Raw genomic sequence first — 42,793 nt, forward strand, 5'->3', positions numbered from 1 at the left:
ATCGGCGCGTCCTTGAGCAGGGCACGGGCGATGGACACCCGTTGGCGCTGCCCACMCGACAGCAGCTTCCCGCCTTCGCCGACCCGGGTGGCGAGCCCGTCCGGCAGCCCGTCGAGCCCACCCGCTCCGCCGGGGGCGCCGGAATCCGGCAGCAGGCCCGCGAGCCCGGCGACCCGCTCGACCTCCTCGTCACGCGCGTCAGACCGCCCCAGCCGGATGTTGTCGGCCAGCGTGCCGTCGAAGAGGTAGACCTCCTGGAAGACGACGGACACGAGCGAGGTGAGCGCCTCGGTGCCCACGTCCCCCACCGGCACGCCGCCGATCAGCACCTGGCCGCCCTCGGCGTCCCAGAAGCGGGCGACCAGCCGCGCGATCGTCGTCTTGCCCGCCCCGGACGGCCCGACCAGCGCCGTCGTGGTCCGCTCGGGGAGCACGAAGCTGACGTCGTCGAGCACCCGCCGCTCGCCGTAGCCGAACGTCACGTGGCGGAACTCGACGTCCGTGCTGGTCGGCCGGACCGGCGTGGCGGGCTCGGGCAGCGGCTGGACGTCGAGCACCCGGGTGACGGCGTCCAGGTTGCCCCGGGCCAGCCGCATACCGGCGCCGAGATCGGCGGCGGCGGACACCGGCTCGATGAACCGGACCATCAGCACCAGGACACCGGCCAGCAGCGCCGGGTCGAGGGTGCCCCCCAGCGCCCGGTGCGTGCCGAGCACCAGCACGACGGCGAACGCCAGCCGGACGACGAAGCTGAAGGTGACCAGGCCGGGCACGGAGCGCACCGCGAGCCGCCGGTCGGCGTCGTGCTGGGCGGCGAGCGCCTCGTCGAGCATCCGGTGCCCGTGCACGGTGCGCCCGAAGGCCCGCAGCACCGGCTGCGTCTGCCCGAACTCGACGATGCGGGACGACGCCTCGTCGACGACCGCGTCCCGGTCGGCGTCCACCTTCGCGACGACCCGGTTGCTCGCGGTCAGGGCGACGACGAGCAGCACGGCGGCGGCGAGGACGGCGCCCGCGAGCCGGACGTCGAAGAAGAACAGCGACACGATCACCGTCATCGGGACCACCACCGCGGTGACCACCGGGCGCAGCAGGTGGGCGGGGATGTTCATCGCGCCCATCACACTCTGGCTGGTCAGCCGGGCGAGCTGGCCGACCCGCCCGGGGTCGAACCAGCCGAGCGGCAACTCGACGATCTTCTCCCCGAGCCGGTGGTGCAGCACGTTCGCCACGTCCGCGCCGACGCGGAACGCCGCGTTCTGCGCCCACCAGGTGAGGCCGGCGTAGGCGAGTGTCGCGGCGGCGACGCCCCCGAACCACGGCCAGGCGTCCGCCGGCTCGTCGCCGAGCAGCGCCTCGATCATCGGCACGCCCAGCGCGTACCCGACACCCTGGGCGACCGCGGCGAGCACGAGACCGACGATCAGTCGGCGCACCAGGGCGGCGTGCTCCGGTCCCAGCACGCGAAGCAGCTGCCTGATCATGTACGTGCCTCCTTGTGGCGTCCCTGGGCCGGCAGCGCCGCCCGCTCCGGCGACTCCGGCGACTCCGGCGACTCCGGCAGCTCCGGCAGCTCCGGCAGCTCCGGCAGCTCCGGCAGCTCCGGCAGCTCCGGCAGCTCCGGCTGGCCGGCGGAATGCTGGGCGGCCCACATCCGCCGGTACCTGCCGTCCTCACGCAGCAGCTCGGTGTGCCGGCCACGCTGGACGATTCGGCCCTGCTCAAGCACGATGATCTGGTCGGCCTCGCGGACGCTGGCCAGCCGGTGGGCGATCACCAGCAGGGTCCGCCCGGCCGCCGCGGCGGACAGCGCGCGCTGCACCGCGTCCTCCGCGTGCGGGTCGGCGTAAGCGGTCGCCTCGTCGAGGACGAGCACCGGGGCGTCGGCGAGCAGCGCCCGCGCGATGGCGATCCGCTGCTGCTCACCGAGCGAGAACGTGACGTCGTGCCCGACCACCGCGTCGTACCCGGCCGGCTCCCGGACCACCCGGTCGTGGATCTGCGCCGCGCGGGCCGCCTCGACGACCGCCTCCCGGGGCGCGTCCGGCCGGGCGAGCGCGATGTTGTCGGCGACGGATGCTCTCAGCAGCCCGACGTCCTGGAAGACGAAGCCGACCAGGCCGTAGAGGGTGCCGGGATCCAGCTCGCGCACGTCGGCCCCGCCCACCGTGACCGCACCCGAGGTGACGTCGAAGAACCGTGGCACCAACCGGGCCAGCGTCGACTTGCCCGCCCCCGAGGGGCCGACGAGAGCGGTGACGGTGCCCGGTGCCAGCACGAGGTCGATGCCGTCCAGGACGGACGGGCCGCCCTCGTACGCGAACGACACCCCGCGCAGCTCCACGGTGGCCCCCTCCGTCATCCGCGGGCTGTCGGAGACCGGCAGCGGCGGGGTGCCGAGCATGCCCGCGACACTCGCCGCGGCGACGCCGCCGGTGCGCAGCGCCTGCAGCCGGGTGCCGATGTTCGACACCGCGCCGGCGACGCCGGGGGCGAGCAGCGCGAACGGGATGATCTCGGGCGCCGGCATGCCGCCGTGCACGACCAGGGCGATACCGGGCCCGAGGACCAGCAGCAGCACCGCCGGCGGGGCGACGACGATCTGGGACGCCGTCGTCATGGCGGTCGTCGCCGCCACCCAGCGGGAGAAGAAGTCGTGGAAGGCGTCCGCGGCGCGGCTGAACCGCTCGTACGCCGACCGCGCGCGGCCGAACGTCTTGACCACGGCGATCCCGTCGACGAACTCCACCACCGCGTTGTTGATCTCGGTGGCGGCCCGGCCGTAGTCGGCCATCTTCGTGCCGGCCTCGGCCATCGCCCGGGCGAACAGCCAGATCCCGGCCACCAGCGGGACGACGCTGAGCAGCCCGAGCCGCCAGTCGGCGACGATCAGGTAGACCAGCGCCGTGACCGGCACGACGATCACCGCGGTGATGTCCAGCAGGGTGTGGGCGACGAGGTAGTGCATCGCGTGCACGTCGTCGTGGACGACCTTCTTCACCTCGCCGGACCCGCGCCGGGCGAACCAGCCGAGCGGAACCCGGCCGAGCCTGTCGGCCAGCGCCCGGCGCAGCCGCAGCTGGAGCCGGGCGTCCCCGACGTGGGTGAGGGTGACCGCCGCGCTGGCCGTCAGCAGGCTCACTGGGGCCGTGGTGCCGCACACGGCGACCCAGAGCCACACCTGGTCCTCGTCCCGGCCGGCCGCCAGCAGCGCCTGCGCGGCCTCGGCGACCGCGATCAGCGACACCACGGCGGCCACGCTCGACACCGCCTGCAGGGCCACGGCGACGACCAGCAGCGAGCGCAGCGGCGCGAGCAGGCTCGCCAGCGGCCGGACGGGGTTCGGAATTCTCACAGCACGCCCTCCTCGAAGGCCTCGGGCTCGAACACGGCTGCGTCGCCGTGCTCCAGGACGAGGGCGGCGAGCCCGGCGACGGTCGGCGCGGCGAGGAAGCCACGGACGGGCACGTCCACACCGAAGCGGGCACGTAGCGCTCCTACCATACGCAGCGCGAGCGTACTGTCACCGCCAGCACCGAAGAAGTTCACGTCCCGGTCGGCGACGCGTACGCCGAGCAGCTCGCTCCACAGCGCGGCGATCGCCGCCTGCGCGCCTGGGTCAGGGGCGACGCCGTCGAGGGTGGTGAGGTCCTCGCCGAGAGCGGCGAGCGCCAGCCGGTCGATCTTGCCGTTCGCGGTGAGCGGCAGCTCCGCCAGCACGTTCACCCGGGCCGGCACCGCGTAGGGCGGCAACCGGTCAGCCAGGTGGGCGCGCAGCGCGGCGACCAGATCGGCGACCGCGTCGCCGCCTGCGGGGCCGGCCGGCACGACGAAGGCGTGCAGGGCGCGGTGGTGCCGGTCGCCGACCGCGACGACGGCGGCGGCCCGGGCCGGCGGGAAGCCCTCCAGCGCCGCCTCGACCTCGTTGAGCTCGATGCGGTGGCCGCCGACCTTGACCTGCTGGTCGGAGCGGCCGAGGAACTCCAGCGTCCCGTCCGGCCAGTACCGGCCGAGGTCACCGGTCCGGTACCAGCGGTCGCCGGCCCGGCGGACGAACCGGTCCGCGGTGCGCCGCGGGTCATCACGGTAGCCGAGGGCGATCCCACGGCCCCCAATCCACAGCTCCCCAGGGACCCAGTCGGGCCGGTCGCCCCCCCACAGGTCGACGACCCGGTACGCCTGGTTGCTGAGCGGAAACCCGTACGGCACCGAGCTCCAGTCCTCCGGCACCTCGTCGACCTCGAAGGCGTTCGACCAGATCGACGCCTCGGTCGCGCCGCCGAGGGCGACCAGCCGACACCGGCCGCCGGTCCGCTCCCGCAGCCGGCCCGGCAGGTCGAGCCCCACCCAGTCGCCGGAGACCAGCGCGAGGCGCAGCCCGGCCGGCAGCGGCTCCGCCTCGKCGGCGACGAGCAGCATGTCGAGCAGAGCCGGCACGGTGTTCCACACGGTCACGCCATGGTCGCGGGCGAGCGAGAGCCAGCGCTGGGCGTCGCGCCGGTCGTCCTCCGCCGCGAGCACCAGCGCGCCGCCGGCGCCGAGCAGCCCGAAGACGTCATAGACGGAGAGGTCGAAGTCGAGCGCGGAGAGGGCGAGCACCCGGTCACCGGCGCCGACCCCGAACCGGGCGTTGATGTCGGCCACCGTGTTCGCGGCCGCGTCGTGGGCGATCTCGACGCCCTTCGGCTCGCCGGTGGACCCGGAGGTGAAGATGACGTAGGCCAGGCTGTCCGGGTCAACCGGCACCGGGGTGGCCAGCGCCGGGCCGGCCAGTGCCCGGCCGATCCCGAGAACCTCCGGTCCGGCCTCACCGGTCGGCTTCGCGGCGTCGTCGGCGATGACGGCGTCGTCGGCGATGACGTACCGCGCGCCGGACGTCGCGTGGATCCGCGCCCGGCGCAGGGCCGGCTGTTCCACTCCGATGGGCACGTACGCCGCGCCGGCGGCCAGCACGCCGAGGACCGCGACGATCTGGTCGGGGCCCTTCGGCAGGGTGATGGCGACGGTGTCGCCCGGCACGACGCCGCGGGTCACCAGACCGCCCGCGACCCGCAGCGCGGCGTCGACGAGATCCCGGTAGCTCATCGTCGCCGGGCCGGCCTGCGGATGCTCCCAGACGAGCGCCGTCCGGCCGGGCTCGGTGACGGCGCGGCCGAAGAACGCGCCGTGCAGCGTGGCCGGCGCGCGGTCGACGGCGGTGGCGTTGCGCGCGGCCCGGACCTCCCGCTGCCCGGCCGGCAGCAGGTCGGGCAGCTGCCCGGACCAGTCGCCGTCGGCGAGCCAGCCGATGAGCCTGTTGTAGGCGGCGAACATCGCGTCGACGACGCCGGGCCGGAACAGGCCCTCTACGACGTCCCAGCTGACCTGAAGCCCGCCGCCGGCTTCCACCACCTGGTTGTCGAGACCGACCTGCGGAGACTGGGACAACCCGTACACGGCCTCACCGAAGGCGTCCGACAGGTCCATCGAGACGCCGTCACCGACGCCGATCGCGCTGGTGAACACGACCGGCATCGCCTCCAGGGCGCCGGTCGCCCGCGCCAGCTCGCGCAGCAGCCAGATCGGGGAGACCTCGCGGTGGTCGAGGTCGGCGGCCAGCCGGCGCTGCAGGCCGCCGACGGTGGCCAGCCAGGTGTCGGCCCGCCGGTGGTCGGCGAGCGACAGGGTGGTGAAGTCACCCAGCAGCCGGGCGATGTCCGGGTGTACAGGACGCCGGTCGAAGAGGGTGAGGGTGATCGTCAGGTCGGTGTGGGCGCTCCAGGCGGCCAGCACCTCGCCGTAGGCCGCCAGCAGCACTGTGGACACGGTGACGCCGTGCCGGCGGGCGGCGGCGCGCAGCCGCTCCCACACCCGCGGCTCGTGCCAATGCCGGTGCCGTTCGAACCGCGGCCTGGTGAGCTGCGCCGGGTCGAGGGCGGTCGGCAGCGCGGGCGCGGGCGGCAGCTCGGCGAGCCGGGCCCGCCAGTACTCCTGGTCGGCCGCGGCGGCCCGCGGGTCGGGCCGTACGCCGAGCACGTAGTCCCGGAACGACACCCCGATCTCCGGCAGGGCGGGTGGGCGGGCACCGGCCCGGGCCGCGACGTAGAGCCGGTCGAGCTCCGTGTACAGCGTCATGATCGACAGGGCGTCGAACACCAGGTAGTCGAGGCCGACCGCGAGCCGCACCCGCCCTTGGCCGGCCCGCTCGTAGCGCAGCGCGGACACCTCGAACAACGGCCACCGGGTCAGGTCGAGCACCCGGTGCGAGTGCTCCCGGCGGAAGGCGGCGAGCTCCGCGTCGGGATCCGCCCGCGGCGCGGCGGCCCGCACGTCGACGCGGGGCGGCGGGACGTCGGCGAGGATGCGCTGGTTGCCGTCCTCGTCGAAGACGGCCCGCAGCATCTCGTGGCGCTCCACCAGGCCGCGCAGCGCCGTTTCCAGGGCCGCCGGGTCCCAGGTCGCCGCCGGCACGTCGAACTCGGTGTAGTGCCAGGTGCCGACGCCGCCGAGCGGCAGCCGCTCGTCCCGGCCGATCCAGTAGGCGCGCTGCACGTCGGTCGGCGGGAACGGCTCGTGCCGGCGCTCCTGGTCGGCGGCCAGCCCGTCGTCCTCCCCCGGTAGGGGTGGCATCGCGCCGTCCGTTTCCAGCGTCGCGGCGAAGTCCGCCAGCCGGGGCGTGGTGAACAGCCGGCCGAGCCGTCCGCCTGTCAGGCCAGCCTCCCGAAGGCGGACGAGCATGGTGGTCGCGAGCAGCGAGTCGCCGCCCAGGCTTACGAAAGTGTCGTCGCGGCCGACCCGCTCGGCCCCGAGCAGGTCGGACCAGATGCCGGCGACCGCGCTCTCCACCGCGCCCCGCGGTGGCGTGAACACGGCGCCGTCGCCGCCGCCGGTGGCGGGCTCGGCGGTCAGCTCCGCGGCGAGCGCCACCCGGTCGACCTTGCCGTTGCGGGAGAGCGGAATCCGCGGCCGGACGACGACGAGCTGGGGACGCGCCACCTCGGGCAGCCGCTCGGTCAGCCAATCACGCAACGACTCGACGAAGCTGTCGGTCATGAGGCTGTCGGTCATGAGGCTGTCGGCCCGGTCCTCGCCCGGGTCCTCGGCCGGCTGAACGACGAGCGCGAGGCGCCGCGCGGCGCCGGCCACGACCGTGGCGGCCGCGGCGGCGACCCCCGGGTGGCTGCGGGCGGCCGCCTCCACCTCGCCGAGCTCGATGCGGTGACCCCGGATCTTGACCTGGCCGTCCGTGCGGCCGAGGAACTCCAGGACTCCGTCGGAACGGTAGCGGGCCAGGTCGCCCGTGCGGTACCAGCGGGTTCCGGCGTGTTCCACGAACCGGTCCGCGGTGCGGGCCGGATCGCCCCGGTAGCCCCGGGCCACGGACCGGCCACCGATCCACAGCTCCCCGGTGACCCGGTCCGGGCAGTCCCGGCCCTGCGCGTCGACGACCCGCGCCCGCACCCCCGCCAGCGGCATACCCCACGGCATCGACGGCCAGGCACGCGCCTCGTCGGCCTGCTCGGGCGACACCTCGAACGCGGTGGAGTGGATCGCCGCCTCGGTCATGCCGCCCAGGGCGACGAACCGCGCGGCGGGGAAGATCGCCCGCGTCCGGGCTGGCAGGTCCACGCCGACGACGTCCCCACCGAGCAGCACCAGGCGCAGCCCTCGGGCGGCGGGGGGCACCGCAGCGGGGGGCGCCGCGGTGAGCAGCATGTCCAGCAGCGCGGGGACGGTGTTCCAGACCGTCACGTCGTTGTCGGTGAGCGCCCGCCACCATGCCGCGGCGTCCCGGCGGTCCTCGTCGGCGAGCAGCACGACGGCACCGCCCGCGGCCAGCGCACCGAACAGGTCGTAGACGGACAGGTCGAAGTCGAGGGCGGACAGCGCCAGCGTCCGGTCCCGCGGACCCACCTCGAACCGGTGGTTGAGCGCGTCGATGGTGTTCGCCGCCGCGGCGTGGGTGACCTCGACGCCCTTCGGCTCCCCGGTCGACCCCGAGGTGAACAGCACATACGCGGCCTGGTGAGGGTCGATTTCCACGGGACCGAGCAGCGGCTCCCGCGCTGCCGCAGCGGCGATGTCGACGCTCCTCAGCGCCTGGCCCGTGGCGCCCGCAGCCTCAGCGGCGAGCGGCGGGCTCGTCGCGGTGTCGGTGAGAACCAGCCGCGCACCGGAGCGGGCATGCACCGCCACGCGGCGCAGCGGCGGCTGGTCTACGCCGAGGGGCAGGTAGGCAGCACCGGCGGCCAGCACGCCGAGCACCGCGACGACCTGGTCGACGCCGCGCGGCAGCGTCACGACCACCGTGTCACCGGGCCGCACGCCTTCGTCGACGAGCAGCGCGGCGACCCGCAGCGCGGCGTCGGCCAGCCCGCCGTAGGTCAGCCGCCGGTCGCCCGCGATCACCGCCGGGTGCCGCGTTCCGCCGGCGGTCTCCTCAGCAGCCTCGTCGGCGGCCCGGCGGAAGACGACCTCGTGGAGGGTCCGGGCCGGGTGCGCCAGCCGCGTCGCGTTCACCTCCGCACGCACGCTCGCCTGCGCCGCCGGCAGCAGCGAGCCGACCGGTGCCTGCCAGGGGTCGTCGGAGCCGGCCAGCCGGTCGACGAGCGCGCGGTAGGCCGCGAACGCATCCTGGGCGATCCCCTCGTCCAGGCAGTCCAGCCGCACGTCCCAGTTGAGCAGCAGACCGCCGTCGTGCTCGGTGACCTGGGCGTCGAGCCACACCTGGGGACCCTGGGAGATCGTCCACGCCGGCCGGCCGAAGCATTCCTGGACCGCCGACGAGTAGATGTCGCCGAGACCGAGCGCGCTGGTGTAGACGACCGGGGCGAGCACCGGGTGGCCGCGCCGGCGGGAGAGGTCCCGCAGTACGTCGACGCCGCTGTAGGAGCCGTGCGCGATGGCGCCGGCGAGGGTCTGCTGCACCGCCCGCGCTCGGACGGTGAACGGCATCGGCTCGCCGAGGTCGATGTCGAGCAGCAGCGAGCTGGAGAAGTCCCCGACGAGCAGGTCGACGTCCGGATACAGGGGGTCGCGGTCGAACAGCGGCAGGTTCAGCAGGAACCGCGGGCTGGCGCTCCAGGCGCCGATGACCTCGGCGAACGCGGTCGCCAGGGCGGCGGCCGGGGTGACGCCGCGGTGGCGGGCCCGCTCGGTGAGCACAGTCCGGCGGCCCGGGTCGATCCAGTGGTCGAGTCTGGTGCTGCGCGCCACCGTCCCGGGTTCGCCGGCACCGGGCCGAAGCGGCAGATCCGGTGCTCCAGGCAGGTCGTCGAGCCGGTCCTGCCACCACTGCCGGGCCCGGCTCACCCGTTCGTCCCCGCGGGCGGCCCGGTCGGCGAGGTAGCGGGGAAAGGTGTAGGTCAGCGGCGGCAGCACCCGACCATCGGCGGGCGCTGCCGCCGTCGGCGCGGCCGCCAGGTAGAGCCGACGAAGGTCCTCGAACAGGATGCGCAGGCTCAGTGCGTCGGAGGCGACCATGTCCAGGTCGAGGTGCAGCCGCGTGGCGCCTTCGGGCAGCAGGGTGAGGGCGACCTCGCAGATCTCGCCGGCCTCGACGTCCATCATGCGGTGGGTGTAGTCGGAGCGCAGCGCGGACAGCCGTGCCTCGACCTCCGCCGGGGGCAGCCGCCGCAGGTCGCGGACCGGCAGCCGCGGCTCGGTCACCTCCCCGATCACAGCGCGCCCGTCCTCGGTCACCCGCGAACGCAGCATGCCGTGCCGGGCGACCAGCGCGGTGAACGCGCGCCGCAGCCGCTCCGGGTCGATCCCGGTGCCGTCGAACTCGACGTAGAAGTGGGCGGCGACCCCGCCGAAGGGCTGCCCAGGCTGGCGGCCCACCCAGTAGGCGTGCTGCATGGTGGCGAGGGGGAACGGCTCCCCCACTGCCCAGGATCCGCCATGGTCAGGTGAGCCGGCGCCGGCTGGGTCGACGCCGGCCGGGTCTGTGCCGGCCGGGTCTGTGCCCTCCGAGTCGAGGCGCGCCGAGTCGGCACCCGGGTCCTGCCCGGCCCGCGGGGTGAGGGCCGGGCCGGCCTCGGCCGGTTCGGCTCGATCGCCGCGCGGTGCCCGGCTGAGGATCCGGGCCCACTCCCGCAGGGTGGGTGCCTCGGCGAGCTCGGCGAAGTCCACATCGATCCCCGCGGCCCGCCAGCGGGTGACGAGCTGGATGAGTGTCAGTGACTCCAGGCCAACGGAGAGCAGGTCGTCGTCCAGGCCGAGCTCGTCGGCGTCGGTGAGGCCGAGCAGGGTCGCCACATCCACCCGCAACGTACCGAGGTCGTCCCACGACACCGGGTCGACTTCCACGGGCTGGGTGCTGGTCACGTCACTGCCTCCGGTGCGCGGGAACGAGATGCGGGGCGATGCTGGCGAACTTCTCGCAGGTCTCGGCGTACTCCCGGAGCGGCCGGGAATCGGCGACGACACCCGCGCCGGCCTGCAGCCAGGTCCGTCCGCCGTGGGTGTGCAGGCAGCGCAGCGCGAGCGCGGCGTCGAGGAAGCCGTCCTGTCCGACCTGCACGACGGCACCCGCGTAGAGCCCTCGTCCGGTGGGCTCCAGCTCGGCCACGGTCTGGTAAGCGACCCTGCGCGGGATGCCGGAGGCGGTGATGGCCGGCGACAGCGCCGCGAGCGCTTCCCAGTTCGTGACGTCGGGCCGCAGCCGGCCGGCGACCCGGGAAGCCAGATGCTGGACGCTCCCGCGGGCCTCGACGTCCATGAACCGGCGGACGACGACGCTGTCAGAAGCGCAGATGCCGGCGAGGTCGTCCGTGACGGCACGGACGGACACCGCGTGCTCGAAGACCTCCTTGGCGTCGGACCACAGCTCGGCCCGCGCCAGCGCGTCCTGTTCCACACCGCGCCCGAGCGGGCGGGTGCCGGCGAGCGGCTGCGAGCTGACCTCGCCGTCCGCGCCGATCTCGGCGACGGTCTCCGGGCTGAACCCGACCGCGCGCGTGCCCGGCAGGTCGACGAGGAAGGTGCGGGCCGGGCTGTTCGCCCGGCGGCCCCGAAGGCAGGTCGCGGCGAGATCCACCGCGAACGGCACCGGGACACGCCGGGACAGCACGACCTTCGCGAGCCGACCGGCCTGGATGCGCTCCACCGCTGTCGCGACGGCCTGCTGATACGCGTCGGCGCCGGGCGTGACGACGTCGAGTGGGCCGGGCTGGTACCGCTCGCCACCTCCCGGGCCGTCGGCGGGCAGCCGCTCGACGGCGGCGAGCACACGGGCCACGGTGGCCTCGTCGGTGCCGCGGACATCGAGCCGCCGTGGGGTGATCCGGATTTCGACCTCCGGCACGATGAGCTGGGCCAACGGTGCCGCCGTCCGGTGACGCACGGCGCGCCCCGCGGCGTCGCCGCCCTCCCCGACGCCCTGGCCCGGGTGCCAGCCCGTGCTGAGGCCACCCGGGCCGACATCGGTGGCGAACTCGAAGGCGACCCAGCCGTAGGCCCGCCAGTCGTCCACGGGGAAGGTCGCGGCCAGCTGCGACAGCTCGACGACCGGGGAGCGGGTCACGGGCCGGTTGGTCTGGCGGTTGCCGTAGTGGACCACCACCCGGTCCCGGTGAAGGGTCACCCCGCACAGGGCACCGCCCGCGTACCACCAGGCGCCGTCGCGTTCGTAGAGCACGCACTGGTCGAACAGCCGGGCAGCGGCCAGACCGGTCGCGCAGGCCGCCGGGTCGGCGGGGCCGGTCACCGACCACGACCGATAGGACGTCGGCGTCGGCGGCAGGAGGGTGGTCTCGATGCGGGTCCTCATCGGTCAGCCCAGCCACGGGCGACGCTGGCTGCCGGTGTCTCCGGCAGGGCTGTCATCGTCGCCTCCGGCGCGGACGCGGTGGCCGCAAGTGACCTCTTGTCGACCTTGCCGACGGCGGTCAGCGGGAGTGCGTCGACGACCCGCACCCGTTCCGGCGCCTTGTACGCGGCGAGGCCCCGCTCACGCAGGAAGGCGGCGACGTCGCGGGCGGTCGGCGGCGGCCCGTCGCAGACCAGGAAGGCGACCGGGCACTCGCCCCACTTCGGGTCCGGGGCGGCGACCAGCGCGGCGTCGACGACGTGCGGATACGCCCGCAGGTGCTCCTCCACCTCGACCGCCGCGATCTTCTCGCCGCCCTTGTTCACCTGGTCCTTCACCCGACCGACGACCTGCAGGTGGCCGCTGGGGAGCTGGCGGACGAGGTCACCGGTCCGCAGCAGGCCGTCGGCGGTGAACGCGAAGCGGTTGTGCGCCTCGGCCCGGTAGTAGCCGCGCAGCGTGCACGGGCCCCGGGTCAGCAGTTCGCCGACCTCGCCGGGGGGAACGGGCCGGTCGTCCTCGTCGGCCACGACGATCTCGTCGGCCGGGGACATCGGCCGCCCCTGGGTGGTGTGCCGCAGCTCGGCAGGGTCGTCCGGCTGGGTGTAGCAGACGAGCCCTTCGGCCATGCCGTACACCTGCTGCACCGGCACGCCGAGCGTCGCCTCGGCGCGGGCGGCGAGGTCGTCGGGGATCCGCGCGCCGCCGACCTGCAGCAGCCGCAGGCTGGACAGGTCCGGTCGGCTGATGGCGAACTCGTCGAGCCAGTAGGGCACCAGCGGCGGGGTGAGCGCCACGGCCGTGGCCCGTTCCCGCTCGACGAGGCGCAGTGTGGTGGTGGGGCTGGGGTCGCGGGCCAGCACGACGGTGCCGCCGGCGACGAGGGTACCCAGCACGCCGGGCGAGCTGAAGGCGAAGTTGAACCCGACCGGCAGAACGACCAGGTAGACGGTGTCGGTGCCGAAGCCGCACACCTCGGCGGCGCTGCGGGCGGCGAGCAGGTAGTCGTCGTGGGTGCGGGGCACCAGTTTCGGCGTGCCGGTTGTGCCGCCGGACAGCAGCAGCGCGACGAGGTCGTCGGAGGTCGGCGCCCGGCCGCCGACGACCGGGCGCGCCGGTGGACCGGCCCGCTCTCCCTCGTCCAGCAGCGCGGGCCAGCCCATCACATCGCTCGCGCGGCCCGGCCCCTCCACGGTGGAACCGCCCGTGCTCCCCGCACGGCCCGCGACTTCTGCACCGCTACCGTCAGCGTGGGCACCGACGATGACCAGCAGCGGCGGTCTGTCCAGGCCTGCGCAGGCCTGCTCGGCGAGCCCACGGAGGTTCACCCGGCCGACGCGCTCGGCGACGACATAGGCGACGGGTTCAGCGGTGCTGAGCAGCGCCCGGATCTCCGCGAGCCGGTGGCCGGGCATCGCATGCACGGGAACCGCGCCCAGCCGGGCGAGCCCCAGCCACAGATGCACGAACTCCGCCCGGTTCGGCAGCTGGACCAGGACGCGGTCACCGTGGCGCACACCGCGGGCGGCGAATCCCGCGCAGACCCGGTCGGCGATCACGTCGAGGTCGGCGTAGGTCCACCGGGCCGCCCCATCGACGAGCGCGGTGCGCCCGCCGTGGCTGGCGGCGAGTTCTCGCAGCAGATCGCCGACGGTGCGCCCAGCCCACAGTCCCGCCTGCCGGTACCGGGCCGCGGTCGGCACCGGCCAGGGTTCCCAGCCCTCGCGCACTGCACCGCCCCCTCTCAGAAATTTTTCCCCGATCAACCCAACGCGGCCTACTGTAAATGAAAACCATGTTCATATGTAGCAATCGAGAAGTTCGTCAGTCACCGATGTGAAGCACCTCGGTAACTGACGGACAGGCCGGTGCACGCGTCCAGCACTCCGGAAGCTGAGGATCATGAACGTCGACGAACTGATCGCAGATCTCGCGGCCGAGGACATCGCGATCTGGCTGGAGGCCGGCGAGCTGCGGTTCCGGGCGCCGCGCGGCGCGATGACCCCGCAGCGACGCGCGGTGCTGCGTGAGCACCGCGAGGCGATCCGGTCGCACCTCGCCGACGGCCGCGTCCCGCAGGTGGCCTACACCGACGAGGCGCACCGTCACGAGCCGTTCCCGCTGTCGGACCTGCAGGCCGCCTACCTGGTCGGCCGCGGCGACCTCTACGAGCACGGCGGGGTCGCCTGCCACGCCTACATCGAGCTCGGCTATCCCGCGGGCCTCTCCCCCGACCGGGTGAGCGCCGCCTGGGAGGCCCTGGTCACGCGGCACGACATGCTGCGCGCCCTCGTGCACGCGGACGGCTACCAGGTAGTGCTACCCAGCCCGCCGCACACGCCGATCGACGTCGCCGACCTGCGCGGCCGGGGTCCCGACGAGGGCAGGGCGCGGATCGAGGCGGTGCGTGCCGAGCTCGGCCACCGGGTCGCCCGCACCGACCGCTGGCCGCTGTGCGTGCCGCGGATCACCTGGCTGGACGACGCCCTCGTCGTCCACCTCTCCCTCGACCTGCTGGTCGTGGACTACGCCAGCGCGCAGATCCTGCTGGCCGAGCTCGACCGCCTGTGTACCGACGCCGCCGCCGCCAGTGCCGCCCTGCCGTCGCTGGCCGTGACCTTCCGCGACTACGTGCTCGCCCGTCGGGCCGTCAGCGAGACCGCCGGCTACCAGCGGGACCGTGCGTACTGGCTCGGACGTCTCGACACCCTGCCCGCCGCGCCGGAGCTCCCCGCCGCGCCGCCGCCCACCGGGGACACCGCCGCCAAGGCCGCTCGCTTCGACCACCTGGAGCACCTGCTGACCGCGGCCGAGTGGGCCCGGCTGCGCGAGACCGCCCGCTCCCACGGCCTGACGGTCTCCGCGGTACTTCTCACCGCCTACGCCGAGGTGATCGGCAGGTGGAGCCGGACCCCGCGGTTCACCCTGAACCTGCCGGTCTTCCAGCGGCTGCCCGTCCACCCCGACATCGAGGCGGTCGTCGGCGAATTCACCGCCGTCGAGCTGCTCGCGGTGGACCTCACCGAACCGGCGGGCTTCGCCGACCGGGCCACCGCCGTCTCCGCGCAGCTGATCGAGGACCTCTCGCACCCGCTGTTCACCGGCAGCGAGGTGCTCGCCGAGCTGGCGCACCGCACCGGGCAGCGCCCGCTGATGCCCGTCGTCTTCACCAGCACCCTCGACACCGCCCCGCAGGCCGATGCCTCGAGCACCGTCCGGTACGCGATCAGCCAGACGCCGCAGGTGTGGGTCGACTGCCAGGTGATGCCCCGGGCCGGTGGGCTGTCGCTGTCCTGGGACGTCCGCCGCGGGGTCCTCCCGGACGGGCTGGCCGGCGCCGCGTTCGGCTCCTATGTCGAGGCGGTGCGCCGGCTCGCCGCGGACTCGGCCGCATGGACCGGTCCGGCCCCGGTGACACTGCCGGACACCCAGCTCACGGTGCGCCGGGCGGTGAACGACACCGCGGGCCCGGTGCCGGGCGGGCTGCTGCCCGAGGGGGTACTGGCCCAGGCCGCGCGGACCCCGGACGCCGTCGCCGTGGCCTCGGCGCCGCGCGACCTGACCTACCGGGAGCTCGCCGCCGAGGCCCGTGCTGTGGCCGCCCGGCTCACCGCCGCCGGGGTCGGGCCGGCCGAACCTGTCGCGATCGGCATGGACAAGGGCTGGGAGCAGGTCGTCGGCGTGCTGGGGGTGCAGCTGGCCGGTGCCGCCTACCTGCCGGTCGACACCAGCCAGCCGGCCGCCCGCCGGGCGGCGATCCTCGCCGACGCCGGTGTGCGCCTGCTGCTCACCCAGCCGTGGCTGGCCGAGTCCGCGGGCTGGCCGGCCGGCATCGAGGTTCTCGACGTCACGGCGCCCACCGGGACCGACCTGCCTGACGCGACCGAGCCGGGCCCGACGGGTCTGGCGGGCCAGACGGCCGGGAACCCGCCGGCCGACCCGGACGACCTGGCCTACGTCATCTACACCTCGGGGTCGACCGGAACCCCGAAGGGCGTGATGATCAGCCATCGGGCGGCGCTCAACACGGTCGTTGACATCAACAGCCGGTTCAAGATCGGGCCGGGTGACGCGGTGCTCGGGCTGGCGAGCCTCGGCTTCGATCTGTCGGTCTACGACGTGTTCGGCCCGCTGTCCGTCGGCGCGCGGCTGGTGCTGCCGGACGCGGACCGCCGCTCCGACCCGTCGCACTGGGCCGGGCTCGTCCGCGACGCCGGGGTGACGATCTGGAACTCGGTCCCCGGCCAGCTGCAGATGCTCGCCGAGTTCCTACGCTCCGTGCCCGTGCCCGTGCCCGAGGCCGAGGCCGAGGCCGAGCTGCCGACGCTGCGCCTCGCGATGCTGTCCGGGGACTGGATCCCGGTGCCGCTGCCCGACGAGATCCGCCGGCTCGTACCCGGGCTCGCCGTCGTCAGCCTCGGCGGCGCGACCGAAGGCGCGATCTGGTCGATCGCGCACCCGGTCGGCGTCGTCGACCGCGACCGGCCGAGCATCCCCTACGGCACGCCGCTGACCAACCAGACCTTCCACGTGCTCGATGGCGCGATGCGCGACCGGCCCGACTGGGTGCCCGGCGAGCTGTACATCGGCGGCACGGGGGTCGCACTCGGCTATCTCGGGGACGAGCGGCGCACCGCCGAGCGGTTCGTGGAACATCCGGTCACCGGCGAACGGCTCTACCGGACCGGCGACCTGGGCCGTTACCACCCCGACGGCACCATCGAGTTCCTCGGCCGCGAGGACGACCAGGTCAAGATCCGCGGCTACCGGATCGAGCTGGCCGAGGTGGAGACCGCCGTCCTCACGAATCCCCGGGTCGGGGCCGCCGCTGTCGTCGTCGACGACGCCGGCCCGTCCGGGCGCCGGCTCGCCGCCTTCGTCGAGCCGGCCCACCTCACCGACGACGACACTCGCGTGGCCTACTTCCCCGCCACGGATGCGCAGGCGGCCGGCCACGACGCGGCCGAGGCGACGCACCACGACGCGGAACCGGTCGACCCGCAGGCGCTCGACCGGTTCCTGACCGCCATGGACGACGTCGCGCTCGGCCTGATGGCCCGTACCCTCGCTGACGCCGGTCTGCCCACCGGACCGGCGCCGCGCGACCCCGCGCCGACGCCGGGAATCGCACCGCTGGATCCCGAGGCCGTGTGCGCGGCGCTGCGGGCCACCCCGACCAGCGCGCACGTCGTCCGCCGCTGGCTGCGGGCGCTCGCCACCACCGGCCGCCTCGACGCGGTCACCGGACGGCTTGCTGCGGACGCCGTGCCGGACGACGAACAGCTCGCCACTCTGTGGAGCCGGCTGGACGACGCCGAGGCGGCGGTCTCCTACGGCACCGACCTCGTCGCGGTGATGCGGACCTGCGCCGCGCACCTGCCCGCGCTGATCAACGGCGAGCTCGACATCCGGGCGCTGCTGTTCCCCGGCGCCGACACCGACGTGCTCGCCGCCGCCTACCGGGACAACCTCGCCCTTCGGCATCTGCACCGCGGCGCGGCCGCGGCCGCCCGGCGGATCGCCGCGCTGCACGCCGCCGGGCCCCGCGCCGACGAGCCGCTGCGGGTCCTGGAGATCGGCGGCGGGGTGGCGGCCACCACCGCCGAGCTGGTGCCGGCGCTCGCCGAGTTCGGCGCCGACTATCTCTACACCGACCCGTCGCGGTTCTTCGTCCGGGAGGCGGAGCCGCGCTTCCCGGAGTTCCCCTGGGTCCGGTTCGCGGTGTTCGACCCGGCGGCGGACCCGCGCCCGCAGGGGCTGACCCCGAACTCCTTCGACGTCGTCGTCTGCCCCAACGTGCTGCACAACGCCACCGACATCCCGAGCACGCTGGCGGCGCTGACCGAGCTGCTCGCGCCGGGCGGCTGGCTGCTGGTCATGGAGAACGCCCGTGACGACCACCATCCGCTGCTGGTCTCCCTGGAGTTCCTGGAGGCGACGTCCGGCCCCCGCACCGACCTGCGGGCCGCCGCCGGCCAGTCCTTCCTGACCGACCCGCAGTGGGCCGCGGTGCTCGCGGACGCCGGCGCCGACGTCGCGGCGGCCCTGCCGCACGCCGACCATCCGCTGCACCGCACCGGCCAACGCCTCTTCCTGGCGCGGGCGAAGACCGACCGGGCGCCGGTCAGTCCGGCGACGCTCGGCCAGCACACCGCCGACCGGCTGCCGGAGTACATGGTCCCCGCCGTCTGGCAGGTCGTCGACGCGCTGCCGCGGACCGGCAACGGCAAGACCGACCGGACGCGGCTCGCCGGCTGGCTGCCGCGGGCCGACGGCCCGGCCGTGCGAGCCACCCGCTCCGCGGAACCGGCGGACGCGATGGAGAGCCAGCTCGCCGGCCTGTGGGCCGAGCTGCTCGGGGTCGCGCGGATCGGCCGGCACGACGACTTCTTCGCCCTCGGCGGCGACTCGCTGCTCGTCGCCCGGATGGTCGGCCAGGTCCGCGAGCGCATCCCCGACGTCGTCACGCTGGAGTGGGAGGTGGTCCTGCGCCACCTGCTGCGCCAGCCGACCGTCGCCGCGCTCGCCGAGTTCCTGCGCGCGGCGACCGCCCTCGGCCCGGCGGGCCGGGACAGCGAGACGGGCCCGGGATCGGGCTCGGGCTCGGGCGGGCCCGGCGGCGTTACCGGCTCAGCCCTGGTCGAGCTGCACGGAGCCGGCCTCACCAACCCGGGCGCGCCGGTCACCGTGCTGGTGCATGCCGGCACCGGCACGCTGATGCCCTACCGCGCGCTCGTCACCGAGATCCGCCGGCGCTCCGCCGGTACAGCCGCCCTGATCGGCCTGGAGGTGCCCGACCTGGCCACCTACCTGGACGCGGAACCCACCGGGCAGGTCGAGGCGCTCGCCGCCGGGTACGTGCGCGGCCTGCTCGACCTCGCCGGCGACGCCGCCGGTCACCGGGAGATCCACCTCGTCGGCTACTGCCTGGGCGGTCTGATCGCGCTGGAGGTCGCCCGCGGCCTGGCCGAGGCCGGGGCGCCGCCCGCGTCGCTGACCGCGATCAGCTCGCACAGCCCGCGGTTCCGGCTCGACGACGCCCTGCTCGCCGAGTACTCGTTCGCGGTGATGATGGGCATCAACCCGCCCGACATCGGCTTCCCCGCGGACGAGACGGAGGTCGCGCGGGCGAGTGAGGCGGTGCTCGCGGACACCCCCGGTGTACTGCGTGCCGGTGGGATGGCCGAGCTGGACGGGCCATTCGCCGACGTCGCGGCCCGGTTCCGCGAGCTGGCCGGCCTGCCGCGTGAGGAGCGCGTCGAACGGATGTGCCGGGCGGTCCCCGCCTCCGCCGGCATGTACACGCCGGACCACATGACCCGGCTGCTGCGCACCTTCCAGCAGAGCGTGTTCTCGATCAGYCGCTACCTGCCGGAGCCGTATGCCGGCGACGTCACGTTCCTGCGCCACAGCGGGACGTATCCGTTCCCCGGCAGCAAGGAGGCGGTGACCRGGCAGTGGGAGGAGGTCTGCCTCGGCGACCTGCGCATCATCGACGTCCCCGGTGACCACTTCACCTGCCTGTCCGTCGAGCACTCGCCCGGCGTGCTCCGGCTGATCGGCGAGCTCACCAGCGGCGCGGTGACCCGGTGAACGGCCACGTCGTCGGCGTGCTCGGCGCGTCCGGCATGGTCGGTCAGGGCGCCGCCGTCCAGCTGCGCAGGCTCGGCGCCGACCGGCTGCGGCTGGGCGCCCGCCGGCCCGACGCGCTGCGCCGGCTCGTCGGTGGGCGACTGGACGGCCACGGCGAGGTGCGACCGGCCGACGCGACCGACCCGGAGAGCCTGGCCGCGTTCTGCACCGGCTGCGACATCGTGATCAACTGCGCCGGGCCGACCTACCAGCTGAAGGAGACCGTGGCGGCCGCGGCCGTCGCGGCCGGCGCGCACTGCGTCGACGTCGCGGGCGACGACCCGGCCCACGAGCGGATGGTCGCGCGGGGGCTCGCCGGCACCGACCGTGCGGTCGTGTTCTCCGCCGGCGTGCTGCCCGGGCTGTCGAGCATCGTCCCGCGCTGGATGGCGCGCGCCTTCGAGCGCCCCGCGACCCTGACCGCCCATGTCGGCGGCCGGGAGCCATGCTCCCCGGTGGTCGCCGCGGACATGCTGCTGTCGCTGCGGACCGGCGGCGCGGACGGGGCCGCGTTCGGCGAGGCGCTGGCCGCCTGGCGGGCCGGCCGGCGCCGCTCCCGGGTGCTGCGCGCCACCGAGCGAAACCGGGTGCCAGGCTTCCCCGGCCTGGTCGCCGCCACACCGTTCCTGTCGGCGGAGACCGAGCGCCTCGCCCGGGCCCTGGCCCTCACCGACGTCGACTGGTTCAACGTCCATCCGGGCAGCGCGGTGCGGGCCGAGATGCTGCGGCTGCCGCACTACCTGACCGAGGCGGCGGGTCCGGCGGGAGCCGTCGACCCGACCAGCACCACCGCCGGGACGGGGGCCGGGGAGTCGTTCGGCGTCCGGCTCGCCCGGGCCGCCGAGCTCGACCTCGCCGGACGCAGCCCGTTCTACGCGATGGCCTTCGCGATGACCGGGCGGGCCGCGGGCGGACCGGCCGGTCGGACCGTCCTGCTGCGGACTCCCAGCAGCTACCACCTGACCGGCCTGGTCGGGGCGCTGGCCGCCCAGCACGTGCTCGCCGGTGACGTGCCGCCCGGCCTGCACTTCGCCGCGGACGTCCTCGACCCGGAACTGATCGTCGACGGGCTGCACGCCGCGTCGGCGTCGCTCGCCCTCTCCCTGACCGTCTCGGACACCGCCCCGGCCCGCGGCGACAGCCGTTCCCCGGCGGACGCCGGCCCGGACCTGTCCGCGGAGGACCTGGTCGAGGAGGGTGTGCTGTGACACCGCCCGCGCCGCCCGCGCTCCCCCCGGTCCCCCCGCGCCCCCTGCGTGTCGTCGTGTGCGGAACGAACTTCGGCCGGCTMTACGCCGAGGCGGTACGTGCGCTGCCCGAACAGTTCACGCTGGCCGGGGTGCTCAGCCGCGGCAGCGCCTACTCCCGGTCCTACGCCGACCGGCTCGGGGTCACGCACCTCGACGCCGTCGAGAACGTGCCCGACGACGTCGAGGTGGCCGTCGTCGCCGTGGGGTCGACGGTGTCCGGCGGGGCCGGCAGCGAGCTGGCCGGCGCGCTGCTGCGCCGTGGGGTCCACGTGCTGCAGGAACACCCCGTGCACCCCACGGAACTGCTCGCCCAGACCCGGCTGGCCCGCGCCGCCGGCGTGCAGTACCAGGTCAACACGCACTACCACCAGGTCGAGCCGGTCCGGCGCTTCCTCGACGCCGCCGCCCGGCTGCGCGCCGTCGAACCGGTCCGTTTCGTCGACACGGCCACGTCCGTGCACGTCCTGCTGCCACTGCTGGACATCCTCGCCCGGGCTCTCGGCGGGGTCCGCCCGTGGAGCCTGGAGCCGACGGACGGCGGGGCGGCCCCGGGCTCCGCTCCTCCGGCCGCCGGGGTCCGGGGGCTGCGCGCACTGGCCGGGCAGCTCGGCGGCGCCGCCGTCCATCTGCGGGTGCACAACGAGCTCGACCCGCACGACCGGGACAACCAGGCGCTGCTGTGGCACCGGGTGACGCTCGGCACCGACGCGGGGGTGCTCACCCTCGCCGACACCCACGGGCCGGTGCTGTGGAGCCCGCGGCTGCACGGCCGCCGCGACGCAGACCGCCGGCTGCTGCTGGACAGCCCGGCCGCCGACTATCTGGACCAGCCCAGCACCGCGACGCTGCCGGGTACCGAGCCACTCCGGCAGCGGGACGTGGTCGGCGGCCTGTGGCCGCAGGCGATCCGCCGGGCACTGCGCGCCTTCGCCGCCCGGATCGACGCCGGTGCGGACCCGCTGCCCGCGGCCCAGTTCGACCTGTCGGTCGCCCGGATCTGGACGCATGTCACCGGCCGGCTCGGCCCGCCGGACACCGTCCGGGCGAGCGAGCCCCGGCGGATCACCGCCGCCGACCTGGCCGGCGACCAGCCCGCCGACGACCAGCCCGACCCCGACGAGGCGGCGGAAGACCCCGCGGAGCCCTACACCCCCACCGCCGAGTTCTTCGACCTGGTCGCGGCCGACCACGTGGGACGCAACAGCGCCCCGCGGGTCGTGCGCGCGCTGCGCGGGCTCGACCTCGGCCGCGGCCCGGTGGTCGAGGTCGGCGCCGGCACCGGACTGCTCACCGAGGCCGTCGCCCGGGCCTTCCCGACCGTGGAGATCATCGCGTTCGAGCCGGCGGCGGGGATGCGGGCGGTGCTCTCCGGGCGGGTGATGCGCGATGACGACCTGCGGCGCCGGGTCACCGTCAGCCCGCTGGCCGCGCCGGACCTCGCCGCCGACCTGCCGGACTCGATCAGCGCCGCGCTGGTCTGCGGCGTCGCCGGTCATCTCGACGCCGAGCAGCGGCGGACCACCTGGCGCGTCCTGGCCGAGCGGATGGCTCCCGGCGCGGCGATCGTCGTCGAGCTGATGAACCTGCCGGGCGCGACCCGGATCGAGCGGGCCCGTCTGGGCCGGGCGGACCTCGGCGAGCAGTCCTACGAGTGGTGGTTCGAGGCCGAGCCGGCCGAGCCGGCCAAGCCCGGCCTGCCCGGCAAGGGCCTGCCGGACGGGAGCCCGCTGGACAGCAGCCCGCCGAACGGCAGACCGCCGGACGAGGGCCTGATGGCCCTGCGGACGACCTGGCGGGTGCTGCGCGCCGGCGAGGTCGTCCGCGAGGTCGACGACACCTACCAGTGGCGGGTCGTCGACCTGCGGGCGCTCGCCGTGGAGGCGGGCCTCGCCCACGGCCCGCCCGACGAGTCGAACGCCCCGCACGCGACCACGATCGGGACGCTCATCGTCCCGCATCCCTCCCCATCCGCTGACCCTCCCTGTCCGTCCGCTGAAGGGACCACACGTTGACCGGCCGTCCCACCGCCGACCCCACCACGGCGAACCTTCCCGACACCGGATCTCCCTCTGAGGCTGCCGGGCCCGCACCCGACGTGGGCACCCCGCCCGCCTTCCCCCTGCCACGCACCTGCCCGTTCGCCCCACCTCCGGACTACGCGCGGCTGCGCGACGGCCAGCCGGCGTTCCAGGTCCGACTGCCGACCGGCGCACTCGCCTGGGTGGTCAGCCGCTACGCCGACGTGCGGGCGCTGCTCGCCGATCCGCAGGTCAGCGCGGACGCGCGGCACCCCTCGTTCCCGGCGATGGGCGTCGGGGAGCGGGAGACCGCCGCCCGCAACCGGCCGTTCATCCGGACCGACCCGCCGGACCACACCCGCATCCGCAGGATGCTGCAGGCCGAGTTCACGGCCCGCCGGGTCCGGGACATGGTGCCGGGCCTGACCGCCTTCGCCGAGTCGCTGGTCGACGAGATGATCGCCACCGGCCCCCCGGTGGATCTCGTCTCCGTGTTCGCGAACCGGATGTCGACGGCGACCGTCCTCAACCTGATGGGGGTACCCACCGACAACCTGGAGTTCTTCCGCGATGTCACCCGCATCTCCGGTGGCCGGGGCAGCACCGCCGAAGAGGCGCAGGCCGCGCTCGGCAACATGTTCCGGATGTTCAACGAGCTGATCGACCGCCGGCTCACCGAGCCGGGTGAGGACCTGCTGTCCCGGCTCGTGGTGAACCACCTCGCAACCGGCGCGGTCAACCGCCAGGAACTCATGTCGACCATCGGCATCACGATCGTCGCGGGCCGGGAGACGACCACCAGCATGATCGCGCTGGGTACGGCGGTGCTGCTGGAGAACCCGGACCTCGTCACCGCGTTGCGCGCGGACCCGGCGCTGCTCGGGCCGACGGTCGAGGAGCTGCTACGGCTGCTGTCGGTCGCCGACTCGATTCCGCTGCGCGTCGCCACCGCCGATCTCGACGTCGGCGGGGTGCGGGTGCCCGCGGGCGACGGCCTCATCCTGCTGCTCGCCGGGGCCAACCACGACCCCGGCGTGTTCCCCGACCCGGAGCGTTTCGACCCGCACCGGACGAACCGCCACCATGTCGCGTTCGGTTTCGGGATCCACCAGTGCATCGGGGCGAGCCTGGCGCGGGCCGAGCTGGAGATCTCCTACGAGGTCCTGCTGCGCCGGCTGCCCGATCTGCGGCTCGTCGTGCCGGTCGCGGAGCTCGAGCTGCGCAACGACTCGGCGACGTTCGGCGTCGAGGCGATGCCGGTGGCCTGGTGAGCCAGCCCGGACCGGCGGCGMCGGCGGCGGGTGCCGTCCGCCGCTACGCGCCGCGCCCGGCGGCCAGGCTGCGGCTGGTCTGCTTCCCGCACGCCGGCGGCGGCGCGAGCAGCTTCCGGGCCTGGGCGGCGCTGCTGCCACCCACCGTGGAACTGCTGGTAGTCCAGTACCCGGGCCGGGAGGACCGCTCTCACGAGCCCTGCGCCGTGGACCTGCACGGCTTCGCCACCGCGGCGGCCACCGACCTGCTGCGCTACGTCGACCGGCCGTACGCGGTGTTCGGGCACAGCATGGGCGCGGTCATCGGCTACGAGACGGCCCAACGGCTGCGCTGGCACGGCCGCGCCGAACCGGTGCGGCTCGTCGCCTCCGGCCGGGCCGCCCCCGACGAGGAGCTCGGCGGCACGCTGCACCGCGCCGACGACGACGCGCTGTGCGCGGAGCTCGCCCGGCTCGGCGGCACGGCGACGGAGGTGCTCGCCGACCCGGACGTGCGCCGGGCGGTCCTCGGCTATGTGCGTGCCGACTACCGGATGGTCGAGACGTACCGGCCCCGGCCCGTCGACCCGCTGACCTGCCCGCTGACGGTGTTCACCGGCGACGCGGACCCGGAGTGCGACGAGGAGCGTGCGCACACCTGGGAACGCTTCACCAGCGGCCGGTTCAGCGTCCGAGTCTTCCCCGGTGACCACTTCTACCTGGGCCCCCGGCGCGGGCAGGTGGTCTCCACCCTGCTCGGCCTGCTCGACCCGGCGCTGGTCGGCGCGCAGGCCGCCTGGCCCAGCACGCCGTGACGGGGCCGCACGGGCACCGAGCGCCCGGAGCTTTGGACGGAGATCACCGTGCGTGACTACTACTCGCCGATGGCGGAGTTCTACGAACTGGTCGCCCGTCGGCAGGCGGCGGCGAGCGGACCGCCGCTGGCCGCGGCGCTGAGCGCGCTGCCGGCTGGGATCGGCCCGGTCGTCGAGATCGGCGCGGGCACCGGCCGCCTCACCGAGGTGATCGCCGCCGCGCTGCCCACCGCACCGATCGTGGCGGCCGAGCCGTCGGCGACGATGCGCGCGATCCTCACCAGCCGGGTGGCGTCCCGCCCGGAACTGCGCGGCCGGGTGACCGTCGTCGACGGCGCCGTCCCCGGGCTCGCGCTGCCGCCACGGATCGGCGCCGCGGTGGTCTTCGGCGTCGCCGGCCATCTACCCGGCCCGGACCGGGTGACGCTGTGGCGCCGGCTGCGCGAACGGCTGGCGCCCGGCGGCATCATCGTGGTCGAGCTGATGGGGGCCCGGACGCCCCGCGTCCTGCCCCCCACGCTGACGGTGGTGGATACCGTCGGCCGGCGGCGCTACGAGTGGTGGGTGGAAGGCCGGCCCGGCGGATCACCGGGCCTCATGCGGTTCACCACCACCTGGCGGGTCTACCACGGGGACAAGCTGGTCAGGACCGTCGACGACTCCTACGACTGGTGGACCCAGGACGCGGCCGATCTCGCGGCGGAGTCCGGGCTGAACTGCGCGGACGTCAGCGGTGCCGCTGAGGGCACGTTCCGCGTCGTCGTCCTCACGGCAACGACGAACCCGCCGGTAGGCGCGCCGCCGCGGGCGACGCAGGGGCTCGACCCGCCGCCGCCGGACATCAGGCCGAGCCGCCGTGCGGGCCTCGCGTCCTGACCCTTCACACTCCCCAAGCTCGAAACGAGGACACGAACGGTGACCGCATCAGCTCCCGCGGATCACGACGGAACTCATGGCGGAATCCGGACCCCGGACGAGGCGATGGAGGGTACCCGCGTGCGGGACGGAGATCTGCCCGGTCTTATCACTCTGGTCGTCGGCGCGGCCGGCGGGATCGGCGGTGCCGTCGTCGAGCTGGCGGCGCGCGAGGGTGCCCGGGTGGTCGCGGCCGACCGCGACGAGCCGGCCGCGGCACGGCTGGCACGGCGGCTCACCGGCCAGGGGCCGGCAGTCCTCGCCCGAGCGGTCGACGTCACCGACGAGGCGTCGGTGACCGCGCTCGTCGACAGCGTGGAGGCCGAAGTGGGCCCGATCGGCGCTCTCGTCAACTGCGCCGGGGCGGTGCGCGTCGCCGACGTCGCGGCGACCACAGTCGCGGACTGGCGGGCGATGCTGGAGGTGAACGCCACCGGGGTGTTCCTGGTCAGCCAGTCGGTCGGCGCCCGGCTGGCGTCACGACGGCGCGGGAGCATCGTCACCGTCGCCTCGGACGCGGCCGGCGTCCCGCGCAGCGGGATGGCGGCGTACGCCGCCGCGAAGGCCGCGGCCGCACATCTCACCCGCTGTCTCGCACTGGAACTCGCCCCCGCCGGGGTGCGCTGCAACGTGGTCTGCCCCGGCGTGACGGACACCCCGCTGGCGCGGGCCGCCTGGCCAGGTCCGGACGGGCTCACGCGGGCGGCCGGCGCGACMCCGGAGCGGTTCCGCAACGCGATCCCGCTCGGCCGGGCCGCGCGGCCCGCCGACGTCGCCGAGGCCGTCGTGTTCCTGCTGTCCGACCGTGCCCGGCACATCACCGGGCACAGCCTCTACGTCGACGGTGGTGCCGCGCTGCGCGGCTGAGGAGACACCACAGGCCTCAGTCCACTCCCGTCCCCGCCCGCCATGCCATCAAGATCGCGCGCTTGTCCAGCAAGCGAGCTCCCCGCACCGAGGAGGACAGTCACATGGCCCTTCCGCCCGTGCCGGACTATCCGATGCCGTCACCGGACCAGCTGCCGCCGAGCCGGGTCGACTGGCGCTGCACGCCGGCCAGGGCCGCGCTCCTCGTCCACGACATGCAGGCTCACTACCTGGCGCCATACCCGGAGACGGCCTCACCGAGACGGGAGCTGATCGCGAACACGGCCTCCCTGTGCCACGCGGCCCGCGCCGCCGGGATCCCGGTGTTCTGGAGCGTGGCTCGGCCCGCCGCCGACCGGGCCGAGCGCGGCCTGCTCTGGGACTTCTGGGGCGCCGGCATGGCCGGCGACGGCGGGCGCCTCGTCGCCCCGCTGGCCCCGTCCGCCGACGAGGGCACCGTCGTGAAGCACCGCTACAGCGCGTTTCACCGGACCGACCTGCTGCACCGGCTCGCGGCGGCCGGACGTGACCAGCTGGTGATCTGCGGCGTCTACGCGCACATCGGCGTCTACGCGACGGCATGCGACGCCTTCATGTCCGACGTCGCCCCGTTCCTCGTGGCCGACGCGGTCGCCGCGTTCAGCCCAGAACAGCATCTGGGCGCGCTCAGGCTCGCCGCAGGCCAGTGCGCCGCCGTGCTGACCGCCACGCAGATCCTGACCAGCTGGTCCTGAAAAGCTTGTCCACCCCCTGACCGAAGCCGCCCAGGCGAGTCAGCGAACGAGGCCGATGCCCCGCACGAATCGGCCGACCACGGCGAGGTAGCTCCGAACGAACACATCCGGGCGAGCCACGCCGCGGAGAAGCGCCGGATCCCGGCCGACCCGTGCGACAACGACGTTGGGAAGGACGCTGATGACCTCGGAGAACCAGATGCCAGCGACCGGCGAGGACCGGCCAGACCAGGCGGACCCGGACCCGGACCCGGACCAGGCGATCGCGGCGTGGAAGGTACTGGCGCCGCTCATGGACCTGGTGACCCCGATGGCGCTTCGGGTCGCCGCGACGCTGCGGCTCGCGGACTTCACGCCGGATGACGGCGCCGCCGACGGTACCGACCTGGATGTCCTGGCCGAAAGCGTCGAAGCCGACCCGAACGCGCTGGCCCGCGTGCTGCGCCACCTGACCCAGCACGGGATCTTCACTGAGCCAGGCCCGGGAAGGTTCGCGGCCAACCCCGCCGCCGCGCTGCTGCGCACCGGTGCACTAGGGGCCGCCTGGCTGGACCTGACAGGCTTCGGTGGCCAGATGGATCTGGCGTTCACCGGCCTCCTGCACACCGTGCGCACCGGCGAACCGGCCTGGGAGCAGGTCTTCGGCCAGCCGTTCTGGCCCTACCTCGACGCCAATCCCGCGATCAGCGCCTCCTTCGACGCGGTCATGGCGATCGAGGCTGGCAACACCGCCGTGGCGACGGGCTTCGACTGGTCGACGGTCTCGCACGTGGCCGACATCGGCGGTGGGAGCGGCACGCTGATCGCCGAGGTGCTGCGCCACAACCCACATCTGCGCGGCACGCTGGCCGACCTGCCGAAGACCGCGGCGCGCGCCCGGGAGCACCTGGCCGGACTCGGCCTGGACAGCCGATGCGAGGTCATCGGCCAGAGCTTCTTCGACCCGCTGCCCGCTGGCCGGGACGTCTACCTGCTCACCCGCGTCATCCATGACTGGGACGACGCCGCCGCGAGCGCGATCCTGCGCCGCTGCGCGGAGGCGGCGGGCGCAGCCGGCCGGGTGCTGGTCATCGAATCCGCCCCCGAGCACGACCCCGCCGGATTCGCGGAGATGGACCTGCGCATGCTCGTCCTCGCGGGCGGTCGTGAGCGCACCCTCGACGACTACGCGGCCCTCGCCACCGACGCCGGTCTCCGCGTCGACAAGATCCACCACCAGGTAGAGCGCTACGTCATCATCGAGTGCGTCCCGGCATAGCCGCCGCCCACGCGAGCCAGCCGCGTTCCGCGGAACGCGGGCGACGAGGTCGGCCCCCGAGGTCCCGGACGAGGACGCCGGTCAGCAGATGCCCGGCGTTCCTCGCAGACGTCGCCCGTGGGCAGTGGAGCCGCTTCGCAGGAAGGGCTATCGGGGAGCCGGGGTGTCGTGTTCGTGGTGGTGGTGGTGGGGTTCCGGGTCGTCCCAGGCTGGTAGCGGGTCGTCGAACCGTCGCCAGGCGTAGGGGCCCGCGGCGAGTTCAGCGTCGGTGAGCAGGGCCGGGTCGAGCCGTCGGCGCGGTTCGTCGAGGTCCAGGCCGACGCCGATGAAGACCAGCTCCTGGGCGGCGGTGTGGCCGGTGAGCAGTTCGCCGGGTTCGATGGTCATGTTCGGCCCGGCCTGGGACCAGACGGCCAGGGTGTGTGGGCGGCTGGCGATGTGACAGAAGCCCTTGCTGCGCAGCACACCATCCCAGTCGCTGAGGGCGGTGGCCAGGCRGACGGGATGGAAGGGACGGTCGGCGCGGTAGGTGACCGAGCGGATGCCGTACTCCTCGGTCTCGGGGGTGTGGTTGCCGGCCAGTTCCTCGGCCCAGCCTGGTGAGCTGGCCGCAGTGACCGGGTCGTAGCGCCCGGTGTCGAGGACCTCCGCCAGGTCGATCACTCCGTGGCCGGCGCGGACGAGCCGGGCGTTCGGATTGAGCTTGCGTAGCAGCCCTTCGACGGTGGCGGCCTGGTCGGAGGTGGCCAGGTCCGTCTTGCCGAGTACCAGCACGTCGGCGAACTCGACCTGGTCGATCAGCAGGTCCGAGATGCCGCGTTCGTCGTCCTCTTCAGCCTCGAGGGAGCGTTCGACGAGGTAGTCGCCGCGCTCGAGCTCGGCCAGGAAGTTCGAGGCGTCGACCACGGTGACCATGGTGTCGAGGCGGGCGTGGTCGGAGAGGCTGCTGCCGTCCTCGAACGTCCAGTCGAATGTCGCCGCGACCGGCATCGGCTCGGAGATCCCGGTCGACTCGATGAGGATGGTGTCGAAGCGGCCTTCGCGGGCCAGCGAGCCCACGCTTTCGAGCAGGTCCTCGCGCAGGGTGCAGCAGATGCAGCCGTTGGTCAGTTCGACCAGGCGCTCCCCGCCCCGGCCGGAGACCAGCGAGGCATCGATGTTGACCTCGCTCATGTCGTTGACCACCACCGCGACCCGGCGCCCCTCACGGTTGGCGAGCACGTGGTTGAGCAGTGTCGTCTTGCCCGCCCCGAGGAAGCCGGACAGGACGGTGACCGGGACCCGCGGATCGGTGCTCACGCGGCACCGACCGTCGCCAGGTTCAGCCGGTAAGAGAGCACCTGCGGCTCCGTGCGCAGCGTGGACAGGCCCGCAGCGACGTCCGCGGGCAGGCGTTCCAGCACGGCCAGCGGGGCCTCGGTCAGCCGCACCGACTCCACCAGGTCGAACCCGTGGACCGGGCCGGCGAGGTCCGCGGGGTTGTCGCAGAACCACCGCACCCGGGCGGTCACCCTGCTCAGCGCGTCGTGCTCCTCCTGGTTCTCACGCATCCACGCGCCCCAGCTGTCGAAGGCCACCGTGCTGCCAGGCAGCCGGCGCGCGATCCGGTCGAGGACACCGTGCACCTCGTCGGCGTCGAGGAACCCCAGCACCGCCTCCGCGACGAACAGCCACGGCCCCGGCCTGGTGTCCGCCGCCAGGTCGAGCCAGTCGTCGTCGAGCACCGACGCGGCGACGGACCGGCGGCGCTCGTCATCGGCGAAGTACCGCCGCCGCAACGCCATCGCGTCCGGCAGGTCCAGCTCGATCCACCGGCCCCGGCCGGCCGCGATCCGCTCGTAGCGGGTGTTGAGACCGACACCGATCTCGACGACCGTCCCGGCGGGGTGGCGGTCAAGCCACGCCTCGACCCAGTGGTCGAACACCGCGGTCCGCCAGGCGGCACCGACCAGGCTGGGCAGCCCGTCGAAACGGGCGAAGTCGTAGTCAATCGCCTCCACGAGCTCGACCGCCCGCGGGTCGGCCACCAGGCGTTCGCCGCGCCGAACGATCTCCGCCCGGCCATACAGCGGAATGAGCAGCGTCTCGGCGACGGGCCCGAGGGCGACGCCGCCGGAAGCGTCCGTACCCGTCCGATCGGAGTCGGCCGACCCTTCGTCCGTGCGCCGCGCCACGACCCCTCCTTCACTGATGGCAACGATTTTCATTACGATAACGGCCGACGCCGATCCCGCACCCGAGGGCCCCCGGAGGCCACGGCGCGTCACTCCACCCTGGAGTCAGCCCGAACCCGCACCCAGCCCGACCCGACAGGTCGCCGCGACCGACACGCGGGATCGACCCACCGCCAGTGGACATCGGGACCACCCCTCAGGCATGATGAAAACGATTTTCATTACGGATGATTCACCTCAACCACTACCAGCAGCGGGCGGGTCGATGAACGGCCGCAGGAGACCTGTCGGGCAACACCAGATCAGCCGGAGCGAGCTGGCGGCACTGCTGCGCGCGCTGCGTGCGACAGGCCCGTTCGAGCGCCGGCCCTACCGGCCCCCGACCCTCCGCAGACCAGGAGAACGTCTGTGTCGGCGCACTGCCAGGTGACGGGACGCAAGCCCGGGTTCGGCATGCGGGTGAGCCACTCGCATGTCCGCACCCGGCGCCGCTGGAATCCCAACATCCAGAAGAAGACCTACTGGCTGCCGAGCGAGAACCGGCGGGTGACCCTGACGCTGTCCGCGAAGGGCATCAAGACAGTGGACAAGCTCGGCATTGAGGCAATCGTGCGCCGGTTGCGCGCCCAGGGAGTGAAGGTCTGATGGCCCGCAACGAAGCCCGCCAGAAGGTCAAGCTCCGGTCGACCGCGGGGACCGGCTTCACCTACATCACGACCAAGAACCGCCGCAACGACCCGGATCGACTCCAGCTCATGAAGTACGACCCCCGGGTCCGCCGCCACGTGCTGTTCCGCGAGGAGCGGTAGAAGCACCACCCGGACGCGACCGGACCCCCGACCCGACCAGCAGAGGATCACAGTGGCCAAGGCAAGCAAGATCGCGGCCGACCAGCGACGGCGAGTGATCGTCGCCCGCCACGCCGAACGGCGAGCCGAACTCAAGGAGATCATCCGCAGGCCCTCCACGCCGCAGGCCGAGCGGGACGCGGCCGTCGCGGAACTGCGCCGCCAGCCCCGCGACGCCAGCGCGACCCGGCTGCGTAACCGCGACCAGGTCGATGGCAGGCCACGCGGCCACCTGCGGGACTTCGGCCTGTCCAGGATCCGGTTCCGGCAGATGGCGCACGCCGGGGAGCTCCCCGGTATCCGCAAGGCCAGCTGGTAGCACAGCACGCCGGCTGGCAGCACGCCAGCCAGCCGCATCCGACGAGACGGCGAGATGACGAACCGACAACGGCGCCCGGTGAAAAACCCGCGCAAGAAGCCCGACATCCTGATCGAGCGCGGCATCACCTATGTCGACTACAAGGACACCGCGCTGCTGCGCATGTTCATTTCCGACCGCGGGAAGATCCGCTCTCGCCGCGTCACGGGACTCACCCCCAAGCAGCACCGGGAGATCGCTCGCGCGATCAAGAACGCGCGCGAGATGGCCCTGCTCCCCTACTCCACCCGGCCACGATGAGCCCGGTGCCGGACGGCGGCGAAGGCCGCCATACGGCCATGGACGACGCCTCCCCCAGCGAACAGTTCTGGCAGCCCCACTACCAGGGAATCTAAGACCCAGGGCCGGCGAGGCGCCCCAACGCCACGCTCGCCGCCGCTGTGGAGAAGCTCGGTTCACCCCTGGGCACGCCTGGGACCTGGGCTGCGGCCACGGAGGTGACGTCTGTGGCTGGCGTCGCTGGGCTGGCGGGCCACCGCCACGGACGTCTCCGCCACGGTGGTCAGCCGAGTCGTGGCGGCCGCCGCCGACCGGGGCCTGGACGGGCGGATCGACGCGCAGCGACATGATTTGACCCGGACCCGACCGACCGGGCCATTCGATCTGGTCTACGCCTGCTACTTCCACAGCCCGGTCACGATCAACCGCAATGGTGTCCTGCGCCAGGCCGCCGCCCAGGTCGCGCCGGGCGGCTGCTTCCTCCTCATCGACCACGCCTCGCCGGCGCCCTGGTCCTGGAAGCAGCTCGACCCCGCGGACATCCCGACTCCCCGCCAGACCCTCGACGACCTCGGCCTGGACCCGGCCGAGTGGTTCACCGTGCGCTGCGAGCGGATCCACCGCACCGCCACCGGCCCGGACGGACACACGACGGCGACCGTCGCGGACAACGTCATCGTCCTCCGCCGCACCTGAATCCGCGCCGACACCGGTATCTGGCGCAATACGCAGTCAGCGGCGGGGTGCGATCGCGACGTGGGTCCTGACCGCTGAAGGGCAGCCGGGGGCGGCCCCCGGAGATCAGYCCGCGCCCCCCCGCGCACCGGCGGCCACGCCCAAGCCGTGGCGTGCGGCTGGGACCAGGTCGGCGCCGAAGCGGAAGTCGGGATCGATCTGGCCGGCCAGATCCGCCCCCACCGCGGTGTTCGCCCACGCCGCCGCGTTGCGCAGATGCATCTCATGCATCTGCGCGAGGAAACGATCCGGATCCCGCACCGTCGCGTCCACCACTGCCTTCATCTGGTCCAGCACCGCCCGATCCGACGAGTCAAGATCGTCGATGGCGAACGCACGCCCCTGCTCCATCGCCCGCACCGGAGCCGACTGGCCCACGCAGGCCAACAGATCCCCACCGACCTCGCGGCACAGAAACTCCACATCCCCGGCGTCGGTCACCTTGTTCCCCACCACCGACAAAGCCACCTCGAACTCCGCCGAGTACCCCTGGTACTGACGGTGCACCGCCACCGCCTTCCGCGTCGGCTCACACACCAGGAACGTCCGGTCAAAACGCGTGAACAACCCCGACGCGAACGCGTCAGCCCCCGCCGTCATATCCACCACCACATACTCACCCGGGCCATCCTGCAGATGGTTGAGCAACAGCTCCACGGCACCCAGCTTGGAATGGAAACACGCCACCCCGAGATCCTCCTCGGCGAACGCCCCCGTGGCGAGCAGGCGCACACCCCCCACATCCACCCCGAACCGCGACCAGAGCGGATCCCCCATACCGAGCAGCCGCGAACCCGCCCCCGGCGGGCTCGTCTTCACCATCACCTCCGCCGACGGTATACGGGGATTGTCGCCCCGTAGATAGTCCTTGATCTCGGCGAGATGTTCACCCATCGGTGGCGGCACCACGTCATCGGCCAGCCCCAGCGCGGCACCCAGGTGCTGGTTGATGTCCCCGTCGATCGCCAGCACCGAATGCCCGGCCGCAGCCAGATGCCGACAGAACAGGGCAGACAACGTGGTCTTCCCACTGCCACCCTTGCCTACAAAAGCGATCTTCACGCGCGGCACTCCTTGACCATGGCGACCTTGCTGCGCTCTTCAGCAGCGCCGCAACGATACCCGTTTTCATTTAGGCCGACAGGCCGCGCCAAGTCGGCGTGCCGGCCGGGACGATGCGCCCCACCCCGGCAGGAGTCGAACGCGCGCCCGACGATAGGTGCCCTGCAGCCACACCAGGCCAGCCCGGAGGGAGAAGGCCACAGCCAGTCACCTGCTGGGCCAACTTCGCTGCCGTGGGCCGAAGCGGGCTTCCCGGCACGCGGCCGGGCGGCCAGCCCGCTGGCCGACCCGACACGCCGCCAGCCCAGCGCGCCCCAAGAGGGACTTGCTCACGCGACAGGCACGACCGGGATGGGCGTCAGATCCGTCCTGTGGTCACAGCAGCCCGCGCTTGTAGGCGGCGACGAGTCGACGGGGCACCCGGAGCGTGCGGCCGTCGGGGGTGGTCACCGGCACCAGGTCGGGCGCCACGGCCTTCCACTGGGCGCGGCGGTGCCGGGTGTTGCTGCGGGAGGTCCTGCGCTTGGGGACGGCCATGTCAGCTGATCCTCTTTCCGTAGCGGCGGTTGAACTTCTCGACGCGGCCCGCGGTGTCGATCACCCGCTGGTCACCCGTCCAGAACGGGTGCGAGTCGGCAGTGATGTCTACCGTGATAAGCGGGTAAACGTTGCCGTCCTCCCAGTCGATCGTGCGTTCCGACACGGCCGTGGACCGGGTCAGAAACGCCTTTCCGGTCGACCGGTCCTGGAAGACGACCGGGTGGTAGTCGGGGTGGATATCCTTTTTCACAGCTCCTCCATCTCATCCATCTCGTCGTGCGACTCGGCGAACGGGTCGACGAACTCCAGTTCGTCGGCCAGCGCGAGCTCCTCGTCGGTCACCAACGCCCCGCGCAGGGCTCTGGTGATCTCCTCGGGCGAGGTGGTCACGGTGATCACGACCACCTCCTGCGCGGGTTCGCCGGGGCGGCGGTCCTGACCCGTCGCGCCCGCCGGGTGGCAGGCCGGCGGGACCTGCGACCAGTCGTCCACGGCGGCGAGCCACGACCCGAGGCTGCCGATGGTCAGCCCGCCGCCCGCCGATTCCAGCCACAGTGCCCGGTCCGGCTGGCTGACGACCCACAACCGGCCACGGGTACGCACGACGCCGTCGAGCAGCACATCCAGGGCGTCGTACAGGCGCATCGGGCGGTGGGCGGCGAAGTGGACGACCGCCACGCCGTGCGACGGTTCCCGCGACGGCCGCCCGTTCAGCAGGGTGCCGAAGCCGTCATCGAAGCGGCCGCGCCGCGCGTCGGGCGGGATGGCCCCCAGCAGGGCGGCCGCGTCCAGCCCCCGACGGTCGTGACGCGCGGCGCGGGGGTTGAGGCGGTCCAGCACGGCGTCGAGCACCAGGTCGGCTCGCGCGCCGGTCAGCACCAGACAGTCGGCGAACTCGACCGGCCCGACGGCGATCTGGGCCACGGTCCGGTCGTCGTCCTCGGTGGCGCTCCGGTCACGCTCGGCGAGGAGGTCCTCTCCGGTCGCGTCGGCGAGCCAGGTGGCCCGGTCCACCACGGTGACCACGGCCTCCACCCGCACGTCGGTTTCACACAGGGCAAAGCAGATGGCCTCGGGTTCCAGCCGGGGATCCAGGTGGACGACGACCCGACCGCCCAGGCGCTCCAGCAGCGGCACCAGGTCGAAGCCGAGCGTGCAGGACACGCAGCCGTGGGCCAGCTCCAGTGCGGTCAGTTCGCTGTCGACCCAGCGACGCACCACACCCTGGACAAGGTCGCGCAGGTCGTAGCGGACCAGCACCGAGCCCGGCCAGGAGCGCCAGATCTCCTCCCCGACGTCATGATCAACCAGACCGGCGACCAGGATGACCTCTGTCAGCATGCACACAGCTTATCGAAAACGATTTCCACTACAGAGAAGGGTGGCCAGTGGGCCGCCACACCCACGACCGGCATGCCGGTGGGAGGCACCCCCGGGTGGCCTGACCCGTCCCAGCCTCCTCCCGGATGACCCGGTCATACGCCTGTGCCTCCGGAGGGCCGCCATCAGCCCGGGGCGGTGTCGGGTATGTACCGCTCCGGGGAACGACACCGCCCGCCACGGGCACGATGACGGCCCACCGAGCGCGAGGACGAGCATCATCCACGGTCAGCACGGACAGGCCGCGTCGCCCAGGCAGGACGAGAGTCGTCAACAGCCAGACGAGGTAGATCGTGAAGCAGGCTGGTTCCCCCGTCGCGGTCGGCGCGTTTCTCGTCGCGGGGCAATTCCCCGGCATGTCCCACGCGGATACGCTCTCCGCGTCGATGGCCTACGCCGCCGCAGCGGAAGACGCCGGTTTCGACGGTGTCTGGATCGCCGAACACCACTTCATCTCCTACGGCGTCTGCCCATCCGCACTCACCTTCGCCGCCCACCTGCTCGGGAGCACCACCCGGATCGAGGTCGGCACCGCGGCCTGCGTGCTGTCCTCGCGTCATCCCGTCGCACTGGGTGAGGAGACCGCGCTACTCGACCATCTCTCCGAAGGACGGTTCCGGCTCGGGGTCGCCCGCGGTGGACCGTGGCTGGAACTTGAAGTGTTCGGCACCGGGCTACCGCGTTACGAACGAGGCTTCCCCGAAGCGCTCGACCTGCTCCTGCGGTGGCTCGGCGAGGAAAAGGTCACCGCGGACGGCGAGTTCTTCGCCTTCCGCGAGACACCGGTCGTGCCTCGTCCGCGCACCAGCCCCCGCCCACCCGTCTGGGTCGCCGCGACCTCGACCGCCACCGTCGAACTCGCCGCCGAACGCGGCCTGCCGCTGCTGCTGGGCATCCACGAGGACGACGCCGGCAAGGCACGCCTGCTCGCCCGCTACGCCGAGGTCGCCACCCGCAGCGGGCACGACCCGCGGTCCGTTCCCCACACCGCGACGGTCCTGGCCCAGGTCGCCGACAGCCGGGCCGAGGCGGCCGGCACGCTCCGCGCCGCGATGCCCGGCTGGCTCGGCCGCGGCACCGCGGACTACGTCCGGCTTGATGCAGACCACTGGCCACGACGCGACCCCCACACCTACGTCGAGCAGCTGCTCCGCATCCATCCCGTCGGGACCCCTGAGCAGTGCGCGAGACGCCTCACCGAGACCATCGAACGCACCGGCGTGCATCGTCTGCTGCTCATGGTGGAAGGTGCCGGCACCAGGCACGGCACCCTCGACAACATCACCAGGATCGGCGCCGAGGTCCTCCCGTCAATCACCGGCAGCCGCAAGGCCAGAGCAGCCGGCGGGCCGAGCCGGGCGGCTTCCTCGCAGTCCTCCGCCCACTGACAGATCCCGACCTACCTCGGCAACCCCACTCACCGGGGCCGGCAGGCACGTGTCAGCCGCGGTCGTCACCCGCGAACGCGCAGGCCTCACCGATGATCACAACACAGGTCGCTGACCGACAATCGTCGTGGGTGGCACGGATCACGACCATGTCGTCGCCCCACGTACACCCAACCTCACACAGGAGACCAGCGCCGTGTGCTGGCCGCGCATGGTGGGCACGTCCGCGGGCGGCCGCAGCGTCAGCCGGCCCCCGCCACCCGCTCAGCAGTCGACGAGTTCCGGCTGCTGGTTGAGGATCTGACCCTCGATCGACACGAAACGGTGGTACTGGGCGCCATCGACCGTCTCGGGACGAAACGCCGCAAGACGATGGCAGTTCTGGAACGCCAGCACGACACCGAAGCGGCGCTCCAGCGCCCCACGGATGGCGTTGCTCGACAGCGCCCGCAGAAGCTGCCCACGGGCCTGCTCGTCCGGCGGCGGCACGAGGTTGTCGGCGAAGTCCCGATCGCTGGCGGGCAGCTCGGCGGCAAGGCGCTCGACGAGATCGTAGGCGTAGGGCAGCGACTCCCGCACGCAGGCGAGGAACTCGTCGTCGTCCAGTCTGCCCTGCGCGGCGGCGGTGACCATCTCAGCGGGAACAGTCAGGGACACGAACGGCCTCCCAGGGCGATGAAGGATCACGACCATCGAGACGGTCTCCGGACGGGCAACCCATGTCAATAACCCTGTTAGCGATCGAGTGCTGGCCGCCCCAAATGTCCGAGCCTCGCGATCCGATATCGACCGCCGCATCTCACATGTCGGAGCTGTCGCCGTGGGGGCGGCGGACGAGGTGCAGGAGGGGCTCGCCACCGACGGCCGGACTTGACCATGACCTCCGCCGTCGGCCCAGGGAGGTGGTGGGCGGACCTCCAAAACGAGCTGCGGTCCCATAACCGCTTCCCCGACGTTCGCGTCGTCGGCCAGCGGGCGGCAAGGCCACTCTCGCCGGGTTCTCGGCATGGCTCAGAATGCCTGTGCCCGCAGGGAGGTAGGCGTGCACCGATCTGAGGCGATCTCCCTCAGCAGGACTTCCGTGATCATTTCACTCTCTCTCGGTCGTGCCGTCTTCGGGCTGGCGGCCTGCGAGCGCCGGGCCCCATGGYAGCCACGGAGATCAGCCACTTCTGATCCAGACCAGTGATGGCACAATCGATGGTTGCGTAGTACCGGGCGGCGACCAGCGCGAGCGCCGGGAACCAGCCCGGCGCCGACCAGGAGGAGGCCGATCACATGACCAGAGCGGATTCCTCCCCAACGGGGAACGACGTCCGCCGCCTCGGCACGACTTCGCGGTCTACAAGGCAGGGTGCGGCCATCTCGGCGGCCCTCGGCGCAACAGAGACGTTCACTACCGCGCAGGAACTGCACGCGGTGCTGCGAGCGGCAGGAGACTCGACCGGCCTCACGACCGTCTACCGGCATCTCCAGGTACTCGCCGACCGCGGCGAGGTCGACGTGCTGAGGAATCCTGACGGCGAGACGCTGTACCGGCGCTGCGTGAGTGAGGAACACCACCACCACCTCGTCTGCCGCGTCTGCGGACTGGCGGTCGAGATCAGCAGCCCCGACGTCGAGGTCTGGGCGGCTCGCGTCGCGGCAGCGGAAGGGTTCACCGAGGTGACCCACACAGTCGAAATCTCCGGCATGTGTCGCGCCTGCTCGGACTTTCGGCGCGAACCGTAGAGCAGCTTCCAGACGTTGGACCGTCATGCCGCCGGCTATGTCCCGTGGCCAGCTATCCGCAGCCGGCACCACGGCCACGGCAGTCGCGAGCGCCGCGAAGTCGTACACCCCCTGCAAGGATAACAATGTTCCTTGCCGACGAGATCGGTGGCGGCCAGGTCGCCGCTGCCGCGGTCGGCGAGGGTGAACAGGAGCAGGGTCGGGAAGGCCGCGCCGGCGTAGGCGAGGACGAAGGTGTAGACGCTGGAGGCGATGTGATCGCGGCCCACGCGCATCCCGGAGCGGTACAGACGCCGCAACGAGTCACGCGTGTCCGCGTCGGAGACCTCCCAGACCGCGGCGGCCTGGGTGATCGTCATGTCGTTGATCAGACCGAGTGAGCCGATGATGACATTGTCGAGCACGAGGCCGGGCAGACGCAGCTGCCCGGCAAACGCCTTGAGCATCACATCCTCCTCCGAACCGAGGCCGGTGATGCGGGCGAGATCGATCGCCACGGCGTCGAAGGAGCCGGCGAGGGCCATGCTGGCCATGGGTGCCCAGCAGCGCGGCGTTCGCGCGGACCGACACGCCGTGGGCGAGACAGAGCAGGGCGGGTTTTAACTGACGCCGGGCGGTTGATTCCTGGCGCCTTCGATCTGGGTGTGAGTGTCGCTGCGTAGCTGCGCGACGAGTCCGCGAGCGGTAGGAGCACCGATATGGAGCCGTTTCCGCAGCGTGTTCGCCGAGATCGGACGCTGGTGGTGCTGCCAGTGCAGCACGTCCTCGGCGCGCGCACGGTGGAGCAGGTCTTGCTCGCGCGCTTTGTTCCCAACCCGACCCTGGCGCTGGTCGACACGCTGCCCGGTCTGCAGATGACGACCTGCATCTACGCCGTCTACGACCCGCACAGCGCCCGGATCACCATCGCCAACGCCGGGCACCTCCCCCCGCTGCTGGTGCTGCCCGACGAGGACCCGGACTACCTGGTGCTCGACCCCGGCCTGCCGCTCGGGGTGGGTATCGGCGGCCACGGGTTCTCGGAGACCACGATCAACCTCCCCGCCGGGTCGGGGATCGTATTGTTCACCGACGGCCTCGTCGAGCGTCGCCGTGCCCTCGCCGATGGCCTCGACCAGATGCGCCGCAACCTGCGTGAACAGCTGCGCCGCCGCCGCGTGCCACCCCCGACCGGCGCGGCACGGACCACCGGCGTCGGTCACGTCGCGGCTTTTCGACGCGGAGCTGGTCGGGACCGGACACGGTGGCACCGGGAGACGACCGGTGGTCCGAAGGGTCCGCGCGCATGCTGCTGGAACTGTGCCTGCTGGCCGCGGACCTTTCGGCCTGGACCGACGATGACACCGCCCTGCTGGTGCTGACGACCCGGCCAGTGTCCCCGCCGCTGCTCGAGCTTGCGCTGCCGCCGGTCGCCGCGTCGGCAGGCCAGGCCCGGACAGCGGTCCGGGCCCTGCTGGACGAACACGGACTCGATGCGGCGCAGGATACGACGCTGCTAGGGCGCGTATTTGGTTGTGATCAAGGGGTGGTTTGCGTGAGCTCCTTGATCCAGATCATCGAGGCGCGGAGGTGGAGACCGGCGAGGTAGCTGCCCGGGGTCTTGTCATAGCGGGTGGCGATGCCTCGCCAGGCCTTCAGCTTGTTGATCAGACGCTCGACGGTGTTCCGCTCCTTGTAGAGGTCGGCGTCGTGGCGGACGGGCCGGCCGCCCCCGCTGCCCTTCTTCTTCCGGTTGGCGGCCTGGTCCTTCTTCTCCGGGATGACCACCTTGATACCGCGTTTCCGCAGGTAGGCGCGGTTGCCGCGGGACGAGTACGCCTTGTCCCCGGCGACCGCGTCGGGTCGGGTGCGGGGACGGCCGACGGGCCCGGGGACCCGTACTTTCGCCAGCACGGGGATGAACTGCGGGCTGTCCGCGGCCTGCCCCGCGGTCAGGACGAACGCCAGCGGGCGGCACTTGCGGTCGGCGGCGAGGTGGACCTTGCTGGTCTGCCCGCCCCTCGACCGTCCCAGCAGAGCAGCTTTCAGCCGCAGGCCGTGCCGGCGCCGGATACGTCGTCGCTCTCCCGCTCGGGGTCGCATCCGGCGTTCTGCCCGTCTTGTCCCTCCGAGTCGCCCCCTTTTCCCGGGCCTTCTCCTCCTCGACAGCGGCCCTCTCCAAGGCGGTGATGACGTCGTGGCCCAGGTGCATCCCGGCAGCGTCGTGGTGGGCCCGGGCGGTGGTGGAGTCCACACTGACCAGGGACAGATCCACCTCACCCCGCTTCGCGGCCTCGGCTACCATGCCCTCCAGCAGGGCTTCGAAGACACCGGCGTCCCGCCACTGCCGGAACCGGTTGTGGACCGTCGGCCAGGCACCGAACTCCGCCGGCATCTCCCGCCACTGCCCACCCGTCCGGAACCGCCAGAGCACGCCCTCGAACTGCGCCCGCAGCCGCGCCGGGTACGGGCCGAACCCGCCGATCGGCAGGTAAGGCTCGATGAACACCCACTCCTCGTCCGTCAGTTGCATCCGTGTCATGCAGGACGATCTACCGGATCAGACCCCACCACGAGGGCGAATCCCGCAGACAGATCACAACTCGACACGCGCCCTAGTCAGCGAGGTGGTCACGAACGCCGTGCGGCACGCCCGCAGCGATCTGGTGCAGCGGGCATCCGTGGAGGACGCTCGGCTGCGGATCAGCGTGGAGGACCGGGATGGCAGCACCCTGCCGCGCCACGGTTCGTCCCCGGGTGAGGAAGCCGAGTCCGGCTGGGGGCTATTGCTGGTCGAGGCACTGTCGCAGGGGTGGGGGGTGGAGACCACCCCAGGTGGCAAGCGGGTGTGGTTCGACCTGGAACTGTCGCCCCGCGGCCCCGGCATGGACAGCGGGCCGGATCCCGAGTCGGACTCACATGGCCGGCGCGGATCTCCAGGATCCGGGTAACCAGCCAGCCGACCGAGACCACCTACCGCGGGAGAACTCCTCGTCGCGGATGGTGGTGACGCGGCGAGGATGTCGGCCTCGCCGGCCAGCGCCGTGCAGCGCAACGACTGGGCCGTGCCACCCGTCTCCACGATCGTTGGCGATCTGTCATCGTCTGGCGTCACCGGCGCCCCGCCCGCGACTCGATGATCGGTATCTGAGCCGGTGAGCCGAGCAGCCAGATGAGGATCACCGCGGCGTACGTCTCGGCAGCCAGCAGGGCAATGAGGATCACGAGCTGGAAGCGGGCGGCGTCGGCGGCGCTGGCGCCGCCGAGCAGGGCGCCGACGAACATGCCGGGCACGGTGACCAGACACCGCGCGGATAGCTCCACCAAAGCTGGCTGAGGGTAAATGTATGTTCGGTGATGCCGTGGGATCGCACGTCGAGGTCCCGGCCGGCGTTGCTGGTCGGTTGGGTGTCGGCGAGGCGGGGTCAGGCCGCGTGCTGGTCGGGCGGATCGGCGCCGTCGGGGCTGTCGGCGGTGTCCCCGGGCGCGGGTAGCCAGACGAAGAACTGTTCCAACGCCGTGCCATCGGGTGGTTTGCCCCCGGCGTCGGCGCAGGCGGTGAGGTAGTCGGTGAGGTAGTCGGTGAGGTGGGCGAGGGGTTCGCGGCCGTTGCGTTCGGCGGTGGCGGTGATCGTCCAGACCCGGGCGGCCAGGTGCGCGGCCCACTCGTCCTGGCTGCCGTAGTAGTTCTTCCGGCCGATCACCGGGTTCCGCAACGCCCGTTCCGCCGTGTTGTTATCCAGCGCGACGTCGGGGAAGCCGCGGTGGCGGACCAGGCCGTCCCATTCCCGGTCGAGGGTGGCCAGCACCTTTTTCGCCGCCGGGTGC

The 42,793-nt window shown here is 73.1% G+C and carries 33 protein-coding genes and 2 pseudogenes (1 of these 35 running past the window's edge); 18 read left to right on the forward strand and 17 right to left on the reverse strand.

All coding sequences use genetic code 11. The features are described 5' to 3' along the window. The 5 genes in view from BBK14_RS14305 to BBK14_RS14325 are tightly spaced (at most 1 nt apart) and all read right to left on the reverse strand, a layout consistent with a single transcriptional unit that may run on beyond the window. On the reverse strand, nt 1-1,484 hold the 5' portion of the coding sequence (locus BBK14_RS14305) for an ABC transporter ATP-binding protein (RefSeq protein ID WP_071062771.1). Its footprint begins 301 nt before the window's first position; 1,484 of the gene's 1,785 nt are visible here — the first part of the coding sequence; the start codon lies at nt 1,482-1,484; its stop codon lies beyond the left edge, outside the window. Further along, nucleotides 1,481-3,355, reverse strand: coding sequence for an ABC transporter ATP-binding protein (locus tag BBK14_RS14310; protein WP_071062774.1), 1,875 nt, complete (start codon nt 3,353-3,355; stop codon nt 1,481-1,483). Before BBK14_RS14310 ends, BBK14_RS14305 begins: the two co-directional genes overlap by 4 nt. Beyond that, the gene (locus BBK14_RS14315) at nt 3,352-10,308 is read right to left on the reverse strand and encodes a non-ribosomal peptide synthetase (protein ID WP_198541276.1); all 6,957 of its coding nucleotides are present in this window, start codon (nt 10,306-10,308) and stop codon (nt 3,352-3,354) included. Before BBK14_RS14315 ends, BBK14_RS14310 begins: the two co-directional genes overlap by 4 nt. A 1-nt stretch (nt 10,309) precedes the next feature. Beyond that, a complete protein-coding gene (locus BBK14_RS36995) occupies nt 10,310-11,752 on the reverse strand; it encodes a salicylate synthase (RefSeq protein WP_116430074.1) in 1,443 nt (480 codons plus the stop codon). After that, nucleotides 11,749-13,521, reverse strand: coding sequence for a (2,3-dihydroxybenzoyl)adenylate synthase (locus tag BBK14_RS14325; protein WP_071062776.1), 1,773 nt, complete (start codon nt 13,519-13,521; stop codon nt 11,749-11,751). Before BBK14_RS14325 ends, BBK14_RS36995 begins: the two co-directional genes overlap by 4 nt. A gap of 172 nt (nt 13,522-13,693) precedes the next feature. Here BBK14_RS14325 and BBK14_RS14330 point away from each other — a divergent pair, with 172 nt between their 5' ends. The 9 genes from BBK14_RS14330 to BBK14_RS14370 all read left to right on the forward strand — a co-directional run bounded on the left by BBK14_RS14330 (nt 13,694) and on the right by BBK14_RS14370 (nt 28,530). Then, nucleotides 13,694-19,384 carry a non-ribosomal peptide synthetase gene (locus BBK14_RS14330; protein WP_071062778.1) on the forward strand — a complete coding sequence of 1,897 codons (5,691 nt, stop codon included), beginning with the start codon at nt 13,694-13,696 and terminating at the stop codon, nt 19,382-19,384. Further along, a complete protein-coding gene (locus tag BBK14_RS14335) occupies nt 19,381-20,631 on the forward strand; it encodes a saccharopine dehydrogenase NADP-binding domain-containing protein (RefSeq protein WP_198541278.1) in 1,251 nt (416 codons plus the stop codon). Before BBK14_RS14330 ends, BBK14_RS14335 begins: the two co-directional genes overlap by 4 nt. Next, nucleotides 20,628-22,685: a Gfo/Idh/MocA family oxidoreductase gene (locus BBK14_RS14340; RefSeq protein ID WP_071062780.1), complete on the forward strand. Its 2,058-nt coding sequence runs from the start codon at nt 20,628-20,630 to the stop codon at nt 22,683-22,685. The genes BBK14_RS14335 and BBK14_RS14340 overlap by 4 nt, the downstream gene beginning before the upstream one ends. Then, nucleotides 22,682-23,962, forward strand: coding sequence for a cytochrome P450 (locus tag BBK14_RS14345; RefSeq protein WP_198541279.1), 1,281 nt, complete (start codon nt 22,682-22,684; stop codon nt 23,960-23,962). Before BBK14_RS14340 ends, BBK14_RS14345 begins: the two co-directional genes overlap by 4 nt. Further along, nucleotides 23,959-24,756 (forward strand): thioesterase II family protein, encoded by a 798-nt coding sequence (locus BBK14_RS14350; RefSeq protein WP_071062784.1) that lies wholly within the window; start codon nt 23,959-23,961, stop codon nt 24,754-24,756. Before BBK14_RS14345 ends, BBK14_RS14350 begins: the two co-directional genes overlap by 4 nt. Before the next feature lie 48 nt (nt 24,757-24,804). Beyond that, a complete protein-coding gene (locus BBK14_RS14355; RefSeq protein WP_071062786.1) occupies nt 24,805-25,632 on the forward strand; it encodes a class I SAM-dependent methyltransferase in 828 nt (275 codons plus the stop codon). A 39-nt stretch (nt 25,633-25,671) separates the two neighbouring features. After that, nucleotides 25,672-26,538 (forward strand): SDR family oxidoreductase, encoded by an 867-nt coding sequence (locus tag BBK14_RS14360; protein ID WP_198541280.1) that lies wholly within the window; start codon nt 25,672-25,674, stop codon nt 26,536-26,538. Between the two features lie 104 nt (nt 26,539-26,642). Then, nucleotides 26,643-27,272: an isochorismatase family protein gene (locus BBK14_RS14365; RefSeq protein WP_071062793.1), complete on the forward strand. Its 630-nt coding sequence runs from the start codon at nt 26,643-26,645 to the stop codon at nt 27,270-27,272. Nucleotides 27,273-27,453: 181 nt separating this feature from the next. Continuing rightward, complete coding sequence (locus tag BBK14_RS14370) at nt 27,454-28,530, forward strand: methyltransferase (protein ID WP_198541281.1); 1,077 nt, start codon at nt 27,454-27,456, stop codon at nt 28,528-28,530. A gap of 147 nt (nt 28,531-28,677) precedes the next feature. Here BBK14_RS14370 and BBK14_RS14375 read toward each other — a convergent pair whose 3' ends face one another. Both BBK14_RS14375 and BBK14_RS14380 read right to left on the reverse strand, forming a co-directional pair. Continuing rightward, nucleotides 28,678-29,829, reverse strand: a complete 1,152-nt coding sequence (locus tag BBK14_RS14375; protein ID WP_071062795.1) for a GTP-binding protein — start codon at nt 29,827-29,829, stop codon at nt 28,678-28,680. After that, nucleotides 29,826-30,704, reverse strand: a complete 879-nt coding sequence (locus tag BBK14_RS14380) for a class I SAM-dependent methyltransferase (protein WP_198541282.1) — start codon at nt 30,702-30,704, stop codon at nt 29,826-29,828. The genes BBK14_RS14375 and BBK14_RS14380 overlap by 4 nt, the downstream gene beginning before the upstream one ends. Before the next feature lie 408 nt (nt 30,705-31,112). Here BBK14_RS14380 and rpmB point away from each other — a divergent pair, with 408 nt between their 5' ends. The 5 genes from rpmB to BBK14_RS14405 all read left to right on the forward strand — a co-directional run bounded on the left by rpmB (nt 31,113) and on the right by BBK14_RS14405 (nt 32,846). Then, nucleotides 31,113-31,349, forward strand: coding sequence for a 50S ribosomal protein L28 (gene rpmB / locus BBK14_RS14385; RefSeq protein ID WP_071062797.1), 237 nt, complete (start codon nt 31,113-31,115; stop codon nt 31,347-31,349). Continuing rightward, nucleotides 31,349-31,513 carry a 50S ribosomal protein L33 gene (gene rpmG, locus BBK14_RS14390; protein ID WP_071062799.1) on the forward strand — a complete coding sequence of 55 codons (165 nt, stop codon included), beginning with the start codon at nt 31,349-31,351 and terminating at the stop codon, nt 31,511-31,513. Before rpmB ends, rpmG begins: the two co-directional genes overlap by 1 nt. A 52-nt stretch (nt 31,514-31,565) precedes the next feature. Then, on the forward strand, nt 31,566-31,871 hold the full coding sequence (rpsN, locus tag BBK14_RS14395) for a 30S ribosomal protein S14 (protein ID WP_071062801.1): 306 nt from the start codon (nt 31,566-31,568) through the stop codon (nt 31,869-31,871). Nucleotides 31,872-31,925: 54 nt separating this feature from the next. Then, on the forward strand, nt 31,926-32,171 hold the full coding sequence (gene rpsR, locus BBK14_RS14400; protein WP_071062803.1) for a 30S ribosomal protein S18: 246 nt from the start codon (nt 31,926-31,928) through the stop codon (nt 32,169-32,171). A 219-nt stretch (nt 32,172-32,390) separates the two neighbouring features. Continuing rightward, nucleotides 32,391-32,846, forward strand: a complete 456-nt coding sequence (locus tag BBK14_RS14405) for a class I SAM-dependent methyltransferase (protein ID WP_476739394.1) — start codon at nt 32,391-32,393, stop codon at nt 32,844-32,846. Between the two features lie 105 nt (nt 32,847-32,951). On the opposite strand, the gene BBK14_RS14410 is transcribed toward BBK14_RS14405, so the two are convergent. The 4 genes from BBK14_RS14410 to BBK14_RS14425 all read right to left on the reverse strand — a co-directional run bounded on the left by BBK14_RS14410 (nt 32,952) and on the right by BBK14_RS14425 (nt 35,828). Next, nucleotides 32,952-33,947 carry an ATP-binding protein gene (locus BBK14_RS14410; RefSeq protein ID WP_071062805.1) on the reverse strand — a complete coding sequence of 332 codons (996 nt, stop codon included), beginning with the start codon at nt 33,945-33,947 and terminating at the stop codon, nt 32,952-32,954. Nucleotides 33,948-34,322: 375 nt separating this feature from the next. Beyond that, nucleotides 34,323-34,484, reverse strand: a complete 162-nt coding sequence (gene rpmF, locus BBK14_RS14415; RefSeq protein WP_071062807.1) for a 50S ribosomal protein L32 — start codon at nt 34,482-34,484, stop codon at nt 34,323-34,325. A 1-nt stretch (nt 34,485) separates the two neighbouring features. After that, entirely contained in the window at nt 34,486-34,737 is a 252-nt protein-coding gene (locus BBK14_RS14420) for a type B 50S ribosomal protein L31 (RefSeq protein ID WP_071062809.1), read from the reverse strand. Next, complete coding sequence (locus BBK14_RS14425; protein WP_071062811.1) at nt 34,734-35,828, reverse strand: GTP-binding protein; 1,095 nt, start codon at nt 35,826-35,828, stop codon at nt 34,734-34,736. The genes BBK14_RS14420 and BBK14_RS14425 overlap by 4 nt, the downstream gene beginning before the upstream one ends. A gap of 332 nt (nt 35,829-36,160) precedes the next feature. Between BBK14_RS14425 and BBK14_RS14430 the strand changes: the two genes are divergently transcribed. Then, nucleotides 36,161-37,255: an LLM class flavin-dependent oxidoreductase gene (locus BBK14_RS14430; RefSeq protein ID WP_241831476.1), complete on the forward strand. Its 1,095-nt coding sequence runs from the start codon at nt 36,161-36,163 to the stop codon at nt 37,253-37,255. 264 nt (nt 37,256-37,519) lie between these two features. Here the strand turns inward: BBK14_RS14430 and BBK14_RS14435 are convergent, their stop codons facing one another. Next, nucleotides 37,520-37,912, reverse strand: coding sequence for an SCO5389 family protein (locus BBK14_RS14435; RefSeq protein WP_071062813.1), 393 nt, complete (start codon nt 37,910-37,912; stop codon nt 37,520-37,522). Nucleotides 37,913-38,533: 621 nt separating this feature from the next. On the opposite strand from BBK14_RS14435, the gene BBK14_RS14440 reads away from it, so the two are divergent. Next, nucleotides 38,534-38,986, forward strand: coding sequence for a Fur family transcriptional regulator (locus BBK14_RS14440; protein WP_071062814.1), 453 nt, complete (start codon nt 38,534-38,536; stop codon nt 38,984-38,986). Between the two features lie 35 nt (nt 38,987-39,021). Here BBK14_RS14440 and BBK14_RS14445 read toward each other — a convergent pair whose 3' ends face one another. Together BBK14_RS14445 and BBK14_RS40035 are read right to left on the reverse strand one after the other, a co-directional pair. After that, complete coding sequence (locus tag BBK14_RS14445; protein WP_241831477.1) at nt 39,022-39,519, reverse strand: YibE/F family protein; 498 nt, start codon at nt 39,517-39,519, stop codon at nt 39,022-39,024. Between the two features lie 66 nt (nt 39,520-39,585). Further along, nucleotides 39,586-39,795, reverse strand: a pseudogene (locus BBK14_RS40035) (hypothetical protein); the annotation flags it as partial. 45 nt (nt 39,796-39,840) lie between these two features. Between BBK14_RS40035 and BBK14_RS40040 the strand changes: the two are divergent. Next, a complete protein-coding gene (locus BBK14_RS40040) occupies nt 39,841-40,347 on the forward strand; it encodes a PP2C family protein-serine/threonine phosphatase (RefSeq protein ID WP_241831478.1) in 507 nt (168 codons plus the stop codon). A 157-nt stretch (nt 40,348-40,504) separates the two neighbouring features. Here the strand turns inward: BBK14_RS40040 and BBK14_RS35275 are convergent. Further along, nucleotides 40,505-41,507: pseudogene (locus tag BBK14_RS35275) on the reverse strand (IS5 family transposase). Between BBK14_RS35275 and BBK14_RS14460 the strand changes: the two are divergent. Next, entirely contained in the window at nt 41,506-41,916 is a 411-nt protein-coding gene (locus BBK14_RS14460; RefSeq protein ID WP_275078484.1) for an ATP-binding protein, read from the forward strand. The pseudogene BBK14_RS35275 and the gene BBK14_RS14460 sit on opposite strands and share 2 nt — an antisense overlap. A gap of 160 nt (nt 41,917-42,076) precedes the next feature. Here the strand turns inward: BBK14_RS14460 and BBK14_RS40045 are convergent, their stop codons facing one another. Together BBK14_RS40045 and BBK14_RS14470 are read right to left on the reverse strand one after the other, a co-directional pair. Then, nucleotides 42,077-42,289 (reverse strand): ABC transporter permease, encoded by a 213-nt coding sequence (locus BBK14_RS40045; RefSeq protein ID WP_071062825.1) that lies wholly within the window; start codon nt 42,287-42,289, stop codon nt 42,077-42,079. Nucleotides 42,290-42,390: 101 nt separating this feature from the next. Beyond that, nucleotides 42,391-42,793: IS66 family transposase (locus BBK14_RS14470; protein WP_241831479.1), on the reverse strand; the 403-nt coding region annotated here is incomplete at its 5' end.

The organism is Parafrankia soli (genome assembly GCF_001854695.1).
In the GTDB taxonomy this organism is placed as follows: Bacteria; Actinomycetota; Actinomycetes; order Frankiales; family Frankiaceae; genus Parafrankia; species Parafrankia soli.

Bases quoted from the DNA above. Each gene is read 5' to 3' on its own strand.
- BBK14_RS14440 (WP_071062814.1), top strand. From the start codon at position 38,534: ATGACCAGAGCGGATTCCTCCCCAACGGGGAACGACGTCCGCCGCCTC.
- rpmG (WP_071062799.1), top strand. From the start codon at position 31,349: ATGGCCCGCAACGAAGCCCGCCAGAAGGTCAAGCTCCGGTCGACCGCG.
- BBK14_RS14370 (WP_198541281.1), top strand. From the start codon at position 27,454: ATGACCTCGGAGAACCAGATGCCAGCGACCGGCGAGGACCGGCCAGAC.
- rpsR (WP_071062803.1), top strand. From the start codon at position 31,926: ATGACGAACCGACAACGGCGCCCGGTGAAAAACCCGCGCAAGAAGCCC.
- BBK14_RS40040 (WP_241831478.1), top strand. From the start codon at position 39,841: ATGACGACCTGCATCTACGCCGTCTACGACCCGCACAGCGCCCGGATC.
- rpmF (WP_071062807.1), bottom strand. From the start codon at position 34,484: ATGGCCGTCCCCAAGCGCAGGACCTCCCGCAGCAACACCCGGCACCGC.
- BBK14_RS36995 (WP_116430074.1), bottom strand. From the start codon at position 11,752: ATGAGGACCCGCATCGAGACCACCCTCCTGCCGCCGACGCCGACGTCC.
- BBK14_RS14425 (WP_071062811.1), bottom strand. From the start codon at position 35,828: ATGCTGACAGAGGTCATCCTGGTCGCCGGTCTGGTTGATCATGACGTC.
- BBK14_RS14460 (WP_275078484.1), top strand. From the start codon at position 41,506: ATGCAGGACGATCTACCGGATCAGACCCCACCACGAGGGCGAATCCCG.
- BBK14_RS14445 (WP_241831477.1), bottom strand. From the start codon at position 39,519: ATGGCCAGCATGGCCCTCGCCGGCTCCTTCGACGCCGTGGCGATCGAT.
- BBK14_RS14365 (WP_071062793.1), top strand. From the start codon at position 26,643: ATGGCCCTTCCGCCCGTGCCGGACTATCCGATGCCGTCACCGGACCAG.